The 56,732-nt window shown below is 44.6% G+C and carries 58 protein-coding genes and 2 riboswitches (1 of these 60 running past the window's edge); of the genes, 41 read left to right on the forward strand and 17 right to left on the reverse strand.

What is annotated here, in order from left to right; translation table 11 throughout:
* Positions 1-453 precede the first annotated feature (453 nt).
* Positions 454-1,941, reverse strand: a complete 1,488-nt coding sequence (locus LRR81_RS18890; RefSeq protein WP_231790966.1) for an FAD-dependent oxidoreductase — start codon at positions 1,939-1,941, stop codon at positions 454-456.
* Positions 1,942-2,085: 144 nt separating this feature from the next.
* Between LRR81_RS18890 and LRR81_RS18895 the strand changes: the two genes are divergently transcribed.
* Positions 2,086-3,021: an alpha/beta hydrolase gene (locus LRR81_RS18895; RefSeq protein WP_231790967.1), complete on the forward strand. Its 936-nt coding sequence runs from the start codon at positions 2,086-2,088 to the stop codon at positions 3,019-3,021.
* 77 nt (positions 3,022-3,098) lie between these two features.
* The gene (locus tag LRR81_RS18900; RefSeq protein ID WP_231790968.1) at positions 3,099-3,614 is read left to right on the forward strand and encodes a type 1 glutamine amidotransferase domain-containing protein; all 516 of its coding nucleotides are present in this window, start codon (positions 3,099-3,101) and stop codon (positions 3,612-3,614) included.
* Between the two features lie 23 nt (positions 3,615-3,637).
* On the opposite strand, the gene LRR81_RS18905 is transcribed toward LRR81_RS18900, so the two are convergent.
* Positions 3,638-3,808: a hypothetical protein gene (locus tag LRR81_RS18905; RefSeq protein ID WP_231790969.1), complete on the reverse strand. Its 171-nt coding sequence runs from the start codon at positions 3,806-3,808 to the stop codon at positions 3,638-3,640.
* A 64-nt stretch (positions 3,809-3,872) separates the two neighbouring features.
* Complete coding sequence (locus LRR81_RS18910) at positions 3,873-4,094, reverse strand: DUF1128 domain-containing protein (RefSeq protein ID WP_231790970.1); 222 nt, start codon at positions 4,092-4,094, stop codon at positions 3,873-3,875.
* Between the two features lie 130 nt (positions 4,095-4,224).
* Between LRR81_RS18910 and LRR81_RS18915 the strand changes: the two genes are divergently transcribed.
* From LRR81_RS18915 to LRR81_RS18935, 5 genes are all read left to right on the forward strand, one after another.
* The gene (locus tag LRR81_RS18915; RefSeq protein WP_231790971.1) at positions 4,225-4,695 is read left to right on the forward strand and encodes a low molecular weight protein-tyrosine-phosphatase; all 471 of its coding nucleotides are present in this window, start codon (positions 4,225-4,227) and stop codon (positions 4,693-4,695) included.
* Positions 4,696-4,710: 15 nt separating this feature from the next.
* Entirely contained in the window at positions 4,711-5,067 is a 357-nt protein-coding gene (locus tag LRR81_RS18920; protein WP_231790972.1) for a hypothetical protein, read from the forward strand.
* A gap of 3 nt (positions 5,068-5,070) precedes the next feature.
* Entirely contained in the window at positions 5,071-5,892 is an 822-nt protein-coding gene (locus tag LRR81_RS18925) for a YihY/virulence factor BrkB family protein (protein ID WP_231790973.1), read from the forward strand.
* Positions 5,893-6,191: 299 nt separating this feature from the next.
* Positions 6,192-6,992: a pyrroline-5-carboxylate reductase gene (gene proC, locus LRR81_RS18930; protein ID WP_231790974.1), complete on the forward strand. Its 801-nt coding sequence runs from the start codon at positions 6,192-6,194 to the stop codon at positions 6,990-6,992.
* A gap of 392 nt (positions 6,993-7,384) precedes the next feature.
* Positions 7,385-7,531: a hypothetical protein gene (locus LRR81_RS18935; RefSeq protein ID WP_231790975.1), complete on the forward strand. Its 147-nt coding sequence runs from the start codon at positions 7,385-7,387 to the stop codon at positions 7,529-7,531.
* A 545-nt stretch (positions 7,532-8,076) separates the two neighbouring features.
* Here the strand turns inward: LRR81_RS18935 and LRR81_RS18940 are convergent.
* Complete coding sequence (locus LRR81_RS18940) at positions 8,077-8,226, reverse strand: BH0509 family protein (protein ID WP_231790976.1); 150 nt, start codon at positions 8,224-8,226, stop codon at positions 8,077-8,079.
* 100 nt (positions 8,227-8,326) lie between these two features.
* Positions 8,327-9,490 (reverse strand): MFS transporter, encoded by a 1,164-nt coding sequence (locus LRR81_RS18945; protein WP_231790977.1) that lies wholly within the window; start codon positions 9,488-9,490, stop codon positions 8,327-8,329.
* A gap of 118 nt (positions 9,491-9,608) precedes the next feature.
* Between LRR81_RS18945 and LRR81_RS18950 the strand changes: the two genes are divergently transcribed.
* Positions 9,609-9,989, forward strand: a complete 381-nt coding sequence (locus tag LRR81_RS18950; RefSeq protein WP_231790978.1) for an OsmC family protein — start codon at positions 9,609-9,611, stop codon at positions 9,987-9,989.
* A gap of 69 nt (positions 9,990-10,058) precedes the next feature.
* Positions 10,059-11,126, forward strand: a complete 1,068-nt coding sequence (cax, locus tag LRR81_RS18955) for a calcium/proton exchanger (RefSeq protein ID WP_269448738.1) — start codon at positions 10,059-10,061, stop codon at positions 11,124-11,126.
* A gap of 221 nt (positions 11,127-11,347) precedes the next feature.
* Here the strand turns inward: cax and LRR81_RS18960 are convergent, their stop codons facing one another.
* Together LRR81_RS18960 and LRR81_RS18965 are read right to left on the reverse strand one after the other, a co-directional pair.
* Positions 11,348-12,355, reverse strand: coding sequence for a copper resistance D family protein (locus LRR81_RS18960; protein WP_231790979.1), 1,008 nt, complete (start codon positions 12,353-12,355; stop codon positions 11,348-11,350).
* Between the two features lie 74 nt (positions 12,356-12,429).
* Positions 12,430-12,984 (reverse strand): copper resistance CopC family protein, encoded by a 555-nt coding sequence (locus LRR81_RS18965; protein WP_231790980.1) that lies wholly within the window; start codon positions 12,982-12,984, stop codon positions 12,430-12,432.
* Between the two features lie 163 nt (positions 12,985-13,147).
* On the opposite strand from LRR81_RS18965, the gene LRR81_RS18970 reads away from it, so the two are divergent.
* On the forward strand, positions 13,148-13,939 hold the full coding sequence (locus LRR81_RS18970; protein WP_408631627.1) for a YfkD famly protein: 792 nt from the start codon (positions 13,148-13,150) through the stop codon (positions 13,937-13,939).
* Positions 13,940-14,009: 70 nt separating this feature from the next.
* Here LRR81_RS18970 and yfkAB read toward each other — a convergent pair whose 3' ends face one another.
* Entirely contained in the window at positions 14,010-15,128 is a 1,119-nt protein-coding gene (gene yfkAB, locus LRR81_RS18975; protein WP_231790981.1) for a radical SAM/CxCxxxxC motif protein YfkAB, read from the reverse strand.
* A 129-nt stretch (positions 15,129-15,257) separates the two neighbouring features.
* Here yfkAB and LRR81_RS18980 point away from each other — a divergent pair, with 129 nt between their 5' ends.
* Positions 15,258-15,464 (forward strand): SE1561 family protein, encoded by a 207-nt coding sequence (locus tag LRR81_RS18980; RefSeq protein WP_231790982.1) that lies wholly within the window; start codon positions 15,258-15,260, stop codon positions 15,462-15,464.
* Between the two features lie 377 nt (positions 15,465-15,841).
* On the opposite strand, the gene LRR81_RS18985 is transcribed toward LRR81_RS18980, so the two are convergent.
* The 3 genes from LRR81_RS18985 to crcB (LRR81_RS18995) form a co-directional block, all read right to left on the reverse strand.
* Positions 15,842-16,672 (reverse strand): hypothetical protein, encoded by an 831-nt coding sequence (locus LRR81_RS18985; RefSeq protein WP_231790983.1) that lies wholly within the window; start codon positions 16,670-16,672, stop codon positions 15,842-15,844.
* A gap of 170 nt (positions 16,673-16,842) precedes the next feature.
* Positions 16,843-17,199 carry a fluoride efflux transporter CrcB gene (crcB, locus tag LRR81_RS18990; protein WP_231790984.1) on the reverse strand — a complete coding sequence of 119 codons (357 nt, stop codon included), beginning with the start codon at positions 17,197-17,199 and terminating at the stop codon, positions 16,843-16,845.
* Positions 17,196-17,603 carry a fluoride efflux transporter CrcB gene (crcB, locus tag LRR81_RS18995; protein ID WP_231790985.1) on the reverse strand — a complete coding sequence of 136 codons (408 nt, stop codon included), beginning with the start codon at positions 17,601-17,603 and terminating at the stop codon, positions 17,196-17,198. The genes crcB (LRR81_RS18990) and crcB (LRR81_RS18995) overlap by 4 nt, the downstream gene beginning before the upstream one ends.
* A 52-nt stretch (positions 17,604-17,655) precedes the next feature.
* A riboswitch (Fluoride riboswitch) is annotated at positions 17,656-17,716 on the reverse strand.
* Positions 17,717-17,863: 147 nt separating this feature from the next.
* Between crcB (LRR81_RS18995) and LRR81_RS19000 the strand changes: the two genes are divergently transcribed.
* From LRR81_RS19000 to LRR81_RS19025, 6 genes are all read left to right on the forward strand, one after another.
* Entirely contained in the window at positions 17,864-19,390 is a 1,527-nt protein-coding gene (locus LRR81_RS19000) for a fumarate hydratase (RefSeq protein ID WP_231790986.1), read from the forward strand.
* A 643-nt stretch (positions 19,391-20,033) separates the two neighbouring features.
* Positions 20,034-20,822 carry a delta-lactam-biosynthetic de-N-acetylase gene (pdaA, locus tag LRR81_RS19005; protein ID WP_231790987.1) on the forward strand — a complete coding sequence of 263 codons (789 nt, stop codon included), beginning with the start codon at positions 20,034-20,036 and terminating at the stop codon, positions 20,820-20,822.
* 79 nt (positions 20,823-20,901) lie between these two features.
* On the forward strand, positions 20,902-21,780 hold the full coding sequence (locus LRR81_RS19010) for a DNA-3-methyladenine glycosylase family protein (protein WP_231790988.1): 879 nt from the start codon (positions 20,902-20,904) through the stop codon (positions 21,778-21,780).
* A 30-nt stretch (positions 21,781-21,810) separates the two neighbouring features.
* The gene (gene rlmD, locus LRR81_RS19015) at positions 21,811-23,199 is read left to right on the forward strand and encodes a 23S rRNA (uracil(1939)-C(5))-methyltransferase RlmD (protein ID WP_231790989.1); all 1,389 of its coding nucleotides are present in this window, start codon (positions 21,811-21,813) and stop codon (positions 23,197-23,199) included.
* A gap of 99 nt (positions 23,200-23,298) precedes the next feature.
* Positions 23,299-23,961: a Type 1 glutamine amidotransferase-like domain-containing protein gene (locus LRR81_RS19020; RefSeq protein WP_231790990.1), complete on the forward strand. Its 663-nt coding sequence runs from the start codon at positions 23,299-23,301 to the stop codon at positions 23,959-23,961.
* Between the two features lie 393 nt (positions 23,962-24,354).
* Positions 24,355-25,212 (forward strand): hypothetical protein, encoded by an 858-nt coding sequence (locus LRR81_RS19025; RefSeq protein ID WP_231790991.1) that lies wholly within the window; start codon positions 24,355-24,357, stop codon positions 25,210-25,212.
* 609 nt (positions 25,213-25,821) lie between these two features.
* Here the strand turns inward: LRR81_RS19025 and LRR81_RS19030 are convergent.
* Complete coding sequence (locus LRR81_RS19030; RefSeq protein ID WP_231790992.1) at positions 25,822-26,040, reverse strand: hypothetical protein; 219 nt, start codon at positions 26,038-26,040, stop codon at positions 25,822-25,824.
* A gap of 419 nt (positions 26,041-26,459) precedes the next feature.
* Between LRR81_RS19030 and LRR81_RS19035 the strand changes: the two genes are divergently transcribed.
* On the forward strand, positions 26,460-28,256 hold the full coding sequence (locus tag LRR81_RS19035) for an endonuclease/exonuclease/phosphatase family protein (RefSeq protein ID WP_231790993.1): 1,797 nt from the start codon (positions 26,460-26,462) through the stop codon (positions 28,254-28,256).
* Positions 28,257-28,410: 154 nt separating this feature from the next.
* Here LRR81_RS19035 and LRR81_RS19040 read toward each other — a convergent pair whose 3' ends face one another.
* Positions 28,411-28,944, reverse strand: a complete 534-nt coding sequence (locus LRR81_RS19040; RefSeq protein WP_231790994.1) for an MEDS domain-containing protein — start codon at positions 28,942-28,944, stop codon at positions 28,411-28,413.
* 324 nt (positions 28,945-29,268) lie between these two features.
* On the opposite strand from LRR81_RS19040, the gene LRR81_RS19045 reads away from it, so the two are divergent.
* The 12 genes from LRR81_RS19045 to LRR81_RS19100 all read left to right on the forward strand — a co-directional run bounded on the left by LRR81_RS19045 (position 29,269) and on the right by LRR81_RS19100 (position 42,690).
* Positions 29,269-30,771, forward strand: coding sequence for a UDP-N-acetylmuramoyl-L-alanyl-D-glutamate--2,6-diaminopimelate ligase (locus LRR81_RS19045; protein ID WP_231790995.1), 1,503 nt, complete (start codon positions 29,269-29,271; stop codon positions 30,769-30,771).
* A gap of 82 nt (positions 30,772-30,853) precedes the next feature.
* Positions 30,854-31,657, forward strand: a complete 804-nt coding sequence (locus LRR81_RS21395) for a DUF1835 domain-containing protein (RefSeq protein ID WP_231790996.1) — start codon at positions 30,854-30,856, stop codon at positions 31,655-31,657.
* 407 nt (positions 31,658-32,064) lie between these two features.
* Positions 32,065-33,408, forward strand: a complete 1,344-nt coding sequence (locus LRR81_RS19055) for an ABC transporter substrate-binding protein (RefSeq protein WP_231790997.1) — start codon at positions 32,065-32,067, stop codon at positions 33,406-33,408.
* 75 nt (positions 33,409-33,483) lie between these two features.
* Positions 33,484-34,374 carry a carbohydrate ABC transporter permease gene (locus LRR81_RS19060; RefSeq protein ID WP_231790998.1) on the forward strand — a complete coding sequence of 297 codons (891 nt, stop codon included), beginning with the start codon at positions 33,484-33,486 and terminating at the stop codon, positions 34,372-34,374.
* A 27-nt stretch (positions 34,375-34,401) separates the two neighbouring features.
* Complete coding sequence (locus tag LRR81_RS19065; RefSeq protein ID WP_231790999.1) at positions 34,402-35,292, forward strand: carbohydrate ABC transporter permease; 891 nt, start codon at positions 34,402-34,404, stop codon at positions 35,290-35,292.
* 88 nt (positions 35,293-35,380) lie between these two features.
* Positions 35,381-37,108, forward strand: coding sequence for a cache domain-containing sensor histidine kinase (locus tag LRR81_RS19070; RefSeq protein ID WP_231791000.1), 1,728 nt, complete (start codon positions 35,381-35,383; stop codon positions 37,106-37,108).
* Between the two features lie 22 nt (positions 37,109-37,130).
* A complete protein-coding gene (locus LRR81_RS19075; protein WP_231791001.1) occupies positions 37,131-38,603 on the forward strand; it encodes a response regulator in 1,473 nt (490 codons plus the stop codon).
* A 116-nt stretch (positions 38,604-38,719) separates the two neighbouring features.
* Positions 38,720-39,037 carry an ArsR/SmtB family transcription factor gene (locus LRR81_RS19080; protein WP_231791002.1) on the forward strand — a complete coding sequence of 106 codons (318 nt, stop codon included), beginning with the start codon at positions 38,720-38,722 and terminating at the stop codon, positions 39,035-39,037.
* Positions 39,038-39,125: 88 nt separating this feature from the next.
* Positions 39,126-39,554, forward strand: coding sequence for a DMT family transporter (locus LRR81_RS19085; RefSeq protein WP_231791003.1), 429 nt, complete (start codon positions 39,126-39,128; stop codon positions 39,552-39,554).
* Positions 39,555-39,567: 13 nt separating this feature from the next.
* Positions 39,568-40,023 carry a DMT family transporter gene (locus tag LRR81_RS19090; RefSeq protein WP_231791004.1) on the forward strand — a complete coding sequence of 152 codons (456 nt, stop codon included), beginning with the start codon at positions 39,568-39,570 and terminating at the stop codon, positions 40,021-40,023.
* 329 nt (positions 40,024-40,352) lie between these two features.
* On the forward strand, positions 40,353-41,834 hold the full coding sequence (gene nagE / locus LRR81_RS19095) for an N-acetylglucosamine-specific PTS transporter subunit IIBC (protein ID WP_231791005.1): 1,482 nt from the start codon (positions 40,353-40,355) through the stop codon (positions 41,832-41,834).
* A gap of 130 nt (positions 41,835-41,964) precedes the next feature.
* Positions 41,965-42,690, forward strand: a complete 726-nt coding sequence (locus tag LRR81_RS19100; RefSeq protein WP_231791006.1) for a glycosyltransferase — start codon at positions 41,965-41,967, stop codon at positions 42,688-42,690.
* Positions 42,691-42,715: 25 nt separating this feature from the next.
* Here LRR81_RS19100 and LRR81_RS19105 read toward each other — a convergent pair whose 3' ends face one another.
* Entirely contained in the window at positions 42,716-43,096 is a 381-nt protein-coding gene (locus LRR81_RS19105; RefSeq protein ID WP_231791007.1) for an ion channel, read from the reverse strand.
* 145 nt (positions 43,097-43,241) lie between these two features.
* A riboswitch (cyclic di-GMP riboswitch) is annotated at positions 43,242-43,325 on the forward strand.
* Positions 43,326-43,405: 80 nt separating this feature from the next.
* Here LRR81_RS19105 and LRR81_RS19110 point away from each other — a divergent pair.
* The 8 genes from LRR81_RS19110 to LRR81_RS19145 all read left to right on the forward strand — a co-directional run bounded on the left by LRR81_RS19110 (position 43,406) and on the right by LRR81_RS19145 (position 52,677).
* The gene (locus LRR81_RS19110) at positions 43,406-44,338 is read left to right on the forward strand and encodes a sensor domain-containing diguanylate cyclase (protein ID WP_231791008.1); all 933 of its coding nucleotides are present in this window, start codon (positions 43,406-43,408) and stop codon (positions 44,336-44,338) included.
* Between the two features lie 360 nt (positions 44,339-44,698).
* Positions 44,699-45,694 carry a BMP family ABC transporter substrate-binding protein gene (locus LRR81_RS19115; RefSeq protein ID WP_231791009.1) on the forward strand — a complete coding sequence of 332 codons (996 nt, stop codon included), beginning with the start codon at positions 44,699-44,701 and terminating at the stop codon, positions 45,692-45,694.
* 16 nt (positions 45,695-45,710) lie between these two features.
* Positions 45,711-47,507 (forward strand): sensor histidine kinase, encoded by a 1,797-nt coding sequence (locus LRR81_RS19120; RefSeq protein ID WP_231791010.1) that lies wholly within the window; start codon positions 45,711-45,713, stop codon positions 47,505-47,507.
* A gap of 614 nt (positions 47,508-48,121) precedes the next feature.
* Positions 48,122-49,288, forward strand: a complete 1,167-nt coding sequence (locus LRR81_RS19125; protein WP_231791011.1) for an ABC transporter substrate-binding protein — start codon at positions 48,122-48,124, stop codon at positions 49,286-49,288.
* A 61-nt stretch (positions 49,289-49,349) separates the two neighbouring features.
* On the forward strand, positions 49,350-50,228 hold the full coding sequence (locus LRR81_RS19130; protein ID WP_231791012.1) for a branched-chain amino acid ABC transporter permease: 879 nt from the start codon (positions 49,350-49,352) through the stop codon (positions 50,226-50,228).
* Between the two features lie 13 nt (positions 50,229-50,241).
* On the forward strand, positions 50,242-51,216 hold the full coding sequence (locus LRR81_RS19135; protein WP_231791013.1) for a branched-chain amino acid ABC transporter permease: 975 nt from the start codon (positions 50,242-50,244) through the stop codon (positions 51,214-51,216).
* Positions 51,191-51,970 carry an ABC transporter ATP-binding protein gene (locus tag LRR81_RS19140; protein WP_231791014.1) on the forward strand — a complete coding sequence of 260 codons (780 nt, stop codon included), beginning with the start codon at positions 51,191-51,193 and terminating at the stop codon, positions 51,968-51,970. The genes LRR81_RS19135 and LRR81_RS19140 overlap by 26 nt, the downstream gene beginning before the upstream one ends.
* Complete coding sequence (locus LRR81_RS19145; RefSeq protein WP_231791015.1) at positions 51,970-52,677, forward strand: ABC transporter ATP-binding protein; 708 nt, start codon at positions 51,970-51,972, stop codon at positions 52,675-52,677. The genes LRR81_RS19140 and LRR81_RS19145 overlap by 1 nt, the downstream gene beginning before the upstream one ends.
* Before the next feature lie 172 nt (positions 52,678-52,849).
* Here LRR81_RS19145 and LRR81_RS19150 read toward each other — a convergent pair whose 3' ends face one another.
* Positions 52,850-53,122 (reverse strand): YciI family protein, encoded by a 273-nt coding sequence (locus tag LRR81_RS19150; protein ID WP_231791016.1) that lies wholly within the window; start codon positions 53,120-53,122, stop codon positions 52,850-52,852.
* A gap of 160 nt (positions 53,123-53,282) precedes the next feature.
* On the opposite strand from LRR81_RS19150, the gene nagA reads away from it, so the two are divergent.
* The 3 genes from nagA to LRR81_RS19165 are packed head-to-tail and all read left to right on the forward strand — an operon-like array spanning position 53,283 to position 55,936.
* A complete protein-coding gene (gene nagA, locus LRR81_RS19155; RefSeq protein ID WP_231791059.1) occupies positions 53,283-54,476 on the forward strand; it encodes an N-acetylglucosamine-6-phosphate deacetylase in 1,194 nt (397 codons plus the stop codon).
* Positions 54,463-55,221 carry a glucosamine-6-phosphate deaminase gene (gene nagB / locus LRR81_RS19160; RefSeq protein ID WP_231791017.1) on the forward strand — a complete coding sequence of 253 codons (759 nt, stop codon included), beginning with the start codon at positions 54,463-54,465 and terminating at the stop codon, positions 55,219-55,221. Before nagA ends, nagB begins: the two co-directional genes overlap by 14 nt.
* A complete protein-coding gene (locus LRR81_RS19165; RefSeq protein ID WP_231791018.1) occupies positions 55,214-55,936 on the forward strand; it encodes a GntR family transcriptional regulator in 723 nt (240 codons plus the stop codon). The genes nagB and LRR81_RS19165 overlap by 8 nt, the downstream gene beginning before the upstream one ends.
* Before the next feature lie 526 nt (positions 55,937-56,462).
* Here LRR81_RS19165 and LRR81_RS19170 read toward each other — a convergent pair.
* Positions 56,463-56,654 carry a YfhD family protein gene (locus LRR81_RS19170; protein WP_231791019.1) on the reverse strand — a complete coding sequence of 64 codons (192 nt, stop codon included), beginning with the start codon at positions 56,652-56,654 and terminating at the stop codon, positions 56,463-56,465.
* Positions 56,655-56,730: 76 nt separating this feature from the next.
* A protein-coding gene (locus LRR81_RS19175) for a YfhE family protein (protein ID WP_231791020.1) crosses the window boundary here: on the reverse strand, positions 56,731-56,732 show a 2-nt sliver of it. It continues 115 nt past the right edge of the window; just 2 of its 117 coding nucleotides fall inside the window; its start codon lies off the right edge, out of view; only part of the stop codon is in view: it crosses the right edge, with 2 bases visible at positions 56,731-56,732.

Consider the following 56,732-nt stretch of genomic DNA (forward strand, 5'->3'; position numbering starts at 1 on the left):
ATAAAAAGGAAAAGTCGCCGATATCAGTGGAGGAACCGCCGATATACGCGCTGCATCCGCCGATAAGAAGATCTTATTGAATGAAAAGCCGTGCTGGGGGCTGAAAAATTTAGTGAATTTGCTTAGTAAAAGGCGAATGCAATCAAACAAATGCCAGGTCGCCGATATATTCGGCATTTCGCCGATATACCGGGCTGATCCGCCGATATAATGTATCCATCCGCCGATATAAAGGAAAAGTCGCCGATATCAATGGAGGAACCGCCGATATACGCTCCGCATCCGCCGATATACAGCTCGCCGGCAGTTCTTATTTAACAAAAAGCCGTGCTGAGTACTCCTAATAACAGCGAAACTGCATCATAACTGACTCTTTCTACTGAATCGCATTGCCCTTAACGCTGTATCGCTGCCCGCTCCACTTACCGCCCGCTCCACTTACCGCCCATTCCCTTATACCCCGCCCCATTTCCCCGATATCGACCGATACACATGAATGCCGCTAACCGATACGCCCACCGTTCCGGCCCCGGGAAATACGCTGTCACCGCAGAGATAGAGGTTTTTTACGCCTGTTCTATGGGATAGGCTGTTAAAGAGGGCGTGATCAAGAGTTTGCGGAAATCCGCCGACCATGCCGTCAGGTCTTTTTGTGAATCGCTCCCATGCTTTTGGGGCCCCAGGGAGCTCCTGCAGGATGCCTTCTTCAATGCGGGGGAACAGCTGCTTGATGCCTTTCATCATTTTTGCTTTTAGCTGAGGTTTGTAATGGTCATAGTCTTCTTTTGTTTTCCAGCGGTCCAATGAAGTATGCGTACTGACGGTCATGGTCCTTATGCCGAGGGGAGCCCGAATTCTGTCACCCTGAGCTGAGAGTGAGAGAAAAAGGTGTTCGCCTTCTGCCATATCGCCTGTGTCTGATTGAAGAACCTGGGCAAACAGGGGCGGATTTTCAGGCAGGACATTTTCGTCGATAGCAAGGTAAAGGGTCATTGTGCCCCACTGGGAGATAGGTGCTTTTTTCTTATAGGAGGAGCTGCACTGCTTTTTTAATGGCTCATCCAAAAGGTTTAAAAAGCTTTGCAGCGGCAGGTTGCAGACGACATGGTCGGCTTCCCATGTTTGTCCTTTTCTGTCTGCTGCTATAAATGTAGAGCCTTCTTTTTTTATGGATGTGACCCATTTCCGTTTAAGCATTTCTGCCCCGCTATTTTCCGCAGCCTTTTGCAAGGCTTCTGCTATTTGATACAGTCCGCCTTCAACATAAAAGGCACCATCATGGTAGATGCTGAGAGCATAGGCCCCGATCACGGCGGAGCAATCTTCAGCAGTTGTTTGCATGGAGTCGATCAGCTGGGCGTCAAGGAGGTGGAGAAAATCTTGCAGCTCCTCCAGTCCGTGCTTTTTGATCAGTTTTCCGAACGGTGCATGCAAATAGGGGAGCAGCCTTGCTGTACCCGGCTTCAGCGAGCCCATTGCTCCAATCCATTCCTTTACTGTCTTTGGCGGCAGCGCCGGAAGAGGGCCGAGCATGGAACGGACTTCTTTGCCGATTTGCCAGACTTCTTCAAAAAAGCTCTCAATGCTCGTCATGTTTTCTGGAAAAAGCTTTTCCAGTTCTTTAAGATAAGCTTTACGGTCCTTTTTATATGAAAGAGAGCCTCCAGGAAAGTGAATTTGCATGATTTCCTCAAGAGGCTTTGCATGCGGAAAAGGCATCCCTAGGCTTTCAAATACTCTGCTGTGAATGCCGCCGGACTCAAAACCCATGCCGAGGGTGGCCCCTGCGGGAAAAAGATAGCTGCCTCTTGTGAATTTCCCGGCGCAGCCGCCCCACTCATTTGAAGCTTCCAGGACCGTCACATTGAAATTTTCTTTTGCGAGGAGAGCTGCGGCTGTCAGTCCGCCGATTCCTCCTCCGATAACCAGGACATTTTCCATTATCTGTACGCTCCTAAATTCGTCTTGCAGGTTCTTTACCCGAAGCAGGCCAAAAGAAAAATTTCATTGGCATATTCTCTTGGACAACTCTTTTTTACATATACTTTTTGTAGTGAAATAATTAAAAGAAGCGAAGGTGGTAAAGTGTGGATTGTCATTTCAGCAGGTGCTTTGATTGTGCTTATCCTGCTTTTTGCTGCCATATCCTTTTATTTTTCCAATCTTATTATTTTCCCGCGAAAAGTGGAATATAAAGAAACCTACCGAATCGGGGTAAAAAGCGGGGAAATTGATACAGATGTGTTCAATCAGCTGCAGAAGGAAGAGCTGTTTATTGATTCTTACCATGATTACCAGATTCATGGACTCTATTTTCCATGCGGGAACAGCCAGAAGGTTGTGATCATTGCCCATGGCATAACTTGGTCACTGTTCGGCAGCTATAAATATGTCGAGATGTTTCATGAGAAAGGATACAATGTGCTGCTCTGCGATCACCGGTTTCATGGATTGAGCGGGGGAAATCATACGTCCTTCGGCTATTTTGAAAAGGATGATCTTCAGGCATGGGTTGATTATTTTTATGATAGGATCGGGAGCAGTGTTTTTGTAGGGGTGCTTGGCGAATCGCTTGGAGGGGCATCCGCTTTGCAGTTTGTGAAAAAGGATAAGCGGGTCGGCTTTTGCATTTCCGATTGTTCCTTCAGTGATTTAACGTCACTGCTCAGGCTGCGGCTGAAGGCGGATTTTAAAATCCGTTTTGAACCGCTCATCTCTTTTACAAGCTTTGTGACAAGGCTGCGCTACGGATGGGGATTCAGGGAAATATCGCCGATTGCGGGTCTGGATAAACTGGAGACACCTGTGCTTTTCATCCACGGTGTTGAGGATGATTTTATTCCATACAAAATGTCTGTTGATATGTACCATTTGAAAAAGGGGATAAAAAAGCTTTATCTTGTACCGAATGCCGGCCATGCCCAGGCTTTTCTTGCGGATAAAACCGGCTATAAAAAGCATATTGGCGAATTTTTAAAAGAAATAGAACAGAGGAAAATCCGGCTGCCTGCATACGAGTAGGCAGTTTTTTGTTTAAAAAATTCCCAGGAAGGATATTAGTTAAGGGTGAACAAAACCATTTGGGAGGTCATATAACCATGGCAAAGAAAATTGCTGTACCTTTAACGAATTACTTCGAGGATGTAGAATACACAGATCCAGCGAAAGAATTTAAAGAAGCGGGACATGAGCTGACGGTTATCGGCATGGAAAAAGGCGAAACAATCAAAGGGAAGCAGGGAGACGCTACTGTTAATTCGGATGCAGGCATTGATGATGTGAATCCGAACGACTTTGACGCCCTTTTAATTCCTGGCGGATTTTCACCTGACCAGCTGCGCGCGGATGACCGTTTTGTCACATTCGTCAAGCATTTTATGGATGAAAAGAAACTGGTATTTGCGATCTGCCACGGACCGCAGCTGCTGATTACAGCGAAAACGCTTGAAGGACGCAAAGCAACAGGCTTTAAATCCATTCAGGTTGATATGGAATATGCTGGAGCAACTGTAGAGGATAAAGAGGTTGTCGTTTGCGGCGACCAGCTTGTCACAAGCCGTCAGCCTGACGATATCCCAGCCTTTGTAAGAGAGTCTCTTAAGCTGCTTCAATAATTAACTGCAAAACAGGCTCCTTTTTACAGGGAGCCTGTTTTTTTCTGATTATCCAGTGATTCATCAGCAGGATTTGCATCAATCTCTTTTGCATCTTCCGGATGAATGCCGGATTTCAGCGAAAGCACAATTCCGATGACAGCAAAAATAAGAAAAAGTGAAAAAACAGCTGTAACAAGCCACCAGCCGGCCAATTGCATCCGCCTCCCTTACCTAACATATATTCAGGAAAGGGAAGCTGGATACATATTGCTTTGCTTATTTTTTCAAGCTGCCGAGTTCTTCAACAATCGCCTGCATGTCTCTTGGGCTAAAGCTGTCTTTTTTCATCACGTAGTCATAAATTTCTTTCAGTTCTTCATACATTTCTCCATTAAAGTGAGCCGGCTTAATCGCACCGATGTTTACGACTTTCAGTTTTTCTTTTATGGCTTCGATCATGTATTCAATGTTTTCTGTGGATTTTTCCGTTAGATTCATCTTTTTCATTCCTTCCCAATGTTCCTTTTGCTACGTTTTATTGTAACATGGAAACAGATAATCCTATACGCTTGCCTATAAAAGATTGAAGCATGCAAAAAGCGGGAATGGGACGACAGGAGGAACGATCATGATAAGAGTGCTTTTTGTCTGCCTGGGCAATATTTGCCGTTCTCCTATGGCAGAAGCAGTTTTGAAAAAATTGATAAGGGAGGAGGGGCTGGAGGAAAAGATTGAGGTGGATTCAGCCGGCACTGGAAGCTGGCATACGGGAAGCGAGCCGCATGAGGGCACGCGGGCCATTTTGGACAAATACGACATCGATTACAGCGGCATGGCAGCGAGAACCATTAACAAAGCGGACTTAACAAGGTTTCAGTATATCATTTGCATGGATGCTGAGAATCTTGGCAATCTTCACCGGATGGCAGGGTTCCAAAAAACTGGCTTTATTGGAAGGCTGATGGACTTTGCTGAAAACCAGGAGAACGCTGATGTCCCTGATCCGTACTTCACAGGAAATTTCGATGAAGTGTATGAAATGGTGACAGACGGATGCAAAGGGCTTTTGAAAACAATAAAAGATGAAAATAACTTGTAGGAAAGGGGCATACTTATGAGTAAAAATAACAAATTAGTGCAAAATATGGTAATCGGGGCTGCTGCAGGAGCATTGCTGTCTCTATTACATAAGCCGACAAGACAATCGCTCACTTCAGAAGGAAAAGTACTTTGGAGAAGAGTGCAGGAATATGTGCACGAGCCATCCCTTTTAACAGATGATGTGAAAGCAGTGACAGAAAGAACAAGAGACCTTGTTCAGCGCCTCACAACAGATGTGCAGTACGTCAACGAAAAGGTTCACCAGCTGAAAGAGACTACGCCTGCCGTTTTGGAAACCCTGAAGGAAACGAAGGATGTTATGTTTGCCTCAACTTTGGAGGAAACACGGGAGGCTAAAAAGGGAATGTAGTTTATGGAGGTAAGACCAAAGGGTTCTTTGCTGAGGGAATTATTTTTCCGCTTTGAAAGAGACGAGGTCGCGGGACTAGCCGCTGAGCTTGCCTACTTTTTTCTGCTCGCACTGTTTCCATTTCTGATTTTCTTGATTACGCTGATTGGCTATCTGCCGCTGTCCATTGATGACATATTAAGTGTGATCAGAGAGTATGCACCAGGCCAAAGTGTGCAAATCATTGAAATGACGCTGCAGCAAATATTGAACAAGCAGAACAGCGGACTTCTTTCCTTCAGTATTATATTTGCTCTATGGTCTGCCTCAAGCGGCATCAATGCGATTGTCAGGTCATTCAACAGAGCCTATGAGGCGAAGGAGACCCGCCCGTTTATCGTAGCGCGTGGGACAATCATTTTATTGACCGTCGCCATGATCTTTGTCGTGATCGTCGCGCTTTTGCTGCCGGTGTTTGGTGAATATATCGGCAAATTTATCTTCAGCTCCCTCGGCCTTCCGAAAATGTTCATGGCAGTTTGGAATGCGATGCGCTACATTGTCAGCGCCATGATCATTTTTATTGTCCTGACGGCTTTGTATTATTTTGGGCCAAGCAAGAGGAACTATGTCAAATCAGTGCTTCCCGGGTCCTTTGCGGCTACGGTTTGCTGGGTATTGGTTTCTTCGATGTTCTCTTACTATGTGAGCCACTTTGGAAATTACAGTGCAACATACGGCAGCATCGGAGGCATTATTGTGCTGCTGGTCTGGCTCTATCTGACAGGGATGATCATTATCCTCGGAGGAGAGCTGAACGCCATTCTCTATCAAAGAAAGCAGTGATTTCCAGTGTGGAAAAAAATTGTCCGGAAACAATAAAATTGAAGCCGAGCATGCTTCAATTTGCTTTTCCGGGAGGAACCTTACATGAGCAGCAAAAAAGGCGGCAGCCATAACAAGCAAAATTCCAAAAGCAAACCGTCCAAAAAGACAAGCGGAAGTGCAAACGGACAAAACGGCTATCACTAATACAGCGCCAGAACTTTGAAGCAATTGCTCATGGTTCTGGCTGTTTTTATGCTGAAGGCTGGTGTATGATAGCATTTTAACAGTGGACGTCAATTAATCCGGAGGTACATAACATGGAAAAACAATCATTGCTGTTTATCGGGGCAGGCAGGATGGCGGAGGCGATCATCGGCGGGCTTTTTCGAAACAGAAAAGAGGATCTGGAAGCTGTATATGTCTCAAATACAGGAAACATGGAAAGGCTTTATGCCCTAAAGGCAAAGTATCCTGTTCATACATCGGAAAACTGGAAAGCGGATGCCGCCAAGTCGGACGTGATCGTACTGGCAATGCCCCCTTCAGCGCATGAAGAGGTTCTGCAGGAGCTGTCAGGTGTTCTTTCCGGTCAATTGGTTGTAACGATAGCGGCTGGAATCGGTCCATCTTATCTGGAGGAAAGGCTGCCTGAAAAGACGCCTGCTGCCTGGATCATGCCAAATACCTCAGCAATGATCGGCAAGTCGATGTCTCTTTATGCTGCAGGAAAAGCAGTAAACACAGAGCATCGCGAGGTTCTCCGGATGATCCTGGAAGCGATCGGTGAATATGAAGAATTTACAGAAGAAGAGGTTCATTTGCTGACAGCTGTCACGGGAAGTGCACCGGCGTTCTTATACTATTTTGCCGAAACGCTGATAGAAGCAGCAGAAAAGCTCGGAATAGAAAAAGAGAAAGCAAAAAAACTGGTTATTCAAATGATTTACGGCTCAAGTGCCATGCTGCATGAAGAGAATAATCCAGAAGCGCTCCGCGATCAAGTGACAACCCCTGGCGGCGCGACCGCAGAAGGCATGAAGGTGCTGTTCAGGCATAACCTCGCAGAAATCATGAAAGAAGCCGTTGAAGCCACTAACCGCAAGGCACGGGGAGAATAAGCAGAAAGGGTTTCTGCCTTTCCGGAATCTCCCCAAAAAGCTAAAGTTCTGTAAAAGAAAAGTCAGCATACAGGCCCATTTCTGTATGCTTTTTAGCATTTCCAGCCGATGAAAATGGAAATCAGGGTGTTCTTTCCCACAGATTCAAATGCTCTGAATGCGTCCATGGAAGGGAAAGCGTTCATATTGCTGTAACAAAAATGTATTATTTAGAAATGCGCTGGGAATTGTTTGTTTTCTGCTTTAAGGTGGTATTGTTAAGTGTGACAATGGTATCTGGACAGATCGAATTTTAAGAGGTAGTCTATAAATGGAGAGAAGTTTGTGAAATATTGGATATATTGCAACTACTCGTGGCCGGCTGATAATCTAAAGACGGAGAGGCGATTAAATTGGAAAATGGCAGCAGACTGAAAAAACTCGAAGCATTTGCTGACAAGTACCGCAAATTGGGAATTCAAATCGAAGTAGTCAAGTCTAGAATGGAACTTTCCAAGGAACTGGAATATCTTCAAACAGTTCATGCCAAGTCCTCTTGAAAAAAGCTTAAGCGCCTGAACGGCCAAACTGGTTTCACCGGATGAACGGCAAAGGCCATAGGCGCTGAAATTGGAAGCGGATTTGATCCTTAGCATCTCAGATGATTTTGTTATGGATGAAATTTTAATACATAAAAGAGGCATTCTGGCAATTTGGCTGGATGCTTTTTTTAATTGGTAAACTAAAAGGGGATGGGAGATAACTGTAACAACTATCCTCAAAGACGAACAATGTCTAGATGATATGAATAGTTCAGCTGGAGGAACAGGATCGTTCCATTACGCTGCAGCCACTCCCTTTCCGCGGGGAGGAAGGCTTTAGCCTCCTCGGCTTCGCCTGCGGGGTCTCAGCCTTTCCTCTACTTCCCGCAGGAGTTGAGTGGCTTCCGCTCCATTCCACTAAAGTTTACGATCCTTAGGAAGAATAAACTCTTCTTATACCAAATAAAAACCCGAACTATTAGGGAAATAATTCACTTAAATCCACCTAATCATTCGGGTTTTTCATTGTCTGAAATACTTATGTCCCAGCCTCTTTTTTCACTCTAACCTTCATTCTGCTCTAGACTTGCTGCATACATCACCGTGTAAATGTGCTCGATTTCTTCATCTGTCATAATGGAAAGGGCCCCAACATCAAAGGACCTTCTGCTTGAAATGTATTGCACCATATTTCTTCTTTCCTGCCTGCTCATTTTATTTTCCTCCTTGTTATGATACAGATTAGGTTTCGTTTTTATTATTATATAACAGAGTATTCAGAATGTTCAATAGAAAATAAAAAAAAGAAGAGATTCAAATTGAAATCTCTTCTTTTTGATGCATGGGTTTTTTATAAAACAAATTAATAAAAAAGATAGAAAGCAGCATTATGCTAATAATATGAAAAGGATTACCGCCTTTAAAGAGCTGCACGTACATACCGCCAAGTGTAGGGCCAATGATGCTGCCGGCGCTGAAGCAGATGCCGCATAGCAGATTGCCTGCAGGAAGGAGATTTTTCGGGAGCAAATCAGCCATATAGCTCAGACCGAGCGAGAAGGTGGTGCCGACGAGCATCCCGGCAATCAGGAAGAACACCAGCAGCAGGGAGAAGGAGCTTGTCAGACTTGCGAGCGCAAAGTCTGCAAAGCCAAAGAACATGACGAACAAAATGATGTTCCTTCTGCCGTATTTGTCGCTCAGCATGCCGAGCGGCAGCTGAAAAATAATGCTTCCGACAGCAAAGGCAGGCAGCAGCCAGCCGATTTGTCCTGCGGTCATACCGGTTTTTATGGCATAGACCGGATAGCTTCCATTGATTGCCGCTTCCAAAAAACCGTAGCAGAAAGGGGGAAGGAAGGCGATCCAGCCAATCTTCCAGGCACCTGTAAACCGCTTGGCAGTTTCCAGGACTGTCGAATAACCGCTGTCCTCAGGAAAGTCGTTTCTTAATAAAAACGCAAGCAGCCAGATAACAAAGCTGATGCTTCCTGTAATGATAAACGGCAGGGCGGGTTTTATTTCTGCAAGTCCGGCGAGAAAAGGACCTGCTGCAAATCCGAGTCCAAAGCAAAAGCCATACAGCGAGATGTTCCGCCCTCTGTTTTCCTTTGAAGAAATGGAGGTGATCCAGGTTTGCGTTGAAAAATGCAGCATGTGGTCGCCGATTCCAATCAAAATGCGAAGGGCAAACCAAAGCCAGAATGACTGGATAAAGGTAAAACAGAACAGGCTGAGAAAAACAAGGCAGCCGCCAGTTATAATAAGTTTTTTATAGCCGAATTTCCGGAGCGGCTGTTCCATAAAAGGCGAGGCAAGCAAAACGCCGATATACAGGCCTGTGGCATGCAGGCCGTTGAGCGAAGCCGGATAGCCCTGCTGTTCAAAAATGATGGCGAGCACCGGAAGCAGCATTCCCTGTGAAAATCCGGAAATGGTTACAATAATGATGAGAATAGCAAAGCGCAATTTTTCCATAATATCTCCCCGAATAAGTTAATTCCTACCTGAATGTATCACTGTCCCCTTTCATTTTCAATCATCTGAGAAACCCTGTAGAATAAGAAAGAAAAGGAAACAGAAAGGAAGATTGGGCATGAAACTGACAATGAAGGAAAAAGGCTTCAAAACAAACACAGAATTCGGCGAGCTTGAAATCTCAGGCAATGAGGAATTCGGTTTTCGCCCGTATCAGCTGATGACAGCATCTATTGCCGGCTGCAGCGGCGGAGTTCTGCGGACTATTTTGAAAAAGAAGAAACTGGCAGTTGAAGACATCTCCATTCAGGCAGAGGTTACGCGCAACGAAGAAGAGGCAAACCGGATAGAAGAGATTGCGATCCACTATGTAATCAAAGGGGATAACCTTGAAGAAGATAAAATCAGCAAGGCGATACAGCTTGTGAAGAAAAATTGTTCTATGGCCCGGTCTGTGGAGGGAAGCATCACTATCACCGAGACGTTTGAATTGGTGTGACGCTGGGAATAGTAATGAGGAAAATTTGATAGCGTCTGTTTAAAGCAGAACACTTCAGAAAGTCAGGTGATGATCATCGTAAACCGTATTTTTCTAATCGCAGTTCTTATAGGGGTTCCGTTTTCTGTTATTGGAAGCCTTGTTCATCTTTCACCCATTCTAATGTTTGTCGTTTACTCCCTGACGATTGTGGCGCTTTCCGCTTTTATGGGAAGGGCGACAGAAAGTCTCTCAGCTGTAGCAGGGCCGAGGGTTGGAGGTCTGCTTAACGCCACATTTGGAAATGCAGTTGAACTTATTATTTCGATTTTTGCTCTTCAGGCAGGACTTGTGAATGTTGTGCTCGCGTCTCTAACTGGTTCTGTTCTCGGGAATCTTTTATTAGTGGCAGGCCTTTCCTTCTTTGTAGGAGGGATCAAGTTTAAGCGCCAGCAATTTAATGTTTTTGATGCAAGGCACAACTCCGGCCTTTTGACATTCGGCATCATTGTCGCCTTTGTCATTCCAGAGGTTTTTTCCATGAGCATGGAAAAGGCTGAGACGTTTTCATTAAGTGTCGGCATTTCGATCATTTTGATTCTTCTTTATCTGGCAGCTCTTTTCTTTAAGCTGGTTACGCACAGAGGGGTTTATTCAGCGAAAAAAGAAGGCGGGGAAGAAGCGCATGAGGAGGAGCCGGAGTGGTCTGCAAAGGTTTCTGTGATCGTTCTTCTTGTTGCCACACTTGCCGTTGCTTATATCTCGGAAAATCTTGTTCACACATTTGAGACAGTAGGGAAGCAATTTGGCTGGAGCGAGCTGTTCATCGGGGTCATTATCGTGGCCATTGTGGGAAATGCCGCAGAGCATGCATCAGCTGTTGTGATGGCCTACAAAAACAAAGTGGCGATTTCGGTTGAAATTGCGATGGGTTCCACTTTGCAGATTGCCATGTTTGTTGCACCTGTGCTTGTTCTCGTTTCCACATTGTTTGACCAAAGAATGGCGCTGGTGTTTTCTATGCCGGAGCTTGTCGCGATGGTGACATCCGTCCTATTGTCGGTCATTTTGCTGAACGACGGAGATACGAACTGGTTTGAGGGAGCAACGCTGCTTGCAGCATATGTCATTATGGGAATTGGGTTCTATTTGCTGTAAAAGGGCATGAAAAAACGGCGTGTGCCACCAACACAACGCCGCAGTAGGACGAAACAATCACACCGATACAGACTGAACCCCTGTTTTAGAAGGAATCTTTATGATTGTTTGAATTTATCATACAATCTAAATATTCTGATGTAAATATGTGAAATGGGAGATTGACAAAAAAATTTCCTATCTTTCTGCCTACATAAAAAAAGCGCCTTCACGGCGCTTTTTTATATGGAAAGCATAATGCCAAAATAGGCGGATAAAATGAATCCAGCGCCTGCTGCAAAAGATACCGCCGGCGATGATTTCCGCTTAAACCCGAATACAATTAAAAACAAAAACAGGGTGGAAAGCAGGAAGAGAAAAACAGCCAGAAATCCTGGCGCAAAGCCTGCATTTGCCGTGTTCCCGGCAAATAGGCTGAACAGCGGAGACGGACCGCTTGTTTTGAGTGTTTCCTCGATCACATGCGGCGGTTCCTGTTCTGACAGCACGCCTGTTGCAGCAAAAATCAGGAGCACATACAGGCTCTCCGCCTTTGCCCATGGCAGAGGATTGGCCTGTTTCTTTTTCTTCAGCAGGATTTTCATCAAAAACCCATTAATAAAGGCGAAAAACAAAATGGGGATGAAAATCAGATGCTTCATGAGCAGTGCCTGGCCATAGTTCAGCTGCCACGTTTTCGGGTACTGCGGGATGTTCATCACCATCGTCATGAGCAGGAATCCTGTAAAGGCAACGAAAAAGACGCTCGTTATCGCAAGCGGTGTGTACCATTTTAAGAAACGCAGCCATTTGCCTGTATCCTTTGCAAGCCAGCCGGCAAGGAATAGTACTCCTGACCATAGGCACATGGCGAGAACATGTGCCGCATGATACAGCATACCGAGAGGACTGAGCGTTGCAGCATGGCTCACAGCACTGTGCGAGAAGATCATCAGCAGCACAAAGAATAGGGCGATGGCCGTATACTGCTTGTTTTCCTGAACTGGCAAAAAAGCGGCAAACAAATAAAACATCACAATGATGACGAAAGTCAGCACGTACGCCTGACCAATTTCAAATTCCCCGAGAACCCTCACAAGCCCTATGTAAAAACCGCCGGCATCAAAAAAACGGAAAGCAAGCTCGACAATCGGTGCAAAGGAAAAAACAGCAACGCCGAGTGTCGAAAGCAGTATCCACCGCTTCGGAACAAGAGCAAACGGCTTGTTTTCCTCTTTTGCAAAAGCCATGGTAAAGGTTCCGATCAGGACCGCGTAACAAAGATAAAGAAAAAATTTGCAAACCAGCAAAAAAGCAGTCATGCCTACTTCCTGCCTTTACGGAGGAGAAGCAGCAAAATGATCACGGCCGCTGCGGCAAGAATCGCAATGGCTGCGGCTGCAGCAGGGCTGATACCGGCAGCACCTTTTGCTGACTCAGTTTTTTCTTCCTTTTTAGGCTCAGTCTGCTTCGGCTCTTCTTTTTTGGCGGGTTCTGCCTTTTTAGCCGGCTCCTCTTTTTTAGCAGGAGCAGCTGCCTCTTCAGTAAAATCCAATTTTCCTTGAATCTGGTGGCCGTCTGCGCCGACAATATCCCAGGAAACCGTGTAAGCGCCGTTTTCCAGCGCGTCGGGAACTTTGGCAGACAGTGTTTTCCCGTCTGCCTCAACTTCTGACAGCGGAATTTCCTTTGAACCCTGCATCAGCTTAAAAGTGCTGGAAGGTTCGACTGCTGTATTAAAGGTCAGCGATATTTCCTTCAGCGGCTCTTTTAAAACAGCTCCGTCTTCAGGTGTTGAGCTGACAAGCTTGGAGTGTGCGCTGGCAGTTTGGAAATGCAATGCGGAAATAAGAAGCAATAAAAACAGAATTTTTTTCATCGTGTACCTCCTTTTGATCATCTGCTTGTCTTATTGTAGCAATTTTCATATAAAAAATAATACTAATGTGTGAGAGGGAAATGACAATTTTTTGCGGTTCTCTGGATAAACTTCCATACTTGAGAAAAAACTATCCCTAAAGCAAGTGAAAGGGGTATGCGAAATGAAGAAAAGGCTGATTATCCCACTGGCCGTGCTATTGTCCATCTGCTTCTCCTGCCTGAATGCCATGGGAGCGGGAACCAATATAAAAAAGCCTTCATCAGTACTGGAATTATCAAGAGAAAACACGTATCCAAACCCTACTCAGGATGTTCCTCATTTAAAACCAAGCGAGCTTGCCAAACAGCTGCTCTCCTCAGCAGGCATGGAAATTGAGAATCCGGACCTCATCAGGCTGATGAATGAATCCGCGATTTCCAACACAAAGGTATCAATCGGATACAAAGCCACAATCTTTCTCGGACAATGGCCGCTGAATTATGAATCAAGCGAAACGGCTGTGAACTGGGAATACCAGAAAATCAACACAAACAAGCTTGATAACAGAGGCGGCACAAAGCCCGGACAGATGACATATGTCCAGGAGCAGCAAAAGCGGGTAAAAGGCGGACTCACCGCTTACATTCCGAACCCTGAAGAAGTAAAAAAAATGATGCTGCTTGAATCCATGAAAAAAACCAACCTGCCGCTTTCCTTTGAAACTGTTGTCGGACAGGGAACGAAAAAGGATCAGGTGTACAATGTGCCGCTGCGAAAAATCGGCTACTTGAATGCTTATGCACCTGCTGTGAATGAAAAAGGGAAAGTGACGTATGGCGAGGTGTATCTTGTTCTGAAAGGCCACTCGCAAAAGCTTATGATCAAAAATGTTGTGTCACAGGGTATTGGTGCCTGGATTCCAGTGCAGGATCATGCTTCGTTCAGCTATTCACTGGCGGAGACACCGCGTTAGGCAGAAAAGCGGAAGCCGCTCGTTCAGCCCCGACTAAAAATGAGCCTGTGCTTTCTGCACAGGCTCTTAGTTATTTCGCTTTCCGGACAGTAAAATCTGTGTCCTGATAATAGCTGTTCTTCACTAAAATATTCGGCCCAAGGCACTTGGCTGAAGGACAGTGGCAGCTAAGTGTTTTGGCGAGTTTAGAAGCCGTCCACCTGTCATAGGCGTCTGGTAGGGACGTATCCTTCACATTCCCAAGCGCAGGGGCATCGCCGAAGTCCGTGACGATAATTTCACCATTGAAGATATTGACGTTCAGTCTTGAACGGCCGTCAGGATCATTGCGCACTGTTACATTTTTAGCCTGGCGCAAAGCTTTGATCAGCTCCACGTCGCGTTCATCATCACTGCAGGAGTAAAAAGGCAGTGTGCCGAACAGCATCCAGACATTTTCGTTTCGGATGCTTAAAAGACGGGTGATGGCATCCCGCATTTCATCAAGTGAAAGCGTCTCAAGGCCGCTCGCCCAGTCGCTCGGATACATCGGATGAACTTCATGTCTCTGGCACATCATTTCTTCTGTGATTTGCTTGTGGATTTTTTCGATGTGAGGAAGTGTCCGTTTATTCAGCATCGTTTCAGCTGATACGATTACACCGTTTGCTGTGAGCGCACGGCTGTTATCAATCATCCGGTCAAAATATTTGATGCGCTGCTCGTATGATGGCTTTTTCTCCATCATCGCAAACCCGCCTTCAGCAAAATCGTCCAATGTGCCCCAGTTATGGGAAATGTGCAGCACATCAAGGTATGGAATAATTTTTTCATAACGCTTCAAATCCAATGTTAAATTAGAATTGATCTGGGTGCGAACGCCGCGTTCGCGGGCATATTTCAGCAATGGAACAACATATTGATCAACGGATTTCAGAGACAGCATCGGCTCGCCGCCAGTTATGCTCAGGGAGCGGAGATACGGAATCTCTTCCAGTCTTTTCAGCAAAAGCTCAATTGGAAGGGCCCGCGGATCCTTCGGCTGCAGGGTGTATCCGACAGCACAGTGCTCACAGCGCATGTTGCACAGTGTTGTTGTCGTAAACTCCACGTTGGTTAAAAGGCTTTTCCCATACTGCTCTATATCTAAATAGGCTTCCCACGGGTCATGTTCAGGGGTAATCGGGGCAAGTGCACTTGCGGCTTTCATCGTAAAACTCCTTTCAGATCAAAACACTAGTGTACCATACTTTCCCTGCATGAAAACGATGCTATAGGTGTTGAAAAAAAGCCGTTTTTAAGCTACGATAGAGGCGTTGCTGAAAGGAGCTGCACAACAATGGGCAATGCCGTAAATGATAAAGAATCACAAGTGAGCTATTTAAAAAACCGGTTCAACATGTTCATGGAAGTTTTGGACACAATCGATCCCGAATCGACTGATGTAGAAGACATCGACAGACTCATTTCCATGCTTGATGACCTGGAATTAAAATATGAAGTATTTAAAAAAGACTGGGAAAAAGCTGACCAGGAAGAAAAATAAAGTGAAGACCCCTGCTTGTTTATTTTATGAAGCAGGGGTTTGTTTTTATTTTTGGATCTTTTAAAAATGGCTGTTGATTTCCGTTCCAGTCGGCCGCTTTCCGCGGGGCGGGCGCTGAGCCTCCTCGCCGCTTGGCGCCTCCGGGGTCTCACCTGTCCCGCTGCTCCCGCAGGAGTCGGCCGCCTTCCACTTCAATCAACAGGTGCATATAAATCAATATCCTTCTTTAACAGAGCCTTATTTTTTAAAAAAGGCTCTGTTAAACGTTAATGATATTTCATCAAAAGAAAAGAACCCATTTATGAGTTCTTCTTGTATGCATCTTCTTCAACTAAAGCATGCGATAGTTCCATAAGGTTTATTTCTAAATTGATGCTTTAAACCAATAAAATTGGTTCGAATTCTAAATTTCTGCCCAATTTATTATTCTTAATAAATTGGAAGAATTCTTGAGAAACTAAAATTATTCTTGCACACATATGACCGTCTCCAAAAGTTTCAGCTGATTTGATAATGTCTACATCAACTTTGTTAAATACACTTTTCTTATATTTAATTCCCTTTCCATTATGAATAAATTTGGTTCCGCCACATTTATGACATTGTATTGTACTTGCTATTGTTTCATTATCTTCAATCATGCCAGGACTAAGTTTTTCTTTAATATGAAGTTGATAGACATCATCAAAACTCACGTTATCTTTAGCACGTTTAACATCATAAAAATGTATACCTTTTAACGAACTCTTTTGTAATTCTTCCTTCGCTTTACTACTTATAAATAATTCATCTTCAACCCAGTTAAGCATAAGAAAATACTTACTTGCCCATTTAGGTGTCTTTTTTAGTCTAAAACTATCTTTCTGAACAAGCCCACGCCCACAACCAATACAAAGCTTTTCATCATTGTATGTGATATGTCTATATTCCATTTTTCCTTCAGGTTGAGGATATTCCCATCTCCATTTACTTCTGACACTTAGCCATTCCGCGTTGTTAAACTCTTTCGGAGAATATATAGTTTCTACTAAAGATAGTAAATCATAATGGTTGGTATTTTTATTTATTTCTTCCCAATGTTCATCGTCTTCGAAAACTTCAAAAACGCCGATACCATACTTCAATTCAAAAGGAATCTCATTTAAAGTAAGGAATTCTTCGAGCTTTTTATTCCCTACATTAAATGTATACCTATGTTTAAACCTCATTTTTTCCTCCTAGTGGTAGAAAACAATAAGCAACCATTTTAATTAAGTCATTTTACCATATTATTTTTAAGTTTTTTAAAAATAATTTCCAAAGTCTTGTTTAACTAAACTATTCCGTTAGTTTAAGAAGAAAATCAACAACATACATTAACAGACCCTTTAAAAAAAGGCTAAATTCCTCCCACTTTCATTCCCAAAAAGGCAAGAAGGATGCCGAATGTGTAGCTGATGAGCAAATAGGCAGTGAGGATTTTCCACTTTTTATCGGCGTGCAGCTGGATATTTTCCAGTTTAAATGTTGAAAAAGTTGTAAAGGCACCCATAAAGCCAGTGCCTAGTAAAAGCTGCCAGGACTGATGGACGCCTTTGCCGATTAAGAAGCCAAGCAGAAATGCACCAAGCAGATTAATTACCAGGGTTGCGATCGGAAAACGCATCGGGTATTTCTTTTTAATCAGATTGCTCATGCTGAACCGTGCGATTGCTCCAAAAAAACCGCCACTTGCAACAAGGACCAAAGCCATCATCGCTCCTCACCTCCGGCAGCAGCCCGCTTATTATATTGGGAATGGCCCAGCCGGAATCCAGACCATGAAAATAAAAGCCCGCCCCATAAACTCAGCAGTACATAAGCCATCGCGGTGCCCCAATTGCCCCCCTGAATGAGTTGAACCGTTTCCACACTAAAAGTAGAAAACGTCGTAAATGAACCGATTAATCCTGTCCCAATCCCTGTAACAAGGTGGGGATGCAGCTTATTCAGCCTTGATAAGTAAGCAGTAAACCATCCAAGAATAAATGAGCCGGAAAGGTTAGCCAATAAAGTGGCGAGCGGGAAAATATAATGCCACGAGGCACCTGTCGCAACGCCTAAATAATAGCGGGCAAGTGCGCCGATGGCACCTGCAAGTCCTATGATAAGATAATTCATGAGTCACCTCTATCTATCAGTATGTACTAAAAAAACAGACTCCTACCAGTGGTAACTGGTAGGAGTCATCAGCTGCAAGCGCGTTTATGGCGAACTCCATCGCCTATTATAAGTGAATTTATTGTACCAAAGGGTGTTGTTTTTGAAAAGAATTTACAGATAGATCTGCCTTTGCAACCCTTTTCATCCCAAAGCTCCAGGAGTATAATAAATTTTGAGTTTGTACAAACAGAAAACAAAAGGTTAGGGGATACTGAGGGATGGAGAAATTTTACGATAGCGTTTATCAACTGATTGTTGAAACATCTGTAAACCTGCCAAAGGATGTCAGAAGAGCGATCCTTCGGGCGAAGCTGAGGGAAAGTGCCGGCACACGCGCTGCTTTGTCCCTTGCAACCATTACAAAAAATATTGAAATGGCCGATGACAACATTTCGCCAATCTGCCAGGATACAGGAATGCCGACGTTTAAAATCAAAACACCTGTTGGCACAAACCAGCTCGTAATGAAAAAAGAAATTTACCGGGCGATCGAGCAGGCAACAAAGGATGGCAAGCTTCGTCCAAACTCTGTCGATTCCCTGACAGGAGCCAACAGCGGAGACAACCTCGGCCTTGGGACACCGGTGATTAAATTCGAACAATGGGAAAAAGATTACATTGACGTGCGCCTGATTTTAAAAGGCGGCGGCTGTGAAAATAAAAACATTCAATACAGTCTGCCATGCGAGCTTGAAGGCCTCGGCCGCGCCGGAAGAGACATGGACGGCATCCGGAAATGCGTTCTGCACTCCGTCTATCAGGCACAGGGTCAGGGCTGCAGCGCCGGTGTGATCGGAGTAGGCATCGGCGGGGACAGAACAACAGGCTATGAACTGGCGAAAGAACAGCTTTTCAGAAGTCTTGATGATGTCAATCCCGTTGAAGAGCTCCGCCAGCTTGAGGAGTACATTCTGGAAAACGCCAACAAGCTTGGCATCGGCACAATGGGCTTCGGCGGCGAAACAACGCTTCTTGGCTGCAAAGCAGGCGCCATTCACCGCATCCCGGCGAGCTTCTTCGTTTCTGTTGCCTACAACTGCTGGGCATACCGCCGTCTAGGGGTGAAAATCACAGAAGCAACAGGTGAAATTCAGGAGTGGCTTTACCAGGAAGGCGATTCACCGAACTTCTCTGAAAGGACTGCCGTTCAGACGGAAGCCGGAAGAGAAGTAGTCCTTGAGGCGCCGATCACAGAAGAGCAAATCCGCTCTTTGAAAGTCGGCGATGTGGTGAAAATTAACGGCCTCATGTACACGGGCCGCGACGCGATTCACAAATACCTGTCAACAAACGATTCACCGATAGACCTGAACGGCCAGATTATTTACCACTGCGGACCTGTCATGCTGAAGGACGAATACGGCACATGGCACGTGAAAGCAGCAGGCCCGACTACAAGCATCAGGGAAGAGCCTTACCAGGGCGACATCATGAAAAAATTCGGCATCCGCGCCGTAATCGGAAAAGGCGGCATGGGCCCTAAAACCCTTGCAGCACTTGAAGAACATGGCGGCGTGTACCTGAATGCCATCGGAGGAGCCGCCCAGTACTACGCGGAATGCATACAGGGAGTCGAGGGCGTCGACCTCACTCAATTCGGCATCCCTGAAGCCATGTGGCACCTGCGCGTCAAAGATTTCACAGCTGTTGTCACAATGGATTCCCATGGAAACAGCCTTCACAAAGACATCAACCAGAGCTCGCTTGAAAAGCTTGCTGCTTTTAAAGAGCCTGTGTTTAGTTAATAAGAAAAGCGGAAGCGCCTGTTCAGCCCCGACAAGCGCTGGAGGAAAATTCCGAAAAGTCCGGGTTTGACTTTTTGGGATTTTTCGAAGCGACTCAGATCGGGCTAGGCGCTGGAGCTGGACAAATCAACTTCTGAAAATCAGGTAGCTAAGTCTACATATTAATTCTGAAATTATAGAGAAGCCGCTATCCTTGGGATGGCGGTTTTTTATGGTTTTGAAAACTGGCTGTTGATTCATAAAAAAGAGGCGAAAACAGTTAGAAATGCTACCTTTTTTGGCTTTTAGAGGTCATTATAGGTGCTCTAGAGGGGAATGATAGCAAAAAAAGTATGAACTGAAGGCCAAATAAGGCGTTTATATGCAGGTTTCGCGGATTTATTTGCAGGTTCCGGAATTTTATTTGCAGGTTTTGGAAATTTATATGCGGGTTTCGGAAATTTATCTGCAGCTTGAACTGTTTACATGCGGCTGGTGAGCTTTGCATGCGGGAACTCAGTTTTATATGCGGCTTGCAGGCTTTAAATGCGGAATCACAACTTTATATGAAGCCGCCCTCCCATCCCAAATGGAAACAATTTCAAGTATCAATAATCCTCTCTTACTAACACTAACGTAAGCAACGTGATTAGGAGAGATGATGATGAAAAAATGGCTGCTGATTCCATTGACTGCCCTGATATTCCTGTTCCCGACGCTTGCCGCAGGCGAGGTTTCGAACCGCCCTGTACACTGGGGATTTTCGAAAAGCCGGAACCATCAGACGCCTGTCGCAGGCCAGATGCTGGATCAAATGATTGCAAAATACGGTTCATTTTATACAGGGGATACGTCTAAAAAGGACATCTACCTGACTTTTGATAACGGATATGAAAAAGGATACACAGGGAAAATTCTTGATGTGCTGAAAAAGCACCAGGTGCCTGCCACCTTTTTTGTAACCGGCCATTATTTAAACGATCAGCCAGAGCTTGTGAAACGGATGGTAAAAGAAGGCCATATTATCGGCAACCACTCGTGGCATCATCCGGATATGACGCAAATCAGCGATGAGCGTCTAAAGGAAGAGCTTGAATCTGTCCGCGTGAAAACGGAGGATCTGACAGGCCAAAAAGGCATGAAGTACCTGCGGCCGCCAAGAGGCATTTTCAGTGAAAGAGTTCTGGCGGAGAGCAAAAAACTCGGGTATGATACTGTCTTCTGGTCCCTTGCTTTTGTGGATTGGAAAACCGATCAGCAGCGGGGCTGGAAATATGCGTACGACAATATGATGAACCAGATCCACCCTGGAGCGATCCTTTTGCTTCATACTGTTTCAAAGGACAATGCTGAAGCGCTGGACATAGCTGTTACAGATCTTGAAAAGCAGGGCTACCGCTTTAAAAGCCTTGATGATTTAATGATGAAAAAGCATTTTCCGAAATCCCTTTGATCTTAGCATCGAAGGGATTTTTCATTCCCAAAATGATATAATACAAACACTATGACAAGATAAAGGGTGTTCGAAAGCCATGTGGGAAGAACAAATTGCGGTTGTACCGCCTTATTATTTTGAAAAAGTGCTTGACCGATTGTCGCTTGACCCTCTTTCAGCAGTAGATCTCGAAGAAAAGAGCATACGCGTCCCGTTAAGAGACAAAGAAAGTGCTCCTCATGTGATCAAAGTAAAAGCGGTGGGAACAGCAGCAGAGCCGCAATTTGAAGTAACAGGGAAAGACCCTTCATTTAAAGAAGCAGCCATTGCCGAAATTCGGCGGATTTTTCAATGGGATGTGCCGCTTGCTGACATTCAGCAGCACTTCAGCAGTTCCATGCTTTCAAAAATTTTCGAGGAACATGAAGGAACCCCTTTGATCCTTGATTTCAGCCTTTATGCAAGCCTGATGAGATGCATCATTCATCAGCAGCTTAACCTGGCTTTTGCCCAGGTGCTGACAGAACGGTTCGTGCACCAATTTGGAGAATGCGTTGACGGCGTCTGGTTTTTCCCGTCTCCTGAAACAGCTGCAGAAATTGAAGTGCAGCAGCTGCGGGACCTGCAGTTCAGCGGCAGAAAAGCAGAGTATGTGATCGATACGTCGAAGCTGATTGCATCCGGTGAGATTGATTTGGAAAAAATGAAGCATGAAAGCAATGAGGAGATCATGAAAAAGCTGATCAAGGTCAGGGGCATCGGCGCTTGGACCGTGCAGAACATCCTGCTGTTCGGGCTTGGCCGCCAGAACCTTTTTCCGCTCGCTGACGTCGGCATCCAAAATGCATTAAAGCAGGTGTACGGCATGGAGAAAAAGCCGACAGCTGAGGAGATGGAAGAGCTCAGCAAAGACTGGCATCCTTATCTCAGCTATGCGTCTCTTTACTTATGGAGAAGCATTGAAAAGAAAAAATAAGAGCGTTACAAACAGAACGGAGCGTTAACCATGGCAGCAGGCAACAAACAAAACGGCATTACCATTTCACAGGGACAGACTTTTCCCTTAACAATAAAAAGACTCGGCATTAACGGAGAAGGCGTCGGCTATTTTAAAAAGCAGGTTGTCTTTGTTCCAGGCGCACTGCCTGATGAAGAGGTTGTAGTCGAAGCAACAAAGATTCATCAAAAGTTTGCAGAAGCAAAGGTGAAAAAAGTAAGGAAATCTTCCGCTCACCGCGTCACAGCGCCTTGCCCGTATTTCGGCAAATGCGGAGGCTGCCAGCTGCAGCACCTTGATTACAAGGAACAGCTCAGGCAGAAGCGCGATATTATCATTCAGTCACTTGAGCGCCATACAAAGCTGAACCCTGCGTCCCTTGATATCAGGGAAACGATCGGCATGGAAGTTCCGTGGGAATACCGGAACAAGAGCCAGTTCCAGGCAGGCGACAAAAATGGGGAAACCATCGTTGGATTGTACGGGCTGAATTCCCACCAGCTGGTCGCCATCGACCATTGCATGGTGCAAACCCCTGCGACAGATAAAGTCACACAGGGCATCAAGCAGATCCTGAAGGATTTCAGCATCCCGCCATACAATGAAAGAAAGCGGACAGGCCTTATCCGGACAGTTGTTACAAGGGCTGGCATTCAAACAGGACAAGTTCAGGTCGTGCTGATTACTGCTCAAAAAGAAATACCAAGAAAAAAGCTGATTATCGAAGAGATCAAGAAACGCTATCCCGAAGTCGTTTCGATCGTTCAAAACATTAACGGCGTTAAAACTTCAGCCGTATTCGGCGAAGAAACCGTGCACCTTGAAGGGGAAACCTTTATTCAGGAAACTCTTGGCAACCTGCAGTTTGAACTCTCTGCAAGAGCCTTTTTCCAGCTCAACCCAAGCCAGACCGTAAAGCTGTACGACGAAATCAAAAAAGCAGCTGTGCTCACAGGAAGCGAAAAAGTAGTTGACGCCTATTGCGGCGTCGGTACAATTGGGATGTGGCTTGCGGACGGTGCGAAGGAAATCAGGGGAATGGACACTATCCCGGCATCCATTGAAGACGCCAAAAAAAATGCCGCCAAGCATGGTGTGAAAGAAGCCAAATACGTAACAGGAACAGCGGAAAACTGGCTCCCAAAATGGGTCAAAGAAGGCTTTCGGCCTGACGTCGTTGTCGTCGACCCGCCAAGAACCGGCTGTGACAGAAAGCTGCTTGACACAATCAAACAGGTAAAGCCAAAAACCTTTGTTTACACATCCTGCAATCCATCTACACTTGCAAAAGATATACAGGAGCTGTCAAAGCACTACAAAGTGGAGTACATCCAGCCGTTTGACATGTTCCCGCATACTGCGCATGTGGAAAGTGTTGCGAAGCTTGTGCTGAAATAGGAAGCACAGGGACGGTTCTCATGCTTCCTAGCAGGTGTTTTCCTTACCTCCCCAGAATATTGTTAATGATAATAAATGACATAGAAAAGGGGCTGTGGTATGAAATATCTCCTTACATCTGCAGGCATTAAGAACAAGAGCATTCACAACGCATTAGCTGAGATGCTGGACAAGCCGATTTCTGAGGCCAGTGCTCTATGCATTCCTACTGCCGGGTACGCTAATCCGAACGGTGCGCGTAACTCATGGCTGTTCATCAGCGGACAGGCTGGAACACCGATGTGCGAGCTGGGCTGGAAGTCGATGGGGGTGCTTGAGCTCACTGCGCTGCCAAGCATTGATCAAGAGCTTTGGGTTACGATGGTAAAAGAGACCGATGTCCTGCTTGTCAACGGCGGTGACCCCCTGTACCTGAACTACTGGATGCAGCAGTCCGGATTCGCTGACCTCTTGCCGTCGCTTGATACAGTCTATGTCGGTTTGAGTGCAGGAAGCATGGTGATGGCTCCGCGCATCGGGGAATTCTTTGTCGGCTGGACTCCGCCTGAGGGCGGCGACGAAACGCTGGGTATAGTCGACTTTGCCATTTTCCCGCATTTGGATCACGAGATGCTGCCGTATAACACGATGGCATACGCAGAAAAGTGGGCCGCCGATATGAAGGGTCCGGCCTATGCTATTGATGACGAAACAGCCATCAAAGTTATCGACGGCGCAGTCGAAGTAGTCTCGGAAGGGCACTGGAAACAGTTTTCGATTTGATATTTTTCCATGAAAAAAGCAGAAACCCATGCGGTCTCTGCTTTTTTAGTTATTTAATATAGGGGAAGCGGAAGAACCGTCCCCATGCTTCCTGAAATTATTTTAAAAAACTAATTTAAAAACTTACTTATTCTAAAATCCCCTTTAACAACATGATTTTTCTTCTGTTTATAAAATACCCTGGTATGAATGCCAATTTTTTTCTTTTAAGTATAATGTTAAGATCGGAATTGACTTTTATCACCAATTTCGTTTAATAGCCTCCTAATTTTAAAAATGAATATCTTTCCAATTGAATTATACAAATAAAGTTATTTGACTAGTACACCAAACCATTCCAACTGTTAATTGGTGAATAAACTATTTGTATCTTTTTAGAAGGGAGGGAATTTTGTGCCTTGTTCCTGTGATAATACCTCATTGAAGCCTATTAATATTGTTTTTCCGGTTCCTAGATGTGTTAGCCGCATCGGAACTCCGGAAGTTTTGACGAGCTGCGCTGACATTGCGTGTACATCAGGATCCTGCGAACAATCTGTCACCTTTGAAGTGTGTCCGAATGATCCAGCATCAGAAGTGACCTGTCCTGTTACCGTCTATACACTTACCTTAACAGGAGAAACGGAATTTATCGTGCAAGTTCCTGTTTTTGGACAGGGAAGCTGCACTTTGCCGGCATTTCTTACTTTTCCGTTTACCATCAATATTGGAACGCAAACTTGTTTCTACTGCAGTCCTCAAACCTGTCCAACCAATTTTTGTACTCTATTATCCATAGAGAATCTTGCCATTACGTTTGATTTGGCTACTCATACCCTCAGAGTTGCAGGCATGCCGGTATTTAATTGTCCCGCTTTTGATGACGCTTGTGTATTGACAAGAGGCTACTATGCCAACCATCCTGACGTTTCGCAGCAGCTCTTGTCCCAGGCCGGAGGTCAAATCGTTCTTGGCACAGATAGCCAAGGGTTCAGTTTTACCGTTACATCTCAAAATATTATAGACGTACTCAGCGGGAGAGTGCCTGGACGGCCATCACCGCAATATCAGCAGCTCTATACACAGCTTCTAACAGCCAACTTAAACGTGCTAAACGGTGCTGGATGTTCTTTTGCAGAGTCAGTTATCAATTCCGCTAATGTATTCCTATCAAATCCGGTCCAAAATAATCCGCAGGCTTCTGCGATTCAGCAGCAGCTCGCCCAATATAATGAAGGCGATGCTGCGGGATGCCCGGGACACTGTCCATAAACAGAATCCCTTAGCGAATGGAAATTTTAAAATGAAAAGGGTTGAAAAACAAATGTGTGATCCAGCCTGTACTTGCGTGAATACTCCTTTGTCTCCTATTAATTTAACGTTCTCCGCTCCAACCTGTGTGAGAGAAATTGGAACGCCGACTTTAAATGTGAGCTGCGCAAATATTGAGTGTACTCCGGGGAACTGCACCCAAAATGTCACTTTTGAGGTTTGCCCTGGCACTCCATCTTCAGAGATTACGTGTGAGGTCTCAGTTTACACGCTGACATTTACAGGATTTAAGGAGTTTATTTTACAGGTGCCTGTCTTTGATGATGTAGGATGTACGCTGCCTCCATTCCTGACTTTCCAATTTGACATCAATATTGGCACACAGACTTGCTATTATTGCAGTGCTCAAGAGTGCCCTGCAAGCAGCTGCACTTTGCTCTCTATCGAAGATCTCACAGTCACATTCAATTCTGGTTCTCACGAGATTACGGTTACGGGGCAGCCAGTTTTTAATTGTCCACCGTCAGCATAAAACAAAAGCCGTTTGAAACTTAAAAAGTACAAGTAAAAAAATCTCCCAAAATGCGGAGATTTCTTTTTTTATTGCTTTTAGTTGAAAAAGTCTTTTACTCTCTTAAAAAAACTTTTCTTTTTCCTGGAGCGATTGCTGTCTTGCGGATGATGTGTTTCTTTCCCTTGTGCTGCTGCCGGAGCAGGAACGTCAGCGGCAACCCGCCCTCTTATCGCGTTATTTTTATCACCGCATCCACATCCGGCCTTTTTTATTTTAAATTCCTGCTGCTGCGGAATTTTGCTGCCTGTCTCCATCATTCTTCCCTCCCTCATTCTTCATATATTTATATGAAGAAAAAATGGAAGAGTATAGACAAACGTTCCTGCCCATCCATGGAAAGCTTTACACGCCTATAGAGATTAAAATGAAGAAATCGAACTTAAAAATACTGACAATGACAGGCTCTGGCGTATTAAAAATGTCATATAAACTTCATATAAATTTTACTGGATTACAGTAGAACGTCACACTTTAAACTAGTATATTTTAGATACTATTTGATGTGGGAGCCCTGATAAAGGATCGATTAAATAATAAACTGAAGGAGTTGAACACAGAAAGTACTCCCAGCCGCGGCACAAGCTGGCAGTGATCGAATAAACAGAACCAATCACAGCTCGACCGTATGATTTATCATTTCATCATGTATTTTCATAAAAAGGAGAGTTTATCTATGAAAAATAAGAGCTTGAAGCTGCCTGTCCCTGTGATTCTTGCCTTTTCCCTTTTGGTTCCCGCCAATTCATCGCCTGCTGCTGCAGAAGGAACGGATCAGCCGGTACACATCCACGAGATCCAGGGTGCTGGCCATACATCACCATATGTGAATCAGGCGGTTGCGGATGTACAGGGTGTGGTTACGGCCGTTGTCGATAAAAACAATTTCTATATGCAGGACCCCAATCCCGATGATGACACGAAAACCTCTGAAGGAATTCTTGTTTACAAAAAAGATCATGGAATGGCTCAAGGCGATTTAGTCAAAGCGAGCGGAACCGTTAAGGAATGGGTTCTGGATGGGTACTCTGATAAATTGCAGACTGACGCGCCTATAACGGAAATCAGTGCTTCAGCCGTAACAAAGGAAGCCCAGGGTGCAGAGCTTCCGCAGGCTGTCATTATCGGAAAAGACCGCATCGCACCGGACGAAGTGATCGATAATGATGGAATGAAGGAATTTGATCCTGAACAGGATGGGCTAGACTTTTATGAGAGCCTTGAAGGCATGCGGACAGGTGTGGAAAATGCGAAAGTTATTGCCCCTCAAAGCTACGGAGAATTGGTTGTTGTGCCAGGGTCGGCCGCAACCAATACAGTTCATGGCGGACTTCGGGCAACAAAAGAAGATTTTAACCCTGAACGGGTTTTCATCGACATAAATGATAGGAACTTTATAGCAAAGTCCGGCGACTCTTTTAAAGGGCTCATTACGGGTGTATTAAGCTACAGCTTCGGCAACTACAAAGTTTTAGCGGATAGAACGGCACTTCCTGAATTTGCAGAAGGAACGGCAAAAAGAGAAACAGTGTCTTTTAACAAAATAGAAGATCAGTTAACCGTTGCTTCCTATAATGTAGAAAATTTCTCTGCCGCAGATTCAGATGAGAAAGTTACGAAGCTTGCAGCAGCGATCGTTTCCAATCTGAAAAAACCGGATATCATCGGGCTGACAGAGATGCAGGACAATGACGGACCTCTTGACAGCGGACAAACCGCTTCAGATGAAAGTGCCAAAAAGCTGATTGATAAAATCAGGTCATTGGGAGGACCAAAGTATACATACACGGACATCGCCCCCGAAAATAATAAGGACGGCGGCCAGCCGGGAGGAAATATTCGTGTAGGATTTCTTTATAACAAAGACCGTGTCTCCATGACACCAGGTACAAAAGGAACGTCCACACAGGCTGTTGGATTTAATAAAGGAAAGCTGACACTGAACCCAGGCCGGATTGCCCCGGAAAATGAGGCCTTTGCAAACAGCCGCAAGCCGCTTGCAGCACAGTTTGAGTTTAAAGGAAAAAAAGTCATCCTTGTTGCGAACCACTTCAACTCAAAAGGCGGAGATCAGCCGCTATTCGGCAAAAATCAGCCGCCTGTACTCGGAAGCGAGGTGCAGCGCCACAAAATTGCCGGCATCCTTAACAGCTTTGTGAAAGATGTAAAAGCAAAGGACCCGAAGGCAAACATGATCCTGCTTGGGGACTTCAATGATTTCGAGTTTTCCAAGACATTTGATATTTTGAAGGGCTCTGAATTAAGCAACATGGTCGATAGGATTCCAGCAGAAAAGAGATTTTCTTATAATTATCAAGGAAACTCACAGGTTCTGGATCATATCCTTGTATCAAATAATCTCACAGATGCTACAAAGGCCGAAATCGTTCACATTAACTCTTCTTTCATGGAACAGCAGGGGAGAGCAAGTGACCATGATCCGTTAATTATTCAAACAAAATTAATAAAGTAACCAGGTTATAAGGGGCCATCCAACTCATGATGGCGCAGTCAAAGCAGTTAATTTTGGTATTTTTCCGTAAAAAAAAGCAGAGACCCATTTAATTCGGCCTCTGTTTTTTTAGTTATTTAATATTTAGGAAGCAAGAGAACCGTCCCCATGCTTCCTAGTTCTTCAACAAATAATTATGCAAGCCAAGCAGCCGTGCTTTAAATTCACTTGTGACTCTCTCGGAGTTGTAGGCACAAACAGAGAGAAGGTTGTTTTCTTCAACAATTCCTACTGCTTCGCTTTCAGCAGCTGTTAATTTGCTGCTTGCTTCTTCTTCATCGCGCCATTCCACATGGGCCCAGCTCCTGACATCAGCGCCTTTGGCAGAGTATCCTTCAATCATGTCAGGCAGGTATTCGAAAATGGAGTTGGAAGCAAAATCCCCCTTGGCATAGTAAAAATCAAAATTGTTAACCACTATGACTTTTAAAGATTGTTCTATGGTTAAAAGTGATGCTAATTTTCTTTTTATGATAGGAGCAATTCTGTCATTTTCTATTATGATAACATACTGATTTTGCTGTATTCCGGAAATAACAAAATCTACAATATGTGCAATATACAGATCCTCATTCTCAAAAAAATATAAAATATGGCCCTTCTTGACCGCCTTTAAATCCTTCACTTCTCTAACTAGAGCATTTTTCAAATTGTACTCCAAAATGTTTGACTTACTAACTGTGTATTAAATATAACATACCGCTTCAAAAAAGGTAAAAATAATACCTGTTTTGTTCATTACCATGTCATTTATTAGGAGCTTGAAGTGATAGAGCAGGCACATGATATTGAATTGCTGAAAATGGGTGAGGCTTAAGACTGCAAAAGCCGGGACTTTTGGTCCTGGCTTTTTTATTGTATGTTTGGCTTTCTTCATAAAAGGGTAAAGTATAAAACTGAAAAATTATCCGTAAATTAAAAATGATAAGGTCCGCCAGTCTCGGAACCCCATTCCATTAAAAGGAGAAGATCTATGAACATCCACTTTAAACAGCATAACGATCTGGCTATTATAAAGGTCTGGGGCAGGCTGGAGCGGGATATATCAGCGATATGCTATGATTCGCGTTTGATTTCCAGCGGTGCCCTTTTTGTGTGTATGAAGGGCGAAAATCACGATGGACATGCCTATATCAACCAGGCTGTCCTCCGCGGCGCTGCAGCGGTTGCAGGTGATGACCCCGCACAGCTCGAAGAAGCAGCCCTCCTTCATCCGGATACAACATTTCTTTATGTAAAAGATGCCAGAAGCTTTTTGGCCTATATCTCCATACTCTTTTATCGTGAAATACATAAAAAAATAGAGACAGTCGGTGTGACTGGTACAAACGGCAAAACGACTGTTGCAGCCTATGTGAAATCCCTGATGAACAACCTGGGAACACCCAGCGGCTATATCGGTACAATCGGCATGTATTCCTCCAAAGGAAAATTGAAGTTTAATCAAACGACCCCGACAACACCTGAATCTCATGACCTGCACGCTATCTTCACTGAACTGTACAATGAAGGCGACAGGCTGGCCGCGATTGAAGTAACTTCTGTGGCTCTTGAGCAAAAGCGGGTGGAAGGAATAGAGTTTGACGTTGCCATTCATACGAATCTGACTCCGGAGCACCTTGAGTTTCATCATACTTTTGAAAACTATAAAAAAGCCAAACTGAAGCTTTTTCAGCAGGCAAAGAAAGCAGTCGTCAACATAGATGATGACGGAATGGCCTCTGACATACTGGAGCTTTTTACAGGCCCTGTGCTCACCTACAGTCTTGACCCGGATTCAGAGGCTGATGTGAAAGCAGCAAATATCTGCATGGCAGGAAAAGGAACATCCTTTGATTTAATAGTGGACGGAGAAAATTACTTTGTGAGCTCACCTGTATTCGGACGCTACAATGTGGCGAATCTTCTTGCAGCTGTATGTGCTGCCATCCACAGCGGATACACCGTTCCAGAAATTCTGTCAGGCCTTTCCTTTATTGAAAGCCCTGAAGGAAGGCTTGAGGTACTGGAGCTTGGCGGCAGGACGATTATTCTGGATTATGCCCACACACCGCCTGCCCTCGACAATCTCTTAAAAGAAGTAAAGAAGCTGCCTCACCGCCGCTTGATAGCCATGATCGCCGGCATCGGCATCAGAGACAGGGAGAAAATGCCGAAAATGGCGAAGGCCATTGAGGGGCAGGCAGACGAAATCATTGTAACGGTCGACCACCCTGGCTACAACGATCCAATGGAGATTGTGAAGCAGGTGATGACAGGCTTCAGCAATCCGAATGCCCGAAACATTCACATGGCGCCGACCAGAATGGAAGGGGTCATTGCAGCCCTTGAAGTCAGCAGCGAACAGGACCTTATCCTTCTCACTAGCGGCTGCATCAATGGAGCGCAGCTGGTGAAAGGGAAAAAAATCCCTCATTCTGATAAAGATATTATCAGGGATTATTTTGACTATAGAAAACCAGTTGCTGTGAATTAAGCGGACGTAATGAAGGGCACCTTGTCAAACGGGTGTCCTTTTTCTATTTTTCCCTTATGATAGAAATCGGGAGGGGAACGATGTGAAGGTTATTTTATTTAGCCAAGCAGCAGCAGGGACTTTTAAACATGCATTAAAAAAAGAAATTTCCACCGGAAGTGTTCAGTTGATATCTTTTAGTGAGATTTTCTCAATAGGACCGATCAGGAAACTGCATGAAGAACAGGGGAAAAAGGAACGCCTCTTATGGCTGAGGGAAAACTTAAGAAACTTTTTTAAAGAGCTTGAGCTTCTGCAGACGAACCAGCTGGAGGCTATTGAAAATGGCAGTGAAGCGGCGATCCTCACTGCAGATAGCGCCCATGACCAGACTGGGCTCCGTTTTGCGTTATTTTTGCTAAAGAGTAAGGGATGCCGCTTCCGGGTGCTGAATGCCTCGCATGAAATAAACAAAAGCACCCCTGAAGGAGTCAGGTATGAAATCAGGAATACCGGCGAACTGTCCCCTGAACAGCATGCTTTGTTGTTTGAAAAAGTTCAGCAGGTTCCCCCGCTGAAAGAAGAGGAAATAAATAGGCTCGCAGATGAATGGCTTGCCATTTCTGAAGAAGGGGCCCTGCTCCGACTTTGGGAAAACGGCAGGATTGTCAGTGTTTCGGAAGATTATTTAGATGAGTTCATTTTGAAGCGGGCGAAAAAGGTTCATAGATGGAGAAAGAAATACATGGCCGCTGCAAGGCTGATCGGAGAAACCATCGGGCACCTTGATCAGTACATTGGAGACGATTTTATTGAATACCGCATAAGAAAGCTTGTAGAAAAGGGAGAATTGGCTTCAAGGGGCAGAATGGATGCGTTTGGATATGAAGTCAGACGCACGATTTGACAAATCGAATTAATTATACAGATTCCCTTCGAGATACAGCACCTTTTCAAATCAAAGAGGGCGGATCACACCGCTCTCTCCATAAATTTCATATACTGCCTCATAATTTGTCCAGTTTCTGCTATCCTGAAAAGTTCTAAAAATATCTAACTGAATCTAAAAATGTTGGAATTTTCAAATAAAACTTCCCGTTCTACAATTAGAATTAGAAAGATCATCCTTGGACAGATAAAATACATGTCCGAGTAAATGTAATCGCTATCATTATTCTTTTAAACAGGGGGAATGAAAGAGAATGCCTGGCAGTTTGCCCTTTATTAGAATTTCCAGCAGCAAAAGGGAAGCGGTAAACATGAAGGACCTTATCATAAGATACGGGTTCAGCAAATGAAGAGGAGGCCATGGGAATGGCAATGAAAAAAGGATGGATTAGTTTTTTATCTCTCTTGCTTGCCGCAGCCATTTTTTTGAGCGGATGTTCCAGCCAAAAAACAGAAAAGGTTCAATCATCTTCGTCTTCAGGTGATAAATCAATCACCGTACTTGTAGAAGGAGGAAGTCCCGCCTTTAAAGTAGCGAAAGAAACGGCGGAAGAATTTAAAAGCAAAACAGGCTACGAAGTGAAAATTGAATCCGTTCCCTATACAGGAGTTTACGACAAGCTGAAAGCAGAGGTCGCTTCAAGAGCAGGAGCTTTTGACGTGGCGACGATCGATATTCTTTGGTTTCCGGCTCTTGCAGGAGGATTGCTGCCGCTGGATGGACTGCTGACAGATCAAGTAAAATCCGATCTGTTTCCAGGTCTTGTTTCTGGAGGAAGCTATGAAGGCAAAGAATACGGGATGCCGGTCTGGACGAATGCGAAAAATCTTCTGTACCGGAAAGACCTGTTTGAGGACAGTAAGAATAAGCAGGCATTTAAAGCAAAGTATGGCTATGAGCTGGCTCCTCCGAAAACGTGGCAGCAATACAGGGATGCTGCGAAGTTCTTCACCAGTGATACGGATAAGGATGGGAAAATCGACATGTACGGCACTACGGTATTCGGAGCGAATAACGGCGATGCGGTTGCGAGCTGGCTTGATCATGCTGCACAAGCAGGGGCAAACCCGCTTGTGATTGACAAGGATGGCAAAGTGCTGGTCAATACAAAACCGTACGTTGATTCCCTTCAGTTCCTCTCAGACCTTCTGCGCAAGGATAAATCAGTGCCTCCTGGTGCGCTCGAAATGGCTTCAGCAGAAACTTCAGAACTGTTCTGGAGCGGCAAATCGGCTATGATGCTTGCCTGGGGCCACTTTTATGTGCCTTCAAATGATGCTAAGCAGTCAAAAGTAGCCGGAAAGGTCGGAAGTGCGCCGATGATTGCCGGCAGTGCCGGCATTGGGGCAGTGCCTGGACCGTGGTATCAGGTTATTCCGAGCTCCTCAAAAAAGCAGGAGGCAGCGAAGCAGTATTTGCAGTTCATTTATGAAAAGAATGAATTGTTTATGAAAACGCTTGGTGTTGCAGCGAGAAAATCTGTTTTTGAAAAGTACAGTACGATGAAGGGGTATGAACATTTGCAGCCATTAATGGAAACGCTGAAAGGGCCGCAAACCCAGAACCGTCCTGCGATAAAGGAATGGCAGCAAATTGAAAGCGAAGCGCTGATCCCTGCTGTACAGTACGTTCTTTCTGGTGAAAAAACCCCTCAGGAATCACTTGATTGGGCAAAGGAAACCATTGAAGGCATCCTGCCTCCAAAATAATAATTTGCTGAAAAAAATTCCATCTCCTCTTGGCAGCAAGCAAGAGGAGATTTCCATTAGAGAGGAGGCAATATCATGAAAATACGGCATGGGGCGCTGTCTGCTATGTTCTTTATGCCTGCCGGGCTGTTTATGCTGATTTTTTTGGTCTATCCGATTTTTCTTTTAGTGAAAAACAGCTTCTTTCAGGCTGATTTGCTTAACCCTGCCGCCGCAAAGTTTGTCGGATTGGCAAACTATACGGCAACTCTTTCTTCTTCAAGATTTCTTGCCGCGCTTTGGAATACCGTCGTTTATATTTTCTTTGCAGTCGGGGCTGAATTTTTGATCGGACTCATTCTTGCTCTTTTATTGAGCAGTGCCTTTAAAGGGAGCCAGCTGATCAGGACGGTGCTGTTAAGCCCGCTGATGATTGCACCGCTTGTTTCAGGGCTGATCTGGAAATTTATGCTGAATGATCAGTTCGGCATCATCAACTGGACCTTATACAAAATCGGCATCCTCAGAAGCCCGCATCAAATTCTGTGGCTATCGGATTCCAGGTTTTCCATCTTTTCAACGATCATGGCAGATATATGGCTTACAACTCCGTTCATGATGCTTGTTCTCCTCGCTGGCATACAGGGAATATCCAAAAGTTTGTATGAAGCAGCGGAAATTGATGGAGCCAGCAAGTGGGAAAAGTTCAGGTATATTACGGTGCCTGCCCTCATGCCGGTAGCTTCTGTTGCCCTCTTGATCCGGATTATTGATGCTGCGAGAACGTTTGATATCGTATGGGTTCTCACACAGGGAGGGCCTGGATTTTCTTCCGAGGTACTCAGCACTTATATGTACAAAACCCTGACGCGCTATGGCCAAGTCGGCCAATCCAGTGCCATGGCTGTCATATTTATTGTTCTCCTCCTTTTGATCAGCGCTTTCTTTGTAACAAAAATTTGGTCTCCGCAGAAAAAACATGCTTAATCTTTTAACCGAATCGAGGTGGGATAAATGCCTGAAATGCATATAGAAAAAGCAGCTGTGCAAAAGCAAGCAACTGTCCTTTTGGGAGCGAAGGCAAAGAAAAAAATATGGATGGGTTTTATTATTCTCCTGACCTGTGCCATTGCTCTTTTATTTCTAGGTCCTTATCTGTATCTTCTGCTGACTTCCTTAAAGCCTTCAGCTGAAGCGGTAAGTGCTCCGCCATCCTTCTGGCCAAGCCGATTTTCATTTGAAAACTATGAGAATATGGTGGATACACTTCCGATTGGAAAATACTTTTTGAACAGTCTGGTAACGGCGGGGGCGAGCATGCTGGTCAGTGTTTTTTTAGGAGCCATGGCTGCCTACGGACTGACCCGCTTCTCCTCAGCAGCAGGCGGCTATTTTTTGTTATTTACACTGCTGATCAGAATGGTGCCTATGATCAGCATTGCGATTCCTATTTATATGATTGTGAAAGATACAGGCCTGATCGACACGCAGCTTGCTTTAATTCTTGTGTACACGGCCATTAATGTGCCATTCGCCATTTGGCTTTTGATGGGGTTTTTTGATTCCATTCCAAAGGAATACGACGAGGCTGCCAGAGTCGACGGCTGCGGATGGTTCGGCTGCTTTATCAGGGTCATTCTGCCTGTATCTCTTCCAGGGCTCGCTGCGACAGCCATTTTCACCTTCATGCTCGCCTGGAATGACTTTCTGTTGTCCCTGCTGATTACCAGTACAAACGCGAAAACAGCAACTGTCGGAATATCTGAATTTTTGACAGCTTACAATCTGGATTTGGGACCGATGACGGCGGCAGCTGTTTCATTCAGCCTTCCGGTTATGATCTTCTCCTTTTTTGTACAGCGGTATATTGTGAGCGGGATGACGCTTGGGGCTGTGAAGGAATAGCTGGATAAGAAGATTTTAAGCATTTTGTAGGATAAATGAGATGCAGAAAGAATAGGTAATATAATGACAACGAACCAGGGTGAAAACGATGAAAATGCTGATACGCATGCCGAACTATTCGATCAAGCAAAAAATTATGCTCCTGGCCCTATTCTCTGCGCTCATTCCGCTTTTAGTTATTGGACCATTCACCTTTTTGTATTTTAATAAAATTGTAGAAAACAAAGTCAGTACATCTGTTACAAATCTCCTCGATATTACCGATTGGAATATCAATATGTTTGCCGGGGATCTGGAGGATATATCAAATATCATTTTCCTTTCAAATGACATTGAAGGGTATTTGACCTACCGCAGGCAGGATGCACGGCTGTACCAGCTTGAAACCTTGTCCCGAAACACCCTCAACAGCATAACGGTTGTCAATAAACCCTATATCAATTCCATATTCATTGGAAACAGATATCACAGCTTTGTCAAAGTCAACAGAGGAGAAGCCAATTTAGCTGGTGACAGGTACAAATTACTTAGGGAATCAGAAATATTCCCCAAGCTGATGAACAGTGCCTGGGAAGGGAAATGGTTCTACGAAACTGACACCGGACTGACAGGCAATAAAGAAACGCCATTGCTATTTGGCAGAGTGATCCGCGATCTCAGTACAAACGAGCCGCTCGGGGTGCTGTTAATCAGCATTAACCATCAGGTTTTTCAAAACATGTTTAATGATATCCAGTTCCCCGGCAGCATTGTTATTTATGATGGAAGGTCGCAAGTCTATACAAAAGGGAGCAAAAAGGTAGTTGAGGATCCTCTCTTAATTAAAAGAATAGAAGATTCTCATGTGAAAGGGGCAGATACTGCCGTAATCCAGGGGAAAAAATATATTGTCAATTACCATACTAACAAAAAAACCGGATGGAAAATTGTCAGTATGATCCCTTATCAGAACCTTGTTAAAGAAATTGACCAAGTTCGGGCAGTGGTCATCTCCTTATTGGCTGGCTCACTATTAATCTCATTAACGATTGCGGTTTTTATCTCAAGAAGGATTACACGTGAGCTTGGCTTACTGAGACAGGTAACAGAGAGAATGGAGAGAAGGCACCCCATCCAGGGGATTTTATTTAATACTAATGGAGAGATAGGAAAGATCGGCAGCCGCTTTGTAGAGCTCTACAACCGAAACAACGAACTTTCTGAAAAGCTGTTCCTCTCAGAGGTCAAGGAAAAGGAAGCGGAGCTAAAAGCACTTCAGAGCCATATCAATCCTCACTTTCTGTATAACACCTTAAATTCAATTTATTGGATGGCTGAGAAATCCAATGCGAAAGCCATTGCTAAAATGGCCATTAGTCTGTCAAAAATTTTCAGGCTTACCTTAAATGATGGGAACCCCATTACAACCGTTCAAAATGAACTGACACAGGTTGAAAGCTACCTGCAAATTCAAAACATTCGTTTTGACCAAAAAATTAACTATCAATTTCTAATCGATGAAGAGATCCTGCAGGAGAAAATTATTAAACTGCTTCTGCAGCCAATTGTAGAAAACGCCGCATACCACGGGCTTGAGCCTGAAAACGGGAGAGGACACATTTTAATTGAAGGGATAAAAAGAGGAGATCAGCTTATATTTTTCATATCAGATGATGGAAAAGGGTTTGATACAAAAAGCAAGCAAAAGAAAGGCTATGGTCTTCGAAATATAGATGAACGATTAAAATTAAAATACGGAAACCAGTTCGGACTTTCCATTGTCAGTGAACCAAATAAAGGAACAACAGTTATTTTAAAAGCAGGTCTTCACAAATGAGCAGGATAAAGGAGACAGCTGTATGTACACATTATTCATTGCAGATGATGAAAAAATTGTGATTGATGGTTTGACGCAAGCCATCGATTGGAACAAGCACGAAATAAATATTGTCGGAACAGCGCTGAATGGAAGCTGCGCTCTAAGTCAGATAAAGGACAAACACCCTGATATTGTGCTTGCTGACATTCGCATGCCCGGATTGTCCGGACTCGAATTGATCAGGGAAGCAAAAAAGGAAAATTTGAACACGGAATTTATCATTATCAGCGGGTATTCTGAATTCAGTTACGCTAAAGAAGCTCTTGAACTGGAGGCTGTTGATTACTTGGTAAAACCGATTGAAGCCGGTGATATTGTTTATTCAGTCAAAAAGGCAATTGGGAAGCTGGAGAAAAGAAGAGATAATAAACAATTAGACCTAAAGCTTGCCCGCTATGAGCGGGAATCAGAGAAGCAAAAACTTCAGGAAATCATGCTTGGCAATATACCATTTCACCATAAAATAAGCCTCCAAGAATACACGCCATATTATATTTTGGCTGGGCATACGATAGGAGAAGCTGATGAGCGGGAATCCCGTCTTTTGGAGATAGAGGAATGCCTTTATCAGAAGGGGAATGCCCTTTTCTTTTCAATAGGTGATGGCAAATTTGCTATGCTGCTGAAGGACAGTGATCCTATTTTTGAATACGCTACTGTGGGGATTAGCCAGCTGTACACTTCAGCCGAGAATATTCACACAGCTTATTTGGAAGCGAAAGAAGCATTAGAAGTAGGGGTTTTCAGCGGGAGATCTGCAGTGAAATATGAAGAGATCCGAATAGAGGAGACAAAGGACGAAAGAAAAATCAGCCGGAAAATCGAAGCGTTTTTCGACAAACCAATACAGAATTTCTTTAAGGAAACAATGACGCTGATTAATGAAGTGATTGATGAATTCTATTCTTCTAATATTTCCCCTCAAAGATCCAAGTATCTTTGCTTTAAGCTGGCCTCGCAATTTAGAAGAAAACTGTCTGATTACTTTGAGGGACAGCTGACTGGAGAAGAAGAGTATATCCTTTATAACAAAGTTGCCTCACTCCAATCCCTGAAGGAAGCAAAAGCATGGCTTTGCCAGCTTGTAGAAGAAGCAGAAGATTATTCAAAGCAAAACAAAGTTTCTTATAATGAAAAGCTTATATTGGAAATCAAGGAGTATTTAAAAGAGCATTACCATGAGCCCATCGTTCTTGAAGAGCTCGGGAAAACTTTCTGCAAAAGCCCCGCTTACCTTTGTGCCCTTTTCTCTAAATCAGCTGGAACTACTATTTTTGAATATATTACTTCTATTCGAATGAAGGAAGCGAAAAAGTTATTGCGGACCACAAACTATAAAGTAACCCAAATAGGTGTTATGTCAGGCTACAATCATTCAAAATATTTTAACCAAGTATTTAAAAAGAACGAAGGAATAACGCCAAGCCAGTACCGGACCCGTCATTATCAATAAGAAGGCCTGCCTGTGGAAAAGGGAGACTTAGCTTCAAGGGGCAGAATGGATGCGTTCTGATATGAAGTCAGACGCACGCGTTGACATATCGGCAAAAACCGATTAGTATTAACCCTATGAAAAATCAAGTTGAAATTTTTAAAGCATTGGCTAATGAAACAAGACTGGATATTTTAAAATGGCTGAAAGAGCCTGAAAAGCATTTCGACAAACCGTCTGCCCACTTATCCAAAAACATAGATGAAAAAGGCGGTGTCTGCGTAGGAGATATCCGGGAGAAGGCGAACCTGTCACAGTCCACCATCTCTCAATTTTGTTCCATGATGCAAAAGGCAGGACTCCTGCAATCAGAACGCCACGGAAAGTGGACGTACTACCGCAGAGATGAAGAAGCCATTCAAAAGCTTTCTGAATTTCTCGGTAAAGAGCTGTAAAACCATCTGCTGGTTTTTAGATAGATGGTTTTTTTATTTTCAAATGTATCGATATTTCGCGATATATAAATATGAAAGGAAGTGCAGCATGAAGATTATCATTTATCTCATACCCGTTATTGCCGGAATGTCGCTAAGCATTGAAGGCGCCATTTACGGTGAACTCGGAAAAACGATCGGGAAAATGGAAAGCAGCTTTTATAACTTTTTTGCCGGAACGATTATTATCGGACTCATTTGGCTCTTTTTTGGAAAAGGAAACCTTGGCTATACATTGAAGGCGCCAAAGTGGACGCTCCTTGGAGGACTCCTCGGCACCATTTATTTAACTGTTCTTGTCATCAGCATTCCTTTAGTCGGCGTCGGCCTGTCAATGGTCACAGTCATCATCGGGCAAATGGTGATGAGCATGGTCATCGAGCATTTCGGCTGGCTTGGAAGCGAGCCGGTGAAAATCAATAAAGAAAAAGTGACTGCTGTTCTGTTAATGGGACTGGCTTTAGCTTTTATCTTCTAGGAGGGACGTCACAATGGGATCTGCCATGATCATTTTCACACTGCTGGGCGGTGTGCTGCTCAGCGCCCAATCATCCATTAACGGCAAGTTCAGCCAAAAAGCAGGAACGATTGAAAGCACACTGCTGACCTTCTTCACAGGAATGCTGTTTCTAGCATTGCTCATCCTCTTTTTCGGGCAGGGAGACATCCTGAAAATTTTAGAAGTGCCGAAATGGCAGCTCAGTGCTGTCCTGTTCGGAGTCAGCTATTTATTTTTAACGATTCTGGCCGTACCAAGAATCGGAGTCACAGCAGCAAACATATCCACCGTCATCGGCCAGCTTGCTGCCAGCATGATCATCGACCACTTCGGCCTGTTCGGCGGCATGCAGATCAACTTTGGATATAAGCGCTGGATTGCACTTGTCCTGATGCTGCTTGCCCTGTACTTTGTATTTAAAGGGAAAAAGAAGCAGTCGCGTCAATAATGGGAGAGCCTCTTTTGCAGGGGCTCTTTGTTTTAAATCGGCAAGCTTTTGAATATATCAGCGAACTCATCAATATACCGGCGACCTCTTTCTCGGCAGGGGGAATCCGGCACTTTTGTTAACTAAAAGCCGTGTTTGAATGTCGTACACGACGTTACTTTATGAACCTGGTTTCTCCAGATGGTTCCATTATCCCGAAATTAACAGCAGCTAAATTCAGGAATGGATATACCGCCCAAGCAGGTAAAATTGCACATTTAAGAATCCTTCAATCTGTTATAATTGTAATGTATACGCTTACAAAGACTAGTAGAATTGGGGGAATCTTCATGATGAGTTATCTGCAAAGAATGGGCCGCTCGCTGATGCTGCCTGTTGCTGTGCTTCCGGTTGCCGCTATTTTGATGGGGCTTGGGCACTGGATTGATCCTTCCGGATGGGGTGCTGGGAATGTTTATGCCGCTTTCCTGATAAAAGCAGGCGGCTCTATTTTGGATCATATTCCGATTTTATTTGCTGTTGGAATTGCGCTTGGTATGGCCAAGGAGCGTGACGGGGCTGCTGCGCTCAGCGGGCTTGTGGCTTTTTTGGTTATCACCACACTGCTTTCAAGTGATTCTGTAGCATTGCTACAAGGTGTGTCAGATCCGGCAAAAGTGAATCCTGCTTTTGGAAAGATTGATAATGCATTTATTGGAATTATTTCCGGTCTTATTGCTTCTGTTATGTATAACCGCTTCAGCCATGTGAAGCTGATTGATGCGCTTGCCTTTTTCAGCGGGAAGCGGCTTGCGCCGATTATGTCGGCTGCAGCGATGCTTGTTGTTTCACTTATTTTCCTATTTGTATGGCCTGTTGTGTATTCAGGGCTTGTTTCGTTTGGAACGGCCATTTCAAGCCTGGGCTTTGTCGGCGCAGGGATATATGGATTTTTTAACCGTCTCCTTATCCCGCTCGGTTTGCATCATGCACTGAATGCAGTATTCTGGTTTGATGTGGCCGGCATTAATGATATCGGCAATTTCTGGGCTGGCAAAGGAACAAAGGGCATTACAGGGATGTACCAGGCAGGCTTTTTCCCTGTCATGATGTTTGGTCTTCCGGCAGCAGGCCTTGCCATTTACCATGCTGCGAAAGCGAACCGCAAGAAAGAGATTGCCTCGCTTATGCTTGCAGCGGGCGTTGCTGCCTTTGTAACAGGTGTAACAGAGCCGCTGGAATTTGCTTTTATGTTTGCAGCACCGCCGCTGTTTTTGCTGCATGCTGTTTTAACTGGTCTTTCGCTTGCGATCGCCTCCTTTTTCCATTGGACGGCAGGGTTCAGCTTCAGTGCCGGCTTGATTGACTTTTTGCTGAGCTTAAAGCTTCCGCTTGTGAATATGCCGTTTATGCTGATGGTGCAGGGCTTGGTTTTTGCAGTGATTTATTACACGCTGTTCCGTTTCATGATCAGCAAATTCAACCTCATGACACCTGGCCGTGAAGATGACAGCATTGCTGCCGGCGATGGAATCATCGCAGGCAGGGAAGTGGCAGCGGGAAATGCTGTTGCGAAGAAAGACAAATTTTCAGCAATGGCTGGTGAAATTTATCAAGGGCTTGGCGGTAACGCAAACGTTGTGTCCATTGACAACTGTGTGACACGCCTTCGCATTGAAGTAAAAGATATGAACGCAGTGGACCAGGCAAGAATTAAAGCAACAGGCGTGCCTGGCATCAACATTGTAGGGCCGCGCAATATCCAGGTGATTGTCGGAACGTCCGTCCAGTTTGTAGCAGATGAAATGATTAAAATCAGAAGCATATCTTAAGAATCAAGGGAAGCCAAGCGGCTTCCCTTTTTCGTTCCCGTTAAAGGGATACTGCCCAAACAGATCGTTTTCTCCTGCATATCTTATCAGCAGACGCCAGTACCGAAATCATTTTGCCGGGAGGAAAAACATGGATCCGAAAGTAACGATCATTATTCCCTTTTACAATTGCTCCTATGTGGATCAGGCAATTGAGAGCGCCTTAAGCCAGACCTATCCTAATATTGAAATTATTGTTGTAGATGATGGTTCTTTTTTGTACAGAAATAAAATCAATCCTTATTTGAAAAAGATTAAGCTGATCCGCAAGCAGAACGGCGGTACCGCGACAGCCTTAAATGAAGGGCTCAAAGCAGCACAGGGAGAGTATATTGCCTGGCTGAGCTCAGATGATCTTTATTTGCCGGACAGAATCAAGCAGCAGATGGCCTTCATGCAAAAAAATAATATCGACGCGAGCTTCAGCAATTATGCCTGCATTGATGAGAAGGGCAGCATAACAACGCCATGGAGCGGACCTCGGCTCACTGCCCAGCATGAAGTGCCGAAAACGCTCGCTATTTATAACCTGATCAACGGCTGCACCATTCTTTTTAAAAAGAGCATTTTTACGAAGTACGGCTACTTTAACCCGGTTTTCCGGTACACACAGGATTATGAAATGTGGATGAGGCTCATAACAAGCGGACTGAAAATCTATTATTATGATGATGCACTTACTCATTTCAGACAGCATGACTTATCAGGTACAAAAAAGCATGCCATTGAAATGGCGCATGAAATTAATTTAATTGAAGCCTACTACAGACCGAAGCTGATTGAGCTGATTTTCACCAAGCTTTCCGCTGATCAGTAAAAAAGGAGCCTCAGGGGCTCCTTTTCTAATTTTCCCCTTTAGCTTTTTCTTCTAAATCCTCTTCTGCTTCTTTTACTTCGTTTGGGAACAAATGAATCACAAGGGCAACCGGCAGCAAATATCCGATGAAGGCCTGCATAGAGGCGAAAAGCCGCGCAATTCCAAAAGGGGTAATATCGCCAAACCCGACGGAAAGATTCGTGACAAGACTGAAATAAAGGCACTTCCCAATCAGGTCGAACATGCTGAGCGATTGGTGCGGCAAGTAATGCTCTTTTAAATTTCCGGTTCCAGTAAGTTCAAGAATAAGATATATGGCTGAAAACAGAACAATAAGGGTTAAATAAATAACGCTGAACAGAAAAAAGGCCGTCATGGTTTTATGTTTATGGATGATCGGAAACATAATCACAGTTCCTTTCCGTTGAAAAGATAGTGGATTAATACCCGTTTTAGCGGACAACACACACTTACTTATATAAGCAAAAAGAACTACTTATGGTTATATTGACCTATTTATCTATCTGCTCTATAATTGTAATAAAATAACAAACTGCAAAAGGCAAATCCGCTGAAAGGCGGGGACGCAAAGCTAAAGGGGCTAAAATCGTTGATTATGCCAGCCAGCTGCCGGTAAAAATGAAAAGCGGAGATCTGCTTTTTTTACATAAACCCTGCGCTGGTTCTGGAATCTTAATAAGGCGAGGGTTTAAACATGGGGTTATTCATCGGGGTAATTGCGGGAATCTGTTTTACCGTATTGTTTATGGAATGGCGGCATGAGAAGGCAAGGAAAAAGCTCGTTTTGCAGGAGCAGGTATTCAAGCTGGCCGAAAAGGCAAGAGATATCATTTATTACTGTGAGGTAAAGCCTGAATTAAAATATCATTATATAAGCCCTGCACTGGATTACTTTTTGGGTGAGGGAAGTGTGGCGGAAGCCTATCAAAATGCCTATTCGGCATTTGACCGCATCCATCCGCATGATTATGAGATCCTTTCAAACAAAGTAGAGGGAAGCATTGATTACATAAAGCCGATTATGCAGCGCTGGCGAGACAGCAGCGGCAACTATAAATGGTTTGAAGAATATACCCTGCCAATATACGAAAAAGGGGAACTTAAGGCGCTTCAAGGTATTATCCGCAATGTAGATGCAAGGAGAGAGGTGGAAAACCATCTCATCCAGCGCATTTACCAGGACGGGCTGACAGGGGTTTTTAACAGAGTTTATTTTGAAGAGCAGATAGAAAAGTACGGAAAATACCAGGATGTTCCCCTTTCATTAATCCTGCTCGATCTTGATGATTTAAAAGTGTGGAATGACCAATACGGCCATGCAGCAGGTGACAAGCTGCTGAAGAAAACTGCAAAAGCGCTGAAAAGCTTTGAAAACAGCACCATGTCGATTTCCCGAATTGGCGGAGATGAGTTTGTCATTCTTGCGGAAAACACTGGGCGCCAGGAAGCCGAGAAGCTTCTGGCCGGAATTCAGGAGAAGCTGAAAGAGGATGGCAGCCATATTGCTTTCTCGGCAGGAATCGCCTCCTGCTGCAGCTCTAAAGGAGAAATGGAGCGGCTTTTTGAAAAAGCTGATAAAAACATGTATGAAAACAAAAGAAGCAAAAAGAATGGAATGAAGCTCTAATGAGAGGGTTCATTCTTTTTTTAAGATTAGAATATATAAATTTACTTAGATCGCTGATTTTCAGAAGTTGGCCAGCTCCAGCCGCTAGCCCGATCTGAGTCGCTTCGAAAAATCCCAAAAAGTCTAAGACCGGACTTTTCGGGATTTTCCTCCAGCGCTTTTCGGGGCTGAACGAGCGGCTTGCGCTTTTCTATTAAAAGTATATTATTCTACTAGAATGTCCTTGTAAAAGCAACGGTAATATCTGATATAATAGGAAAATAGAGGACGAGTAAGACTGAAGCCTTTTTTATAAAATTAAAATAGTCTTAAAGACCCAACTTTAGTATACTAAAGAAAACAGCAGTAAAGGAGAATGTTATGCGGCAAGCAAGACAGCTTAGGATCGTAATCTTCGTCGCAGGATTAGCATTAGCAGCACTCGTTTCAGCCATATTGTTTTTTGCAAATAATGTTTTAAAAGATATGCAGAAAAAACCTGCTGTTCAAACCAAAGTGGCCATTCTTACTTCAGATGTGATTGAAGATCAAAGCTGGGGAAGTCTTGCTTACAAGGGGAAATTAAAAATCGAGAGACAGTTTCCTGCTGATGCAAAGGTTGACAGCCAGCTTGGAACAGAGGAACAGCAGGTATCAGCTGCAAAAAAAGATATTGATCAGGGCTATCAAATCCTGATTGGCCACGGAAGAGAATTTTCCGGGGTATTTGCCAAGCTGGCACCTGATTATCCGAAAATAAAGTTTATTACCATCCACGGCGAGGCGAAATATCCAAATCAGACGGTGTACACGTATGATCAGGGTGACGTGGAGTATTTTGCTGCGCTTGCTGCCGTCATGAAGACGAAAACGGGAAAAATCGGCTTGATTGATGCTTCAGAAAGCAGGGCGAAAAATCCGGAGTTTGAAGCGGCCATCAAACATTACAGGCCTGGAACAAGATTTTATTATAGGGTAGTGAACAGCAGGGATGATGGAAAGCGGGCGGTTGAGCTTTTGGAAGAGCTCAAAGCCAAAGGGGTTGATGTGGTGTATTCAAAGGGCAACGGGTATAACCGGGATGTGATTGAATACGCCAAGCATCACAGCATGTACGTGATTGGCTATCTTGACGATCAGGCCTATATGGGGAAAGAAGCCATATTAACAAGTGTGACAAATGATGTTCCGCAAATTTATACCGCTATTATGAAGGACTATTACGGTGAAAAGGGCATTTCCTCTGGAAGGGTTATGCTGAAGGAAGAAGACGGTGTCTATGGACTCTCGCCTTTTGGTCCTATGTTCACGGAGAAAGAGAAACGGTATATTGAGAAAGAAATGGCAAGATACAAAAAGGGAGAATTATCTTTCTAGCTAAGCAGGTGATGCAATGTTTAAAACTGTCGGAAATATGTCATTCAGAAGCAAAATTCTTTTGGTCCTGCTTTCCATCACCTTTTTGCTCAGTATTTTTTCCCTTATTCTTGTACATTCCATTTCTGAGGTTAATCAAGTCAGCGGAAAGATGAAAGAGGAACGAATTCCAGAGCTTGTCTGGTATTCTCATTGGAATGAAGAACTCAGGCTGCAGTCTTATCTGGCCAGACAGTTTGTCAAATCCGGGGAAAGCCTGGATTTTCTGCAGCAATACAAAGCCCTTGCTGAAAGCGATCAGCCTGTACCGGCCGAAGGAAAAGGAAGACTTCCAGCGTCACTGGAAGAATTGAATACGAACATCGAGCTTCTGGATTTCGAAATTAAGAATAATGTGAGCGGCCTGATTTACTATGGGGATGATGAGGCAGCAAGAAAATATATTCAGGACGAATATCTTCCAAAGCTCAGAAAGCTGCAGGAAGAAATCGGGGCGGGCAGAAGCAGTACACTTTCCAATCTTCAGGATGATGCGGAGAAATTTCCGCCGATCATCAGAAAATCACTTTGGCTCCTTCTCCTATTAACATTAGTTGCCCTTATTGTTTCGCTCTATTCCTCTTACAGAATCAGTGCCAGCCTTTCAAGGCCAATTGAACTAATGGCTGAGAAAGTAGATCAAATAGCGGGCGGGCAGTACGGACGGACGCTTCCTGAATTTCTGCAGCCCGAGCTTAGCCAGCTGTCTTTATCCATAAATAAAATGTCTCGGAGGCTGAAGGAATCCTTCGAGTTCATTCTTGCGGATAAAAAATTCAGAGAGCAGATATTAAATTCCCTTCCTGTCGGAATCATTATTTACAGTGATGATGCAGAGGAATACACCTTAAACACGTCAGCTGAAAAGCTTCTGCATACGAATGCACAAAATCTGGAAAGACAAAAAGAAAGCGAGATGGAAAATCAGCCGTTCTGGGATCTTCTTTTTTCAAAGGAAATCTGCCAAAACAGGAAGGTTGCTTTCTGCACGCCGGGTAAAAGGATGAAGCTGCTCACCTCCCAGTCCCAGCTTGTCGGAGATGATCAGCAGGTAATCGGAAGAATTTTTTACTTTATTGACATCACAGAGACGGACTCTCTTGAAAGCCGGATGCATCAATCCGAAAAGCTTGCATTAGTCGGACAAATTGCAGCAGGGGCAGCACATGAAATCCGAAACCCGCTTGCCGTTATACACGGGTTTTTATCATTGATGAAAAACTCTTTTTCAAAAGAAGAAAATGAGAAGTACCACATGGAATTGCTGATGAAAGAGCTGGAACGGATCAATTCGATTATTGAAGAAATGCTTCTGACCGCAAAGCCCGGTGCTCCCATCATAAATGAGCATTACCTGGAGGATATCATTCAGGAAATACTGCCGCTGATCAGGCAGACGCATGATACAGAAGTAATTCAGTTTACGATTGATTTGGAGCGGGCACCGCTTCATATGGATTCTAAGCAAATCAAGCAGGTGTTTCACAATTTAATCCGCAATAGTGTGGAATCAATTAATGGGAAAGGCACTGTTTCTATTTCTTCCAGCATCAAAGATAACAGCTATCATATATACTTTCGGGATAACGGCCCGGGAATTCCGCTAAACATCCAGCAAACTATTTTCGAGCCTTTCTCAACCTCCAAAGAAAAAGGAACAGGCCTTGGCCTTACAATCGTCAAAGGGATCATTGAAAATCACGGCGGCAGCATTTCCCTCATTTCTTCTTCAGAAGAAGGAACGGTCTTTTTAATTTCGCTGCCGCTGAGATAGAGCTTTGGAAGATCAGAATGCTGCATTCTGGTCTTTTTATGTGGGGTGGAATATGCAAGGGCAGGGATCCGCACATAAAAGAGTTGACCTGCACATAAAGCCAGGAACCCGCCAATAAACGCCTGGACCTGCAAGAAACGAAGAAGACCAGCATGTAAATTTTCAAAACCTGCAAATAAAAATCCAAAAGCCGCATATAGAATCTTCTAACCGGCATATAAACCTCTATATTCAGCTATTTTCTTTAATGAAGTAAAGCGAAAATGATGCAAACGGAACAAATAGCTTTCGTTTTTGCTCAATATTCTCCTAAAACACTGTGAACGGGGCAGAAATCAGCCAGCACGGCTATTTTTTCGCATGCGGCTGCTCTTCTGCTATGAAAAAGCGAGCATAAACTTTATACAAATAAGGTGATGCCGTCAAGGATTTTCCCTATTAAATGCAACACTGTAATATTATTCAAAAAATTCATACAAATGATCTAGACGAAAGCGGCCCTTTTGGTTACAATGATTTCAGAATATTATATTTATTCAAACATATTGAAAGAAAGGAGATATTTTACAAGAAAGTAAAAATGCTCTTATTCTATCAATACAGGGGGAAATTTAATGAAAAAGAGAAAAACGGCAGGCATCATTTTATCTTTGGCAGTCACGGCCAGTCTGATGGCCGGGTGCAGCAGTTCAACATCCGGTTCTGGAGGAGATACGATCAAAATCGGTGCTAATCTTGAGCTTTCAGGGGGCGTTGCCTCATATGGACAATCTATTTCGGAGGGCCTGAAGCTTGCGCTTGAAGAAATCAATAAAAAAGGGATTGACGGCAAAAAGCTTGAGCTTGTATCAGTTGATAACAAGTCAGATGCTTCTGAGGCAACGAGCGGCGCCTTAAAGCTTGCCACTCAGGATAAAGTGGCAGCGATTATCGGAGCAGCTACAAGTACGAATACCATTGCGCAGGTACAGATTGCCAATGACCAAAAAGTACCGCTGATTACCCCGACAGGAACAAACCCTGCTATCACTGTTAAAGATGGCAAAGTGAATGATTATGTTTTCCGCACATGCTTCATTGACCCGTTCCAGGGCACAGTAGCAGCAAACTTTGCTTCCAATACATTGAAGGTAAAAACCGCGGCTGTATTTATTGACAGCTCCAGTGATTATGCAAAGGGTCTGGCAAGTGCTTTTAAAGAATCCTTTACGAAAAATGGCGGCTCTATTGTTTCTGAAGAAGCTTATGTGGCAAAGGATACAGATTTCCATTCTACATTGACACGCATCAGATCCAAAAACCCTGAGTTCATTTTCCTTCCTGGATACTATGAAGAAGTTGGCCTGATTGTGAAGCAAGCCCGTGAAATTGGACTGAAGATGCCGATAATGGGCGGAGACGGCTGGGATTCTCCGAAGCTTACGGAAATTGCCGGTGCTGTTCCGCTGAACAACACGTTCATTACAAACCATTATTCTTCAGGTGACAGCGATCCGAAAATCCAGGCTTTTGTCAAAGCCTACCAAACAAAATACAGCAGCAAATCTCCAGACGCATTCGCAGCTCTGGGCTATGATACAGCTTACTACCTTGCTGATGCCATTAAGCGCGCAGGCTCTGCAGATCCCAAGAAAATCAAAGAGGCGCTTGCATCAACGAAAGATCTTCAGCTGATCTCAGGAAAATTGACGCTTGATAAAAATCATGACCCGGTTAAATCTGCTTCCATTCTTGAGTACAAGGAAGGCAAACAGGAATTCAATTCAAAGGTAAATCCATAAAAGGGCATCGGATGGGGGGCAATGCCCCCCCATTCTTATTGAGAAGAGGGGGGTTACTTTAGTGGAAATTATTCAGCAGCTTGTTAACGGAATTTCTCTCGGCAGCATATATGCTCTGATAGCCCTCGGCTATACAATGGTATACGGAATCGTCAAGCTGATTAACTTTGCGCATGGAGATGTATTTATGATAGGGGCGTTTGCCGGCTTTTACTCCATATCGGTTCTGCATATCGGGTTTTTCCCGGCCCTTTTAATCGCCATGGCCTTTTGTGCACTGTTTGGAGTGCTTATTGAACGGATTGCGTACAAGCCTCTGCGGAACGCCACAAGAATCGCCGCGCTTATAACAGCGATCGGCGTATCGCTTTTTATCGAGTACGGGACTATTTATATCAGGGGAGCGCAGCCTGAAGCTTATCCTAAAGATGTGCTTCCGGCAAGCGAACTTCATTTTGGCAGCATTACAATCAGCAGCCAGTCGCTGATGATTCTCGGTGTATCGCTTGTCCTGATGGCGATTCTTCAATTTATTGTGCACAGGACTAAAATCGGGAAAGCGATGCGGGCTGTTTCACATGATACGGAAGCTGCAAAGCTTATGGGAATCAATGTAGACAGAACAATTTCAGCAACATTTGCGATCGGTTCCGCATTAGCGGGAGCAGCAGGGGTCATCTTTGGCACCTATTACACGAAAATCGAGCCGCTTATGGGGATTATTCCTGGACTGAAGGCATTTGTTGCCGCCGTTCTTGGCGGGATCGGAATTATTCCCGGGGCAATGGCAGGCGGGCTTGTGCTTGGGATTGTCGAGGCGCTTGTCAGTGCATCAGGCTTCTCGCTGTGGCGCGACGGTGCAGCATTTATTATCCTTATTTTAATTTTAATTTTCCGTCCGTCCGGTTTATTCGGAAAAAATGTGAGAGAAAAAGTATAAAGGAGGCAGTCTTATGCCAGCTCTTAAACGGGCAAAAGGCTTCTGGCTCTGGATCGCAGCAGCTGTCGTCTTTTTTGTTATCAGCCAGGTGATTATCAGCTCAGGGATGCTGAACTCATTTTTAGTCAATATCCTGTTAACGATCGGCATCAATGTTATTTTGGCTGTCAGCCTTCATTTGATCATCGGCATTACAGGTCAATTCTCCATCGGACATGCGGGCTTCCTTGCAGTCGGGGCCTATGCCTCAGCAGTCGCAACGATGAAGCTCGGCATGCCTCTTCCGGTGGCGCTGCTTGCAGGCGGGATTGTTGCAGCCATTGCGGGACTGATTATCGGGCTTCCGAGCCTCAGGCTGAAAGGGGATTATTTGGCGATTGCTACCCTCGGGTTTGGCGAAATTGTCCGGATCGTCTTTTTGAACACAGATTATGTCGGCGGAGCAAGCGGCATGCAGGTCACTCATCTGACTGACTGGCCGTGGGTGTTCGGGTGCGTAATTCTTTGTATCATCGTCATTGCAAACTTTACAAATTCCACTCATGGACGCGCCTGCATTGCAATCAGGGAAAATGAAATTGCAGCAGATGCAATGGGCATCAATACAACCTATTACAAGGTGGCCGCTTTTATGATCGGATCTTTTTTTGCCGGCATAGCAGGAGGCTTGTTTGCTCACAACTTTTATATTATTCAGCCGACGAATTTCGGATTTTTAAAGTCATTTGATATTTTGATTTTCGTTGTGCTTGGCGGTCTTGGAAGCATGTCCGGCGCTGTGATCGCAGCTGTGCTGCTCACGATCATTTCCGCTTTCCTTCAGGAGTATCCGGAAACACGGATGATTATTTACAGCCTTGTGCTGATTGTCATGATGCTCTACCGTCCGCAGGGTCTGATGGGAACGAGAGAAATCACTTCTTTCTTTAAAAAACAAAAACAGCCGGGAGGAGTGAAATCTGATGGCAGCAAACACACCGTTGCTTAAAGTAGATAAGGCTGGCATCCGCTTTGGAGGCTTGAAGGCTGTCTCAGAGGTGAACCTGGAAATCCGCGAAAATGAGCTGGTCGGTCTGATTGGACCGAACGGGGCAGGCAAAACCACCTTCTTTAACCTGCTGACAGGAGTTTATGTTCCAACGGAGGGCAGCATCCAGCTGAACGGCGAAAAGCTGAATGGCCTTGCGCCTTATCAGATCACACGGAAGGGCATCAGCAGAACCTTTCAGAACATCCGCCTTTTTGGAGAACTGTCTGTTCTTGATAATGTGAAGGTTGCCTGCCATACCCAGTCAAGCCACAGGATGCTGCAGTCCATTTTCCGTTTGCCGGCTCATTTTTCTGGTGAAAAAGAAATGGAAGAAAAAGCCCTCCACTACCTATCCATTTTCGGCCTTGAGCAATACCGGCATGAAAAAGCGAAAAACCTTCCATACGGCCAGCAGCGCAGGCTTGAAATTGCGCGGGCCCTTGCAGCAGGGCCGAAGCTATTGCTGCTTGATGAACCTGCTGCAGGAATGAACAATAAAGAAACAGAGGCACTGATGAACCTGATTGGCTTTATCCGCGAAAAATTCAGCCTTGCCATTCTTTTGATTGAGCATGATATGCCGCTCGTTATGGGAGTTTGCGAAAGAATTTACGTTCTTGACCATGGCCTCTTGATCGCAGACGGAGCGCCTTCAGAAATCAGAAACAATCCGAAGGTGATTGAAGCCTATCTAGGGGAGGAGGTCTCATAATGCTTCACATCCAGGACCTGAATGTCTACTATGGCAGCATACATGCTTTGAAAGGCGTTTCGCTTGAAGTGAATCAGGGGGAAATCGTGACGCTGATTGGAGCGAATGGAGCCGGAAAAAGCACCCTGCTGAAAACGATATCCGGCTTAATCAAGCCGAAGCAAGGGAAAATTCTCTATGAGGAACAGTCGATCGGAGGGAAGCAGGCGCAATGGATCGTCAAAAAGGGAATCTCTCACGTACCTGAAGGCAGAAGGGTTTTTGCCAACATGTCTGTAGAAGAAAACCTTGAGCTTGGCGCCTTTTTAAGAAAAGATAAAAAAGGAATTAAAAATGATTTTGAAAGAGTGTATCATCTTTTCCCGCGCCTGCTTGAACGGAAAAAACAGCATGCGGGAACCCTCTCAGGAGGAGAGCAGCAAATGCTTGCAATGGGAAGGGCGCTGATGGCAGAACCGCGGCTCCTTATTTTAGATGAGCCTTCAATGGGCTTGGCGCCGCTTTTGGTTCAGACGATCTTCCGTATCATTAAAGAGATAAACGAAACAGGCACTACCATTCTCCTCGTTGAGCAGAATGCCAATATGGCGCTTTCGGTTGCTGAAAGGGCATATGTGCTGGAAACAGGAAAAGTAGTGCTTTCAGGATCTCCTGATGAGCTTTACACAAGTGACGAAATCAAAATGGCCTATCTTGGCGGCCATTGAACTATAGCCAGTCTGTCCGCTGCGGCAGGTTGGCTTTTTTATATGCTGAAAAGAGTTATCAACAGAACATAAGCCGATGTGGATAAGTCTGTGTATAAAAAATGCTTCATTGGTGAGGTATCCACCAATTTATTAACAATATTCACAGTCTTGTGGATAAGTTATCAACAGATCATGCTCTGTTTTCCTCATGGAATTCATGAATTTCGTATGAACCGAATGCCTTTTCCTTCATAATGGGATCGTTTAGCAGGAGTGCTGCAGCCTGGCCGATATTTTCGCTGCTATAAATAAAAAAGGCTTTGTCGTTTCCTGCAAAAGGACCGCAAATCTTCAGAGAACCCTGTCTTTTAAGCTTCTCTACGTAATTTTCATGAGATTGTATCACCTCTGGGGTAAGCTCTGAGCCGTCTTTGTCTCTTAGAAAAATTAAAAACTGCTTCATCTTATTTCTCCTCCTTCATCGAATATATGTTCGCATTTAATTATAAAACATTCGGGTATCTTGTCAATATAGGTCGAGAGACATCTTTTAATTGGTATAGACAACTAGTTAGAAGCGGTGATACACTTAAAATAGGATCATAAAGAAGGGAAGTTGATGGCTGGACATGCTGCTAATAAAAAATGTAACGGTGCATGCAGAAGAAGAAACCATACCGAACGGCTATGTGCTAATTGATGGAGAAAGAATTGCGGAAACAGGCAGGGAATGGAAAAAAGATGTTTCTGGATTGAGAGTCCTGGAGTTCACTGGAAAAGAGCAGCTCATTCCCGGCATGATTGATCTCCACATTCACGGAGCAGGCGGGGCAGATGTGATGGATACAGGAAAAGAAGCGCTTGATACGATGACAAGCCTTCTTCCGGAAGAAGGCACAACCAGCTTTCTTGCCACAACCATGACAGGCTCAAAAGAGAATATTGAAAAAGCGATCCAAAATGCAGGCGAGTACATGCGGGTGCATGGGAAGCCTGGCAGTGCCGAAGTGCTGGGCATCCATTTGGAGGGGCCCTTTTTATCTCCGAAAAGAGCAGGTGCTCAGCATCCGGGGCATATTATAGAGCCTGATACAGAACTGTTTAAAAGGTGGCAGGAGCTCTCAAGGAACGCGATTCGCCTTGTTACGCTTGCACCTGAAAGGCCGGGCGGACTTGAGCTTGCGGCTTATTTAAAAAGGAACGGCGTAACAGCGTCCATTGGCCATTCTGACGCCAATCATGAGGAAGTGCTGGCAGGAGTAGAGGCTGGGATCACTCATGCGACTCATTTGTATAACGGGATGAGCCCGCTTCATCACAGAGAGCCGGGAGTTGTCGGCAGTGTGCTTCTGGATGACCGCATCACTGCAGAAATGATTGTGGATGGCGTTCATATCTCTCCTCCGATGGTGAAGCTTGCCTACAGGAATAAAGGCTGCGAAAAGGTTGTGCTCATTACAGATGCGATGAGAGCAAAGTGCCTGAGCAACGGAACATATGACCTCGGCGGGCAGGATGTTGATGTGAAAGACGGAAAAGCTACCTTAAAAGACGGAACCCTAGCCGGAAGCATTTTGCGCATGAGGGATGCGGCAAGCAATATGATGGCTTTTGCTGGCTGTACAATAGAAGATATTATTCAAATGACAGCGGTGAATCCTGCCAGGCAAATCGGTGCGTACAGCAGGAAAGGGAGCATCAGAAGCGGAAAGGATGCGGATCTTGTTGTGTTAGACAGCGATCACAATATTCTTTTAACCATCTGCAGGGGGAAAATTTCTTTTCAGAAAGAAGGGGATGGCCATGCGGCTGATTGAAGCAGCAGATTACCAGGATATGAGCCGGAAAGCGGCAGCTTTTATCGAAGCAGCTATTGCGGAAAAGCCTGATCTTATTTTAGGACTGGCAACAGGGGGAACAGTAACCGGAACATATGAACAGCTGATCCGCGATTTTCGCAGCGGAAAAGTAACGTTTCAGAGAGCGGCAAGCTTTAACTTGGATGAGTATGAAGGAATGCAAAAAGAAGATCGTAACAGCTACCATTATTATATGGAGGAGAATTTTTTCAAGCACGTGGATTTTCAAAAGGGAAAAAATCATCTTCCAGACGGCATGGCACAGGACATGGAGGAAGCGTGCAGGGAATATGACAGACTGATGGAGGAATACGGAGGGATTGACCTGCAGCTGCTTGGCATTGGGGAAAATGGACATATCGGCTTTAATGAACCAGGCACAGCGTTTGAAACGAAAACGCACCTTGTCCGGTTAACCCCGTCAACCAAAGCAGCGAATGCCCGGTATTTTAACTCAGCCGAAGAAGTGCCAGACCGGGCGGTAACAATGGGGATTGCCTCCATTTTGAAAAGCAGGCAGATTCTCCTGCTTGCTTCTGGAATGAAAAAAGCCGATATTCTGCAAAAGCTCGCTGATGAAGAGGTGACGGAAGACATTCCCGCAACTGTTCTGAAGCAGCATTCCAATGTCGTCATCATCGCTGACAAGGATGCCCTGTCCAAACTCACAAAGGAACAGAAAAAGGTACTTGGCCATGATTAATAAGGAATCTCCCCTTCCGATCTACTATCAGCTTGAGGAAGGAATCAAAAAACAAATTGAAGATGGTGTGCTTCACCCTGGTGACACGCTGCCATCTGAAAGAGAATACTCAGAAATCTATTCTATCAGCAGAATGACTGTGCGGCAGGCTATCAGCAACCTTGTCACAGAAGGCTTTCTAGAGAGAAAGCGCGGAAAAGGAACCTTTATTGCTCAGAAAAAATTCAAGCAAAACTTAAAAGGCCTGACCAGTTTTACGGAAGAAATGAAAAAACGGGGTCTCGAACCAGAGACCATTATGATCCATTTTAATAAAATCCCAGCCTCTATTACATTGGCCGGGAAACTCGAAATTGAAGCAGGAACACAAGTATTTGAAATAAAGCGCATCCGGCTTGCGGACGGAACGCCAATGGCCTATGAATCGCTCTATGTGCCGGCACACCTTTTGCCTGAACTTACGATAGAGCTTGCAAAAAGCTCTATCTATGACTATGCAGAAAGTATGGCAGGCCTTGAAATCGGCCAGGCCGTTCAGGAGCTTGAAGCTGTTACAGCAAAAAAACGAGAGGCAGCCATGCTGGAAGTGAAAGAGGGCTCACCCATCCTCTGCATTATGAGGAAAACCCGGCTAAAAGACGGCACAGTATTTGAAGTTGTGGATTCCTATTATAGAGCAGACCGGTATAAGTTTGCGGTGGAGATGGAGCGGTAGGAGTTAATGGAGGAGGCGGTTTTAAACTGCCGGGTCACCAGGAAAAAGTGCTCGATATATTTGAAATTTCGCCGATATCTGGTTTGGATCCGCCGATAAGAGTCAGCCATCCGCCGATATCGGCAGGCAGTCACAGGTACTGCAGCTAGAAAAGTGAAAAAAGCTGCACTTCATACAAGAACTTACCCCAAAAACCGGCTCTTAGTTAATAGAAGAGCCGGTTTCAAACTGCCTAAATGCAAGTTCGCCAATATCAGCAGCCCATCTCTATACCAGCACATATTGCACTTAAGTTTTAAGCTATGTTAAAGAAGAAATCCGATTTTTCAGCACCTGTTGATTGGAGTGGCAGGCGGGAGACTCCTGCGGGAGCAGCGGGACAGGTGAGACCTAAGGAGGCGCGAAGCGGCGGGGAGGCTCAAGCGGCCCGCCCCGCGGAAAGCGGACGACTGCAACGGAAATCAACAGCCAAATTTAAGAGAGCCAAAATAAAAAAGCCTGACTTAACCGTCAGGCTTTCTGCACCTTATCGCTTACTGCGGGTTTGGCGCTGGTTTGCTGCTTTAGAGCGGGCTTGAGCCTGCATGTCGTTTTTGTCGGCAAGCTCAGTGGAGAATTCTTCATAAACACCGTCAGTTTCCTTCTTCAGGTTTTTTGGAACCTGTGGCAAAGAACCTTTGTTTTTGTCTCTTGTGTGCTGTTTATGTCCTCTTCCCATCGCAAAGCCCCCCTTAAAAGTTGAACGTAATGTTCTTTTATAGGATGGCTTTTATCAGGGGAGAGTATGATGGCAGTT

Source organism: Metabacillus kandeliae, assembly GCF_021166585.1.
In the GTDB taxonomy this organism is placed as follows: Bacteria; Bacillota; Bacilli; order Bacillales; family Bacillaceae; genus Metabacillus_B; species Metabacillus_B kandeliae.

What these genes read in the sequence shown, in the direction of transcription:
- LRR81_RS19090 (WP_231791004.1), top strand. Translation starts at nt 39,568, where the DNA reads ATGGGATCTGCCATGATCATTTTCACACTGCTGGGCGGTGTGCTGCTC.
- LRR81_RS19020 (WP_231790990.1), top strand. Translation starts at nt 23,299, where the DNA reads ATGAAATATCTCCTTACATCTGCAGGCATTAAGAACAAGAGCATTCAC.
- LRR81_RS19105 (WP_231791007.1), bottom strand. Translation starts at nt 43,096, where the DNA reads ATGTTTCCGATCATCCATAAACATAAAACCATGACGGCCTTTTTTCTG.
- LRR81_RS19000 (WP_231790986.1), top strand. Translation starts at nt 17,864, where the DNA reads ATGGAGAAATTTTACGATAGCGTTTATCAACTGATTGTTGAAACATCT.
- cax (WP_269448738.1), top strand. Translation starts at nt 10,059, where the DNA reads ATGATCATCGTAAACCGTATTTTTCTAATCGCAGTTCTTATAGGGGTT.
- LRR81_RS18890 (WP_231790966.1), bottom strand. Translation starts at nt 1,941, where the DNA reads ATGGAAAATGTCCTGGTTATCGGAGGAGGAATCGGCGGACTGACAGCC.
- LRR81_RS19135 (WP_231791013.1), top strand. Translation starts at nt 50,242, where the DNA reads ATGCCAGCTCTTAAACGGGCAAAAGGCTTCTGGCTCTGGATCGCAGCA.
- LRR81_RS18915 (WP_231790971.1), top strand. Translation starts at nt 4,225, where the DNA reads ATGATAAGAGTGCTTTTTGTCTGCCTGGGCAATATTTGCCGTTCTCCT.
- LRR81_RS18920 (WP_231790972.1), top strand. Translation starts at nt 4,711, where the DNA reads ATGAGTAAAAATAACAAATTAGTGCAAAATATGGTAATCGGGGCTGCT.
- LRR81_RS19030 (WP_231790992.1), bottom strand. Translation starts at nt 26,040, where the DNA reads ATGGAGACAGGCAGCAAAATTCCGCAGCAGCAGGAATTTAAAATAAAA.
- LRR81_RS18945 (WP_231790977.1), bottom strand. Translation starts at nt 9,490, where the DNA reads ATGGAAAAATTGCGCTTTGCTATTCTCATCATTATTGTAACCATTTCC.
- LRR81_RS19045 (WP_231790995.1), top strand. Translation starts at nt 29,269, where the DNA reads ATGAACATCCACTTTAAACAGCATAACGATCTGGCTATTATAAAGGTC.
- LRR81_RS18985 (WP_231790983.1), bottom strand. Translation starts at nt 16,672, where the DNA reads ATGAGGTTTAAACATAGGTATACATTTAATGTAGGGAATAAAAAGCTC.
- LRR81_RS18950 (WP_231790978.1), top strand. Translation starts at nt 9,609, where the DNA reads ATGAAACTGACAATGAAGGAAAAAGGCTTCAAAACAAACACAGAATTC.
- crcB (WP_231790984.1), bottom strand. Translation starts at nt 17,199, where the DNA reads ATGATGGCTTTGGTCCTTGTTGCAAGTGGCGGTTTTTTTGGAGCAATC.
- LRR81_RS19110 (WP_231791008.1), top strand. Translation starts at nt 43,406, where the DNA reads ATGGGGTTATTCATCGGGGTAATTGCGGGAATCTGTTTTACCGTATTG.
- LRR81_RS19065 (WP_231790999.1), top strand. Translation starts at nt 34,402, where the DNA reads ATGCCTGAAATGCATATAGAAAAAGCAGCTGTGCAAAAGCAAGCAACT.
- yfkAB (WP_231790981.1), bottom strand. Translation starts at nt 15,128, where the DNA reads ATGAAAGCCGCAAGTGCACTTGCCCCGATTACCCCTGAACATGACCCG.
- LRR81_RS18960 (WP_231790979.1), bottom strand. Translation starts at nt 12,355, where the DNA reads ATGGCTTTTGCAAAAGAGGAAAACAAGCCGTTTGCTCTTGTTCCGAAG.
- rlmD (WP_231790989.1), top strand. Translation starts at nt 21,811, where the DNA reads ATGGCAGCAGGCAACAAACAAAACGGCATTACCATTTCACAGGGACAG.
- crcB (WP_231790985.1), bottom strand. Translation starts at nt 17,603, where the DNA reads ATGAATTATCTTATCATAGGACTTGCAGGTGCCATCGGCGCACTTGCC.
- LRR81_RS19165 (WP_231791018.1), top strand. Translation starts at nt 55,214, where the DNA reads ATGATTAATAAGGAATCTCCCCTTCCGATCTACTATCAGCTTGAGGAA.
- pdaA (WP_231790987.1), top strand. Translation starts at nt 20,034, where the DNA reads ATGAAAAAATGGCTGCTGATTCCATTGACTGCCCTGATATTCCTGTTC.
- LRR81_RS19170 (WP_231791019.1), bottom strand. Translation starts at nt 56,654, where the DNA reads ATGGGAAGAGGACATAAACAGCACACAAGAGACAAAAACAAAGGTTCT.
- LRR81_RS19055 (WP_231790997.1), top strand. Translation starts at nt 32,065, where the DNA reads ATGGCAATGAAAAAAGGATGGATTAGTTTTTTATCTCTCTTGCTTGCC.
- LRR81_RS19120 (WP_231791010.1), top strand. Translation starts at nt 45,711, where the DNA reads ATGTTTAAAACTGTCGGAAATATGTCATTCAGAAGCAAAATTCTTTTG.
- LRR81_RS19115 (WP_231791009.1), top strand. Translation starts at nt 44,699, where the DNA reads ATGCGGCAAGCAAGACAGCTTAGGATCGTAATCTTCGTCGCAGGATTA.
- LRR81_RS19145 (WP_231791015.1), top strand. Translation starts at nt 51,970, where the DNA reads ATGCTTCACATCCAGGACCTGAATGTCTACTATGGCAGCATACATGCT.
- LRR81_RS18970 (WP_408631627.1), top strand. Translation starts at nt 13,148, where the DNA reads ATGAAGAAAAGGCTGATTATCCCACTGGCCGTGCTATTGTCCATCTGC.
- LRR81_RS18980 (WP_231790982.1), top strand. Translation starts at nt 15,258, where the DNA reads ATGGGCAATGCCGTAAATGATAAAGAATCACAAGTGAGCTATTTAAAA.
- LRR81_RS19085 (WP_231791003.1), top strand. Translation starts at nt 39,126, where the DNA reads ATGAAGATTATCATTTATCTCATACCCGTTATTGCCGGAATGTCGCTA.
- LRR81_RS18940 (WP_231790976.1), bottom strand. Translation starts at nt 8,226, where the DNA reads ATGAGCAGGCAGGAAAGAAGAAATATGGTGCAATACATTTCAAGCAGA.
- nagE (WP_231791005.1), top strand. Translation starts at nt 40,353, where the DNA reads ATGATGAGTTATCTGCAAAGAATGGGCCGCTCGCTGATGCTGCCTGTT.
- LRR81_RS19075 (WP_231791001.1), top strand. Translation starts at nt 37,131, where the DNA reads ATGTACACATTATTCATTGCAGATGATGAAAAAATTGTGATTGATGGT.
- LRR81_RS19150 (WP_231791016.1), bottom strand. Translation starts at nt 53,122, where the DNA reads ATGAAGCAGTTTTTAATTTTTCTAAGAGACAAAGACGGCTCAGAGCTT.
- LRR81_RS19125 (WP_231791011.1), top strand. Translation starts at nt 48,122, where the DNA reads ATGAAAAAGAGAAAAACGGCAGGCATCATTTTATCTTTGGCAGTCACG.
- LRR81_RS18910 (WP_231790970.1), bottom strand. Translation starts at nt 4,094, where the DNA reads ATGAATCTAACGGAAAAATCCACAGAAAACATTGAATACATGATCGAA.
- nagB (WP_231791017.1), top strand. Translation starts at nt 54,463, where the DNA reads ATGCGGCTGATTGAAGCAGCAGATTACCAGGATATGAGCCGGAAAGCG.
- proC (WP_231790974.1), top strand. Translation starts at nt 6,192, where the DNA reads ATGGAAAAACAATCATTGCTGTTTATCGGGGCAGGCAGGATGGCGGAG.
- LRR81_RS18925 (WP_231790973.1), top strand. Translation starts at nt 5,071, where the DNA reads ATGGAGGTAAGACCAAAGGGTTCTTTGCTGAGGGAATTATTTTTCCGC.
- LRR81_RS19035 (WP_231790993.1), top strand. Translation starts at nt 26,460, where the DNA reads ATGAAAAATAAGAGCTTGAAGCTGCCTGTCCCTGTGATTCTTGCCTTT.
- LRR81_RS19060 (WP_231790998.1), top strand. Translation starts at nt 33,484, where the DNA reads ATGAAAATACGGCATGGGGCGCTGTCTGCTATGTTCTTTATGCCTGCC.
- LRR81_RS19100 (WP_231791006.1), top strand. Translation starts at nt 41,965, where the DNA reads ATGGATCCGAAAGTAACGATCATTATTCCCTTTTACAATTGCTCCTAT.
- LRR81_RS18965 (WP_231790980.1), bottom strand. Translation starts at nt 12,984, where the DNA reads ATGAAAAAAATTCTGTTTTTATTGCTTCTTATTTCCGCATTGCATTTC.
- LRR81_RS19140 (WP_231791014.1), top strand. Translation starts at nt 51,191, where the DNA reads ATGGCAGCAAACACACCGTTGCTTAAAGTAGATAAGGCTGGCATCCGC.
- LRR81_RS19070 (WP_231791000.1), top strand. Translation starts at nt 35,381, where the DNA reads ATGAAAATGCTGATACGCATGCCGAACTATTCGATCAAGCAAAAAATT.
- LRR81_RS19080 (WP_231791002.1), top strand. Translation starts at nt 38,720, where the DNA reads ATGAAAAATCAAGTTGAAATTTTTAAAGCATTGGCTAATGAAACAAGA.
- LRR81_RS18900 (WP_231790968.1), top strand. Translation starts at nt 3,099, where the DNA reads ATGGCAAAGAAAATTGCTGTACCTTTAACGAATTACTTCGAGGATGTA.
- LRR81_RS19010 (WP_231790988.1), top strand. Translation starts at nt 20,902, where the DNA reads ATGTGGGAAGAACAAATTGCGGTTGTACCGCCTTATTATTTTGAAAAA.